Below are 53,499 nucleotides of genomic sequence, written 5' to 3'. Positions count from 1 at the left end.
GGCCCGCCCCCGCCTCGACCGGACCAGCCGCCGGGACGGCGGGGGCCGGCCGCGACGCGATCCCCGGCGCGAGCGCGACGGCCAGCGGGTTCCGGGAACGCTCCGCCCGCGCTACGACCTGAGCCAGGTCGCGCTCAGCCGGGTCGCACGCATCGAGGCGGGGCCGGTCCACGAGGCGCTGCCGCGGGCGGTGCAGGCCCCGGTCCCCAAGGTCGTCGTCCTCGACGCGCCGGCCTTCCTCGTCCTCGTCGTGCCCGACGCGGCGGGCGGCCGCCTCTCGACCCACGACCGTCAGGTCCTCGGGGCCGCCCGCCTGCTCGCCGGCCGCGAGGGCGGCGTGGCGCTCCTGGCGCTCGGCCCCTGCGAGGGCAGCGGCCCGGCCGGTGCCGACCGCCTGGTCCGGCTCGACGACCCGGACGGCCACGATCCCGAGAGCTACGATCCCGCCGGCCGCGCGGCCCGGGTCGCGGCGGCGATCGGGGAGCTCCGGCCCCGTCACGTCCTCTTTCCCGAATCCCCCGACGGCGGCGACCTCGCCCGGCGCGTCGCGGTGCGGCTGCGCCAGCCGCTCTTCTCCGACGTCGAGGCCGTCGCCGCCGCCTCGCTCGCCCGTCCGGCGCGGGGGCGCCGCGTCGAGCAGCGCGCGGCGCCGGGGCTCCTCGCCACGCTGTCGTCCGATGCGGTCGCCGACTATGCCGGACCGCCCCGCGAGGCGCGGGAGATCGCCGGTCCGGCCGAGGCGCCGGTCGGGAAGGACTCTTCGAAGGGCACGGCGATCCTGTCGGCGACGACGATTCCCGCCGATCCCGCCACGGTGCCCCTCGGCCTCGCGAGCTTCGTCACCGCAGCCGGCAGCGGCGTCACCGACCTCGCGACCTTCCGGCAGGTCGTCGCCGCCCTGCACGCGACGCCGGGCGCCAGCCGTGTCCTCTGCGACGCCGGCCTGATGCCCCGGGCGAGCCAGGTCGGCGCCTCGGGCACCGTGCTCGCCGCGACCTGCTACGTTGCACTGGGCATCTCGGGCGCGCCCCAGCATCTGCAGGGCGTGGCGGGCTGCGAGCACGTCGTCGCGGTCAACACCGACCTGCACGCGGCGATGATCGAGCGCGCCGGCCTCGCCATCGTGCAGGACGCGCAGGCCGTCATGCCGGCCCTGCTGCGGCTCCTCGCGCAGGAGGCCGGCCGGCCGGGAGAGGCCCCATGAGGATCGCGGTTCTTCTCTCGGCCGGTCGCCATCCGGTCTCGGGCGCCCCCGTCCTGCCCCGGCTGGAGGCGCAAGCCATCCGCCTCGCCGTCGGGCTCGGCGCGGCGGGCGAGGTCTTTGGCCTCCATGCCGGCCCGGATGCCGCCGCGGTGGCCGACGGGCTGGGCCAGGGGCTGACCCGGATCGAGCACCTGCCCGTTCCCGCCGAGGCCGATCCGGTGCCGGCCCTGGCCGCCCGCCTGGCGGTGCTCCAGCCGGACCTGATCCTCGCCGGGCGGCGCGGGCAGGGCGGGCCCGAGACCGGGCTGATCCCCTACGCCCTCGCCGAGGCCCTCGATCGTCCCCTGATCCCCGATGTCGTCGGCCTCGCCCCCGAGGCGACGGGAGGGTTGAGCCTCGACCAGAGCCTCGGTCGCGGCGCCCGGCGGCGGGTGGTGATCGCCGGTCCGGTCCTGGCGACCGTCCATCCCGACGCGCCGGCCCCCCTCGCCTACGCGTATGGCCGGGCGCGGCGCGGCGCGCTCGAACCCGTCGCGCCCGTCGCGGTCGCGGATCCGGCTCCGATCGATGCCGTCGAGGAGCGGCCCTATCGCCGCCGGCCGAAGCTGGTGAAGGGCGCACCCGCCGGCGGCTCGGCGGCCGAGCGCCTGAAGGCGGCGACCGGGGAGAGCGGTGCGTCGTCCGGCGGGCGCCTGCTCGTCGCGCCCGATCCCGACGAGGCCGCGCGCGAGATCCTGGCCTATCTGCGTCAGGTCGGCGTGCTCGCCGCACCCCGTGCCACCGACGATTCACGATGAGACCGACCATGCCCCTGACCTCGGACGACCTCCTGGCGCGGCTGCGCGAACGCGGCACCCCCTACACCCTCCACGAGCATCCTCCGGTCCTGACCGTCGAGGCGATGATGGCGGCCTGCGGCGACATCGCGGGGGCGCACACCAAGAACCTCTTCCTGCGCGACGGGAAGAAGACCTACTTCCTGGTCACGCTGCGCCACGACGCGCAGGTCGACCTCAAGGGCTTCCGCTCCGTCCTCGGCGCCCGCGGCGGCCTGTCCTTCGCCAGCCCGGACGCCCTGCGCGAGCAGCTCGGCGTCGAGAGCGGCGCCGTTTCGCCGCTGGCCGCCCTCAACGCCGCGCCCGGCGCCGTGAAGGTGTTCATCGAGGACGCGTTGCTCGCCGAGGAGCGGATCAACGTCCACCCGCTTGTGAGCGACCGCACCGTAACACTGACCCCGGCCGACCTGCTGGCCGCCCTGCGGGCCGAGGGTCACGCGCCGGAGCCGTTCGGGCTGCCCGGCGGGACGGGGGACGAGGCGGCGGCCTGACGGCGCGCGACGATTCCGTGTGCGATCCGGCTGGCCGGGTCGCACAGGACACGTGTCGACGGATCCCGGCGGGAGGCCTGTCCGCGCGACGAGCCCGCGGAGTGCCTCACCGCGCCTCCCGCGCCACGAAGAACGGTGTCGGCTCCAGCTCGGCGTCCTCGTGCGCCGTCATGCGGGGGAAATGGTCGTCGGCCTGCGCCACGAAGAGGTCGCGCACCAAGGCCTGGGCGAGGCGCGTCGCCCCGATGCCGAGGCCCGGGATGTCGCCGGCGAGCGCGCCGTGGCTGAGGCTGACGCCCCAGTTGAAGACGTGCAGCAGGCCGAGTTCCGGCAACCGGCCGGGCGCCCGCTCCAGCATCTGCATCCCGTCGCCGAGATAGGGGAAGCGGGCGGCCTCCGGATGCGCCTCCGCCTCGGCGGCCGACACGCGCTCGCCCCAGGTCAGCACCGCGTCCCGGAAGCGGTCGAGCTCCGGGCGCCGCGTCAGGTCGATGTCGAAGCCCACCGCCACCACGGCGGCCTCGACCGGGTAGCGGCCCTTGCGGGTCTCGACCACGAGGCCGTCCGGCGCCTCCTCGATCCCGGTCCAGCCCTCGCCGAACCGGACCGAGAAGTTCGGATGGCGGGTGCAGCGCAGGACCGATTCGTGCGGCGGCGGCGTGCCCTCGCCCATCATGTACCGGGTGAACGCCCAGCGCCGTTCGTCGTCTAGGGCGGCGTAGCCGCGCAGGAAGCCCGGGAAGGCGGCCCATTTCGACTTGTTGACCTGCGGGAAATGCGAGCGGCGCACGAACAGCGTCACCTCGGCGGCCCCGGCTTCCAGCGCCGTCGCGGCATTGTCGATCGCCGAGGCGGAGGCGCCCAGCACCGCGACTCGGCCGCCGCGGAAGCGGGAGAAGTCGATCGGGTCGGAGGAGTGGAAGAGGCGGCCCGCGCCGCCGGTGGCGAAGGGCGGCATCCGCCGGCCGCCGGATCCGTCGCGGCCGCCGGCGAGCACGACCTTGCGGGCATACAGGGTCTCGGGCCCGGCCGGTCCCTCGATCCGCGCCCCGATCAGCCCGTCCGCCGGCCAGAGCTGCAGGAGGCGGGTGTCGTTCTCCACCGGGATGCCGACGGTGTCGCGCACGAACAGGAGGTAGCGCAGCCAGTCGAGGCGCGGGATCTTGTAGAGGGCGGCCCAGCCCTCCTCGCCGGCCTGCGCCTCCCACCAGGCCCGGAAGGTCAGGGAGGGGATGCCGAGATCCGGGCCCGTCAGGTGCTTGGGGGAGCGCAGGGTCTCCATCCGGGCAAAGGTGCCCCACGGCCCCTCCGCGCCCCGGGGCGCCTGGTCGATCACCCGGAGGTTCGACACGCCCTCGCGCAGGAGGGCGAAGGCAGCGGTCTGGCCGCACATCCCGGCGCCCACCACCAGCACGTCGAGGGCGGGGCGCCCGTCCGGGCCGTCCACCGGCAGGGTCCAGCGCGCGGGCGGGTGGTTCAGGCGGGCGAGGTCGCGCCGCACCTCCGCGGCGAGGCGTGTCAATCCCTTCACGGCCGCGCTGTCCTGGTCGATATCCATGCCCGTGCCAATCCTGGAGGTCCCGATGCCCGATCTGTCCTGCTTCTACAGCCTGTCCTCGCCCTGGGCCTATCTCGGCGGGCCGCGGCTCCAGGACATCGTGCGCCGTCACCGCGCCCGGCTGGTGCTCAAGCCCTTCGACTTCCAGGAGGTGGTGCCGAAGACCGGCGGCGTGCCGATCCGGACCCGGCCGCAGCCGCGACGCGATTATCATGCCGTCGAGCTCGCCCGCTGGCGCGACTATCTCGGCCTGCCGTTGAACGTGACGCCCCGGCACTACCCGATGGAGAACCCGGCGCCGAACTGGAACAAGCATGCCGGCTGGACCGTCATCGCCGCGCAGGCCGCCGGCCTCGACGCCTTCCCGCTCTCGCACGCCATCCTGCGGGCGCTCTGGGCCGAGGAGCGCGACATCGCCGATCCGGCGGTGCGCCGGGCCATCGCCGACGAGGCCGGCTACGACGGCGCCGTCCTGGTGGCGGCGGAGGGCGACGAGGCCGTGCAGGCCATCTATCGCCGCAACGGCGAGGAGGCGGAGGCGCTCGGCGTGTTCGGCTCGCCGACCCTCGTGCTCGACGGCGAATTGTTCTGGGGCCAGGACCGGCTCGGCTTCCTCGACCGGGCGCTGGCGCGGCGCGCGGCGGCCATGAGCTAACGGCGCGCATTCCAGGGCCGAGCCGGGCGCATGGCGCCCGGCCCCCATCGTGCGACAAGGGGCGGGGCAACCCTGCACAACAACCCCGGGGCACGAGGAAACATGCACAACAGCGAGGCGATCTGGCGGCACGTCGAGGAGCATGCGGCGGCGTTCGTGGCTCTCTCCGACCGGGTCTGGGCGATGCCGGAGCTCAACTTCCAGGAAGTGCGCTCCGCGGCCGAGCACACCGCGATGCTGCGCGCCCAGGGCTTCCGGGTGACCGAGGGCATCGACGGCATCCCGACCGCCATGATGGGCGAGGCCGGGGAGGGCGGTCCCGTCATCGCGATCCTGGGCGAGTACGACGCCCTGCCGGGCCTGAGCCAGGAGGCGGGAATCGCCGAGCACCGGCCACGGCCCGGGGAGGGCGCCGGCCATGGCTGCGGCCACAACCTGCTCGGCGCCGGGGCGCTGCTGGCCGCCACCGCCGTCAAGGACTGGCTCGCCAGGGAAGGCCTGCCCGGTCGCGTGCGCTATTACGGCTGCCCGGCGGAGGAGGGCGGCGCCGCCAAGACCTTCATGGTGCGCGACGGGGTGTTTTCCGACGTCGACGTGGCGATCACCTGGCATCCGGGCCCGTTCGTGGCGATCTGGGAGCCGGTCTCCCTGGCGATCCAGCTCATCGACTTCGCCTTCGTCGGCAAGGCCTCGCACGCGGCCGCCGCCCCGCATCTCGGACGCTCGGCCCTCGATGCGGTCGAATTGATGAATGTCGGCGTGAACTACCTGCGCGAGCACATGCCGAGCGACGCGCGGGTGCATTATGCCTACCTCGATGCCGGCGGCATCGCCCCCAACGTCGTCCAGGCGAGCGCCACCGTGCGCTATCTCGTGCGCGCCGCCGACCTGCCGAGCCTCCTCGACCTCGCGGCCCGGGTGGAGAAGATCGCGCAGGGCGCCGCCCTGATGACCGAGACCACGGCGACGAGCCGGGTGGTGAGCGCCATGTCGAACCTCCTGGCGAACCCGCCCCTGGAGGAGGCCATGCACGCCAACCTGATGCGCCTCGGGCCGCCGCCTTTCGACGCCGAGGACCGCGCCTTCGCGGACAAGATCCGGGCGACGCTGACCGCCGAGGACATCGTCTCGGCCCATCGCCGCTTCGGCATGCCGGTCACCGATGCGCCGCTCTGCGACGCGATCGTGCCGCTGCGGGCGGTCGGCGAACGGATGATGGGCTCGACCGATGTCGGCGACGTGAGCTGGGCGGTGCCGACCGTGCAGGCGCGGGGCGCGACCTACGCTATCGGCACGCCGGGCCATTCCTGGCAGATGACCGCCCAGGGCATGAACGCGGCGGCGCACAAGGGCATGATCCACGTCGCCAAGGCGATGGCCGGCACGGCGGTGGACGTCCTGCGCGATCCCGACCTGCTCGCCCGCGCCAAGGCCGACCATGCCGAGCGCCTGGCCCGCACGCCCTATCGCTGCCCGCTGCCGGACGGCCTCGCGCCGCCCCTCGACATGGTCGGGTGAGGTCTCGTACGATTTCCGCCTGATCGCTTCGCGATGCGGGAAATCGGCTTCGCCCACGCGTCGCGCGGGCTCGTGATGCCCGATCCGGCGGTGGTCCTCCGGATCGGTTTCAGCCCGGCAGGTCGCGGTGGCGGCGCAGCCACGCCGCCGCGTAGCCGCAGAGCGGCACGATCTGCCGGCCCTCCGCCCGGGCGGTCTCGGCGACCGCCCGCATCAGCCGGTCGGCGGCGCCGGTGCCGCGCAGGACCGGCGGCGCGTACACGTAGGCGATGACGAGGGTGCCCGGCTGGCGGCGATAATCGGCATAGGCGACCGCGCCGTCCACCTCGAGCTCGAACCGGCTCCGCCCCGGATCGTCGCGCATCCCGGTCTCGCGCGTCTCGTTCGCGTGCATCTCGTTCGCGTGCATGGCGTCACCCGGCCTGTCGCGTATCGAGGGGGACGCGGCCGAGGCCGGGCTGGTTCCCGTCAGTCGGCGAGCGCCGCGCGGATCCGCTCCGCGTGGGCGGCGAGCAAGTCCGGATCGGCCATGCCCTCGACGTGGCGGCGCGGCGCGACGCCCTCGTGCCGGGGCAGGACGTGGACGTGGAGGTGGAAGACGGTCTGGCCGGCCGCCGCCTCGTTGTATTGATAGACCGCGACGCCGTCGGCCGCGAACGCCGCCTTGGCGGCCCGGGCCACGCGCTGCACGGCGGCGTAGAGGGCGCCGAGCGTCGCCGGGTCCGCGTCGAGCAGGTTGCGGCTCGCGGTCTTGGGCACCACCAGGGTGTGGCCGTCGGCCTGGGGCATCACGTCCATGAAGGCGACGACGTGCTCGTCCTCGTAGACCTTGTGGCACGGCACCTCGCCGCGCAGGATCTTGCCGAAGATGTTCTGGGGATCGTAGGCGGTCTCGGTCATCTCGAAATCCCGTGTCGCTGCGAGATCCTGGGAGCGCCTGCGGTACAGTGCGTCCCGGGACTGTCCGTACCCCGGCCCCCGCTGTCCCGGCGGGAGCCCGGAATCCGGGCATGCTCCTGCGGCAGGACGGCGGCCCGGCGCAACCGCTCTTTTCCGGCAAGACCTCGGCACAAGACCTGCGAGATACCTGCAGGACGCTACATGAATGACGAGGAGGGACCCGCCGCCGAGGCGAGCGGGTCCCGCACCCCGTCACGCCGCCGAGCGCCGCTCCACCAGCCGGGCGAGGTAGGCCGCGCCGAGCGGGATGATGGCGTCGTCGAAGTCGTAGGCCGCGTTGTGGACGGCGGCCCCGGCCTTGCCGTCGAGCCAGGCATAGGTGCCCGGCACGGCGAGCAGCATGTCGGCGAAGTCCTCGCTGCCCATCTTGGGCTCGGGCGCGGTATCGACCTTGGCCGCGCCGAACAATTCGGTGGCGATCGCGGCGGCGGCCTGCGTCTGGGCCTCGCTGTTGCGCAGGACCGAGAAGATGTTGCGGATGTCGACGACGATCTCGGCCCCGAAGGTCGCGGCGATGCCGGCCGCGATCTCGCGCATGCGCTTGGCCACCAGGGCGCGGATGTCGTCGTCGAAGGTGCGGATCGTGCCGGCGAGGTGGGCCTCCTCCGGAATCACGTTGTAGGCCGCCCCGGCATGGACCTGGGTGATCGACAGCACGGCCGATTGCAGCGGGTCGGCGTTGCGGCTGACGATCGTCTGGAGCGCCTGGACCAGGGCGGCCTGGACCACCACCGGATCGACGCCGCGATGCGGCTGCGCCCCGTGGGCGCCGCGGCCGACGATGCGGATGTCGAAGAAATCGGCCGCCGCCATCGCGGCACCGGTCCGCACCGACAGCTCGCCGAAGCGCCCGCCCGGGTTGTTGTGCAGGCCGTAGACCTCGTCGCAGGGAAAGCGCGAGAACAGCCCGTCGGCCAGCATGGCGCGGGCGCCGCCCAGTCCCTCCTCGGCGGGCTGGAAGATGAACACCGCCGTGCCGTCGAAGTCGCGGGTCTCGGCGAGGTACTTGGCGGCGCCGAGCAGCATCGTGGTATGGCCGTCATGGCCGCAGGCGTGCATCTTGCCGGGCACCGTCGAGCGGTAGGGGAGGTTCGTCGCCTCCTGGATCGGCAGGGCGTCCATGTCGGCGCGCAGCCCGATACGGCGCGGGCTGGTGCCGCGGCCCTTCAGGACGCCGACGACGCCGGTGCGGCCGATCCCGCGATGGACCTCGATCCCCCAGGACGCGAGTTTTTCGGCCACGATGCCGGAGGTGCGCACCTCCTCGAAGCCGAGCTCGGGATGGGCGTGCAGGTCGCGCCGGATGGCCGTGAGGGCGTCGTGGTCGGCGGAGATGCGGTCGATCGGGGACATGCGGCGGAAGGCTCCGGGACGTGACGGCCCGTGTCGCCCGGGCCTGAACGGCGCGCATCCTCCGGTGACCGCAGGCGCGAGTCCAGGGGCGCGGATGCATGGCCGTATCCGGCCGCCCGCGCCCCCGGACGGGCTCAATCGGCGATGGCGCCGTAGACGAGCTGCTTGATCTCGCGCCGGTAATGGGCGCGGCTCGGTCCCGGCGCCTGGGTCATCATCACCACCGCCAGGTCCTCCTTGGGATCGACCCAGAAGAAGGTGCCGGCGTAGCCCGCCCACATGAACTCGCCCTTCGAGCCCGGCACCCCGGCGATGCCGGCCTCCTTGCGCACCATGAAGCCGAGGCCGAACGTGTAGCCGGGCACGCCCATCAGCAGCTCGCCCGGGCTCACCACCGGCTTGATCCGGTCGCCGAGATGATCGGCGGTCATCAGCTCGACGCTGGTGCGGCTGAGCACCCGCGCACCGTCGAGGCTGCCGCCGTCGAGGAGAGCCTGGGCGAAGCGCAGGTAGTCGGCCGCGGTGCCGTAGCCGCCCGCACCACCGGAATCGTTCTTCGGAACGGCGCCGTCGATGAGCCGGTTCGGCGCGCCGGTGGCGGGATCGGTCGGCAGCGCCTGGGCGATCCGCCCGGTCTTGTCGGCCGGCACCGAGAAGCCGGTCTCGCTCATCTTCAGCGGTCGCAGGACCCGCTCCGCCAGGTAGTCGCCGAGGCGCCGGCCGGAGGCCTTCTCGACGACGCGGCCGAGCACGTCGACCGCCAGGCTGTACTGCCAGACCGTGCCGGGCTGGTAGGCGAGGGGGGCGCTCGCGATCCGGCCGGTGAACTCCTCCGGGGTGAGGTCGGTGGTGTTGTAGTCGAAGTCGGGCTTGAACAGGCCGGCCTTGGCGTAGGCCGCCTTCACGGCCGGGTTGGTGGTGATCTCGCCATAGGCGAGGCCGGCGGTGTGGCGCAGGAGATCCTGCACGGTCGGCGCGCGCTCGGCCGGGACGAGGTCGGGCGCGGCCTCGCCCAGCGCGTTGGGGCGGGTGCCGGCGACCTTGAGATCCTTGAACTCGGGCAGGTATTTCGAGACCGGGTCGGTCAGCTGGAGGCGACCCTCCTCCACCAGCGTCATCGCGGCGACCGAGGCGAGCGGCTTCGTCATCGAGTAGATGCGGAAGATCGCGTTCGTCTCCAGCGGCGCCCCGGCGGCCTTGTCGCGGAAGCCGATGCTCTCCGCGTAGGCGAGGCGGCCGCGCCGGGCGATCATCACCACGGCACCGGGCAGGCGGCCGGCGGCCACCTCCTCCTCCATGACCTGTCTGATCCGGCCGAGCCGCTCGGAGGAGAGCCCGACCTCCTCCGGCTTGGCCGGTGCCAGGGCCTCGCCGGTGCGCGGCCGCAAGGCGGTATCCGCCAGGGCCGGGGTGTGCAGGGCAGGGGTTGCCAGCGCCAGCACCAGCCCGAGGCAGCCCGACAGGATCCGGCGGGACGCGCGCCCGCGTCCTCCCACGCTCGTCGACATGACGTTTCGCTCCCGAACCGGAGCCTCTTGCCGGGCTCCGTGCGGGGAGCGTAGCGGCCTGCCGGTCCGGACGCTACGGCGCCGTCAGTCCTCGCCGCGCCGGAACGGCGTCGCCGCGTCGAGTTCCTCGGCGGCCGCCGCGACGTGGCGCGCCTCGCGCCTCAGGTAGTCGGCGATGGCCGCCCGCAGGCCGGAATCGGCGATGTCGTGGGCCGAGTGCGTGATCACCGGCCGGTAGCCGCGGGCGAGCTTGTGCTCGCCCTGCGCCCCTGCCTCGACCCGGGCGAGGCCGTGACGAATCGCGAAGTCGATCGCCTGGTAGTAGCAGACCTCGAAATGCAGGAAGGGATGGTCCTCGATGCAGCCCCAGTTGCGGCCGTAGAGGGCGCGGTCGCCGATCAGGTTGATGGCGCCGGCGACGTATTGCCCCTCGCGCCGGGCCATCACCAGCAGGATCCGTTCCGGCATCCGCTCGCCGATGAGCGAGAAGAAGCGGCGGTTGAGGTAGGGCCGGCCCCATTTGCGCGAACCGGTATCCATGTAGAACCGGTAGAAGGCGTCCCAATGCTCGTCCCGGAGGTCGGCGCCGGTGACCCACTCGATGGTGATGCCGGAGGCGAGCGCGTCGCGCCGCTCGCGCTTGATCGCCTTGCGCTTGCGCGAGGCGAGCGCGCCCAGGAAGTCGTCGAAGGTGGAATAGCCGTCGTTGTCCCAGTGGAACTGCTGGTCGACCCGGCGCAGGAAGCCCAGCGCCCCGGCCCGCTCGGCCTCGGTCTCGGGCAGGAACGTCGCGTGGATCGAGGAGGCCTCGACCTGCCGGCGCAGGGCGCGCAGGCCGGCGACGAGGGCGGCGGTGGCCTCGTCGGCATCCTCGCCCGGAGCGATCAGGAAGCGCGGGCCCGTCACCGGCGTGAACGGCACGCTGACCTGGAGCTTCGGATAGTAGCGGCCGCCGGCCCGCTCGAACGCGTCGGCCCAGCCGTGGTCGAACACGTACTCGCCCTGCGAGTGGGATTTCAGGTAGCAGGGCGCGTAGCCGATCACCCGTCCGTCGCGCTCGGCGGCGACGTGCAGCGGCAGCCAGCCGGTGCGTCCGCCGACGCAGCCGGATTCCTCCAGCGCCGACAGGAAGGCGTGGCTGACGAACGGGTTGTGGCTCTCGCCCGCGCCCGCCATCGACTCTTGTGAGTGCGCACAGCGGTCCCACTCCGCCGCCGCGATCTCGGAGATGCGCTGGACGACGCGGACCTGAAGGGCGCCCGTCGCCGGGGCGTCCCCGCCTTCCGCCGCACCGCATGACTCGCCGGTTGTCTCCATGCCGCCGAAGCTAGGACGGGGCCCGGGGGCCGGCAATGCGGCGCGGCCTCGCAGCGCCGCCGGCCCGACGGTCGGGCCCCGCGGAACCGTTGGCCCGTCCGGCCCATTTGTTTCTGATCATGACCAGAGACGACATCACCACGCGCCCCCTCCCGCCCGCGACGACCGGCACGCCGAGCCTGTCGGAGAAGGAGGCCCTCGCCAAAGCCTGGGACGACCGGATCGTCAAGCTTCTCGACCTCCTGCCGCGGCGGGTGGCGGATGCGATCGCCTGGCTGCGGGCGCCGTCGCGGCGCTGGGTGCGGATCCCGGCGGCCCTGCTGCTGATCCTCGGCGGCTTCCTGGCGATCCTGCCGGTCTTCGGGCTGTGGATGCTGCCGCTCGGCCTCGCGCTCCTGAGCGAGGACATCCCCGGCATGAAGCCGTCCCTCGAGCGCGCGGCGCGCTGGCTGGAGGACAAGTGGAACCGGCTCGCCCGATGGTGGCGCGGCTCCCGCTGAGCCATGCCTTCAACGAAAAAGGCCGCCTCGACCCGGCAGGGGAGGCGGCCTTCTCGTGAAACGTCGCGCTGGCGCGACGGATCTTACTCCGCGGCGGCGGTCTTCTTGGTCTTGCCCTTCTCGGCACCGCGCTCGGCGCGCTCGGCGATACGGGCCGACTTGCCGCGGCGATCGCGCAGGTAGTACAGCTTGGCGCGACGCACCTTGCCGCGACGCACGACCTTGATCGAATCGATGTTCGGCGAGTAGATCGGGAAGACGCGCTCGACGCCCTCGCCGTACGAGATCTTGCGGACGGTGAAGCTCTCGTTGATGCCGCCGCCGGAACGGGCGATCACGACGCCCTCGTAGGCCTGGACGCGGCTGCGCTCGCCTTCCTTCACCTTGACGTTCACGATGACCGTGTCGCCGGGCTCGAAGTCGGGGATCGTCTTGTTGAGCTGAGCGATCTGCTCCTGCTCGAGCTGCTGGATGATGTTCATCGGTCAAACTCCTGCCGTCGCCGCCGCGGCCCCGGGATGGGATCTCGGCGTCAGGATTTCGGCGTCCTGTTGTGAGTTGCCGGCTCCCTTACAGGAACGGTCGCGGCTTGTCGACACGGGGTCCGGAGCCTTTTTCGCGACCGTCCGAGACGCGGCGGGTTCAGGGGGAGGGAACAGAACGGCGCGTTCCCGGTTGTGTCCGCTCGGCGCGGCGCCGGCCCCTCGGCGCCGCCCGTTCCACGGACACCCTCACGGATTCGACGGAGGACCATCCGCATGCTGATGCGTTGGAAGATCGCCGGCCTCGCCGCCCTGGCCTTCGGCGGTCTCGCGGCCGCCCCTGCGAGCGCCGCCCCGGCCGGCCCCGGTCTCTCGGGCCTGCTCGCCCCCGAGGCGCCGGTGACGCAGGTCGCCCAAGGCTGCGGCCCGGGCTTCGCCCGCGGCCCCTGGGGCCGCTGCCGGCCGATGTATGGCCGCCGCTATTTCGGTCCGCCGCGGGCCTATGGCCGCCGCTGTTTCATCCGCCCGACGCCCTACGGGCCGCGCCGGATCTGCCGGTTCTGATCGGCCCCGGTCGCGGGTGACCGGCAACCGGTCCCCAGGGATGGGCGAACGATGAACGGGGCGGGCTTCCCGAGGGGATCCCGCCCTTCTCACGTCCGGACGGGCCGGAACGCCACGAGCGCCATGTCGTCCCGGCGCGGCTCGGACCCGCGATGGGCGGCAAGGTCGCGCTCCAGCGCCGCCACCTGCCCGGCGAGGGGCAGATTCCGGTGCCGCAGCAAGATCTCGGCGACGCCGCGATGGCCGAGGAGCCGGCGCGAGGCGCCGCCCATCTGGTCGCTGACCCCGTCGGTCATCAGGAAGACCGTCTCGGTCCCGTCGAGCGGCAGCACCTTTTCCGCGATCACCTCCTCCCGGCCGGTGAGGCGGTAGCCGAGCCCGTGACGCCGGCCCTTGATCCGGGTAACCGCGTCGCCCGACAGGACCGTGAGCGCGAGGCCGGCCCCCGCAAAATGCAGGGTCCCGGCGCTGCGATCGACGACGCAGACGCCGCAATCGAGCCCGTCGTCGGAGCCGCCCGCCTCGTCCGCGGCCTGCCGCAGCCGTCCGCGCACCGCCTCGTCGAGGGCGCCCAGGATGGCGTCGGGTTCGCGCAGGCCGCGGTCGTGGAGGATCCGGTCGAGGGCGGTCGCCACGATCAGGGTCAGGAAGGCCCCGGGCACGCCGTGGCCGGTGCAATCGGCCACCACCACGATCGTGACACCGTCGATCTCCTCGACCCAGAAATAGTCGCCGCCGACGACGTGGAGCGGCTCCCACAGGACCGCGAGGTCGAGCCCGGAGTGCCGCAGGGCGTCCGGCCCCGGCAGCACCGCCTGCTGGATGCGGCGGGCGTAGCCCAGGCTCTCCATCACCAGGCCGTTGGCCTCGGCGAGCTGCCCGTGGGTGCGCTCCAGCTCGGCGAGCAGATGGCGCGCCTCGTCGCCGCTCTTCAGGCCCTCGACCATCCGGTTGAAGGCGGCGGAGATGTCGGCGATCTCGCGGCTCGGCCGCCGGCTGCCGGCGAGATCCACCACCGCCCAGTCCTTCCGCTCGACCCGGCCCATGGCGGTGAGCAGGCGGTCGAGGGGCGCGAGCACGTGGCGGCGCACCGCGAGGCGCAGGGCGAGGGCGAAGGCGAGGATCAGCACCAGGCTCGCCCCCAGCACCATCACGAACTGCTTCTCGGCATTGGCGCGAAGGCCCTCGGCCGAGAGCACCAGCGTCAGGCTGCCGGCGGGCCGGTCGCCGGCCCCGCCGGCGATTTCCGCCGAGACCTGGACGCGCTCGAAGTTGCGGCCCCGCGGCTCCTCCCCGAGGCGCGCCACGACGCTTCCCGTCCCGTCGCGCAGGACCGCGAAGCGGAAGGTGGGATCGAGGCCGAGGGCCTGGAGCGAAGGGCCGTAGGACGCCGTCCAGTCCGGCCGGGACAGGGCCCGGGCGGTCATGTCGGCCATCATCTGGGCGCGCTCGCCCTCGATCCGGATCTGGTCGCCGTAATTCACCCAGGCGATCGCCACCTGGGTCAGCAGCACCAGGGCGGCGATCACCGGCGACAGGCGCAGGAAGAGGGTGTGGGCGAGGCCGTCGAGGTTGCGGCCCCGGGCCGCGCCGCGCAGGGCCCCCGGGCGCATCGTGTCGGCGCCGCCGTCCCGGGTCGTCGGCACCTCGGTGAGGCCGAGATCGGTCGGCGCGTCGCCCCGGCGCAGGGGGCCGGCGCCGCGCAGGGACCCGCCGCGGCGGGCGCCGCCCGCCTGGTCCAGGATCTCGCCGCTCACGGCGCGGCGGCTGCCGGGGCCAGCTCCACCCGGTTGCGGCCGCCGTGCTTGGCGGCGTAGAGCGCCGCGTCGGCCCGGCGCATCGCCGCCGGCAGCGTCTCGCCCGGCCCGGCGGCGGCGAGCCCGATGCTCACCGTGATGCCGATCGGCCCGCCCTCCGTCGCGACCGGCATGTCGGCCACGGCGGTGCGGATCCGCTCGGCCACCGCCGTCCCGTCCGCCATCGCGGTGCCGACCAGCAGCACCGCGAATTCCTCGCCGCCGAGCCGGCCGATCGTATCGAGGGAGCGCAGGGCCGAGCGGCAGGCGGCCACGAAGGCGATCAGTGCGGCGTCGCCCGCGGCGTGGCCGTGGCTGTCGTTGACGAGCTTGAACCGGTCGATGTCGAGCATCAGGAGGCAGGCCGACTGGTCGGCGCGGCGCGGCCAGTCCCGGGTGCAGACCTCGAGGAAGCGCCGGCGGGCCAGCGCCCCGGTCAGCGGATCGGTATCCGCGAGGCGGCGCAGCTCCGCCTCCAGGCGGGCGCTCGTCTCGATCTCGCCCGAGAGGGCGACGTTGAGGGATTGCAGGTCGCGCTGCTGCTCGGCGAGGCGCCTGTTGGCCTTCTGCAGGTCGGCCTGCATCCGGTCGCTCAGGCGGACCAGGCGGCGCTGCTCGCGGTAGCCCCGGCGGTAGGCCTCCGCCAGCACCTTCACCCCGTCCGCCACCGCGGCGAGCTGGGTCAGCATCACCTCGGTCCGGTCGAGGACGGCCTCCTCGTTGTCGAACAGGCTGAACACGTTGTCGGCGCGCTTGCGCCCGCCCGGTTCGCCGCGCCCGCTCGCCGGCGGGGCGTCATCGCGGTCCGTGGGTGTGTCGCCGTCCGTCATCGCCGCGGGTTCCGGAGCCGCCCGGTTGGTCATGCCGCCGTCTCCTGCACCATCTCGAATCGCGCGTGCGAGAAGTCGGCGGCGAAATCCTCGCCGGCCTCCGCGATGGTGTCGTCGCCCTCGGCGTAGAGCCAGCGGACCGTCACGTCGCGGCCCTCCCCGGCGGCGTCCTCGAGCGGCATGAACAGGTTCATCAAGGCCTTGGCGCTCGACGAGTTGAAGTACGACAGGGCGACGTCGACGGTCAGCGGGCCGTCGCCCTCGTCCAGATGGCCGCGCAGGGCCTGAAGCAGCGGGCCGTAGAAGGCGGCGGCGTCCTCGGGGTAGGATTCGCCGCGCAGGACCAGGCGGCCGGCGGGAAAGTCGAAATCGACCAGCGGCGAGCGGCTGGTGGCGGGGATCTGGATCCGGTCCATCGTCGGGTGCTTCAGATGAAGGCCTTGAGGCAGAAGAAGCTGCGATCGTCGCCGCGGGCCTGGAAATCGTACTCGACCGGGGCGCTCGAGCGCCGGGCGATCTCGATCAGCCCGATGCTGCCGCCGAGGCTGCCCTCGTCGGCGGGCTGGCGCAGCCGCTCGCGGTAGTAGTGCTTCAGCTCCTCGCCCGACAGCCCGACGATATGGTCGAGCCGGGCGCGCAGGGCCGGGACGTGCTCCCCCGGCACCTCGTTGCCGCAGGCGACGAAGAAGCGGCCGTTCTCGACCCCGACCACGATCAGCCCGGCGCTCACCATCCCGCCCTGAGGGGCGCCCGGCGGCACGAGCTTGTCGGCGGAGTAGCGGATCACGTTCTGGGCCTGTTCGACGAAGATCGAGAACACGCGCTTCGACACCGTGGCGTCGGCCGCCCCCTGCTGCATGCGCAGCTTCAGCACCTCGCCGAGCGAGAACAGGACGTTCTCCGACAGGTCGCCGCCGAACGACAGGATGATGCCGTTGCGTCGGGACGCCTCGTGAAAGGCCATGAAGTCTTGAGCAAGCACCGATCTCTCCCGCCCGGGTACCGCCGGCCTAAGCCAATCGCCCGAGCCGATACAGATTCGGCAATAGGCCGGCCGGGCCATAGGCTACGACACCGAAGCTCACCAGAGTGTTACATCGTTCTTCGATCGAAGTCTCTTGTCGCCGTGAGGAAAAATCAGCCTTTCGCGCGCCAAGGTGCGGTTTTTCGTGAGGTTCGTGCTGAAATTGCCCGCGCGGTGCCCAGCTCGTGGGCAGTCCGGGTCTGTCCAGCACCCAGTTGACGCCCGGACGATTCGATCGTGCCCTTGGGATCTTCGGGCGAGTCCCTGTCCAGTTGGTGGTGGCGCGGCGCCGCAGAGGAGCGATTCGGGGTCGTTCGCCCCGGTGCCGCTCCATGCTCCCCTCGCCAGACCGCCCGGCCCGTGTTCCTCGCGCGCATGCGAGGGACGGCTTGCGGCCTGCGCGCCGCACGGGCAGCATCCGGCCGGCAGCGGAGCGGATCCGGGCATGGTCGAGATCAAGCGGCGCCGGTCCTTCGAGGCCGGGCATCGCCTCAAATTCATGGTGCTGGTCGACGAGACGCCGGAATGCGACCGCGCGGTGCATTTCGCGGTGCGCCGGGCCGCCCGGCTCGGGGCCCGGGTGGTGATGCTGGCGGTGGCCGAGCCCCCCGAGACGATGGAATGGCTCGGCGTCGGCGACGCGATGCGGGCCGAGGCCGAGGCCGAGACCCAGGCCCGCTTGGAGGTTCTCGCGGCGGCGGCGCGCCAGGCCGCGGGGGTCGATCCCGAACTGGTCGTGCGCACCGGCGAGCGGGCCGACGCGATCCTGCGCCAGATCGAGGCCGACGAGGACATCGCCTTCCTGGTGCTCGGTGCCGCCGCCGGCAGCGACGGGCCGGGTCCCCTCGTCACCTCGATCGCCGGGCGCAGCGCCGGCAGCTTCCCGGTGCCGGTGGTGATCGTGCCGGGTGCGCTCAGCGAGGCGGAGATCACGGCGCTCGCCGGATGACGCCCCTCCATTGAGCTTTGGCGCGTTCGGGTCCACATCTGCCGGCAGGCGGGGGAGCGCTCGATCGCCCCGCGCCGTTCCCGGCCGGCCTTGAACCGGCGCAGAGAACCTTTCGAGGATCACCGATGTTCATCCAGACCGAAGCGACGCCGAACCCCGCCACCCTGAAGTTCCTCCCCGGCAAGGTCGTCCTGGCCGACGGCACCTTCGAGGCCCGGGACGAGGGGGCCGCCGCGCGCTCGCCGCTCGCCCGCGCGCTGTTCGGCGTCGAGGGCGTCTCCGGCGTCTATCTCGGCCACGACTTCATCTCGGTGACCAAGGCCGAGGGCGAGCCGGGCTGGCCGCAGGTCAAGCCCGCGGTGCTCGGCGCCATCATGGAGCACTTCATGTCCGGGGCCCCGGTCATGGAGGCCGGCCACGCCCCCGAGGAGGCGGCGGAAGAGTTCTACGACGAGGCCGATGCCGACACGGTCGTCACCATCAAGGACCTGCTCGAGACCCGGGTGCGCCCGGCGGTGGCGGGCGATGGCGGCGACATCACCTTCCGGGGCTTTCGCGATGGCGTGGTCTACCTGGAGATGAAGGGCGCCTGCTCGGGCTGCCCGTCCTCCACCGCCACCCTGCGCCAGGGCGTGCAGAACCTCTTCCGCCACTTCCTGCCCGACGTGCGCGAGGTCCAGGCGGTCTCCTGACCGTCCCGGCGACGCTTTCCGCCGCCCGGGCGGTTTCCTCGGGCGCGGCGGATGCTCTAAAGGCTGGATCGGACCGGACCGCCCCGCTCGTCGAGCGGGGCGGTCCTTCTTGTGTTAACCTGTCCGTGCCACGCTGGGACTGAAGCGGTGGGCCGAGAACCGGCCCGGCCGGCGGCATGCAGGCCGCGGCGACGGACCCGCGGGCGCGAACGAGGGCGGAGCCTGAAGAGACGTGCGCATCCTGGCGATCGATACCGCGCTCGAGCGCTGCGCCGCCTGCATCATGGCGGACGACGCTCCCGAGCCCCTGGCCCAGGAGAGCATGGACCTGTCGCGCGGCCACGCCGAGGCGCTGCTGCCCCTCGTCGAGCGGGTGACGGCCCGGGTCGAGGGCGGGTTCGAGAGCCTGGACCGGGTCGCCGTCACGGTCGGCCCGGGCTCCTATACCGGCCTGCGCGTCGGCCTTTCGGCGGCGCGCGCGGTCGGGCTCGCCTGCGGCATCCCGGTCGTCGGCGTCACCACCCTGTCGGCCCTGCTGGCGCCGCTGCTCGCGGCCGACGAGGATTACCTCGGCCGGGGCTACCTGCTCGCCGCGGCGGTCGATGCGCGCCACGGCCACGTCTATTTCCAGGCGCTGAGCCAGGATGGCGGCATCGCGGTGCCACCGAGCCTGCTGCCCCTGCCCGAGGCCCTTCGCCTTCTCGGCCCGGGTCCCGCGGCCCTCGCCGGCTCCGCCGGCCCGGCGCTGGCGGCGGCGGCCGCCGCCCAGGGCCTGCGTGCCGTCGTGCCCGAGGGCCATACCGCCCCGCAGATCGCCTGGGTGGCGTCGCTGGGCCTCGTCGCCGATCCCGCCCACGCCCTCGCCCGGCCCCTCTACCTGCGGGGGCCGGACGCCCAGCCGCAGGACCACATGCGGCTTCCCCGCCGCTGACGGAGTTCCCCCCGATGAAGTGGATGCCGTTCCGCTCCCCCCCGACCGCCCATGTCGCGCCCCTGACTTCGGCCGACCGGGCCGGGGAGCTGGCGGCGCTCCACGCCACCGCCTTCGCGCGGCCCTGGGAGGCGGACGAGTTCGAGCGCATGCTGTGCGAGCGCGGCCACGTCGCTCACGCGCTGATGCTCGGCACGGTGATCGGCGGCTTCGTGCTCTCGCGCCAGGTCCTCGACGAGGCCGAGATCCTGACCGTCGTCCTCGGCCCGGCCTCCCGCGGTGCGGGCCTCAGCCGCCAGCTCCTGCGCGCCCACCTCGTCGCCCTGGAGGATCTGGGCGTGCGCCGGGTCCACCTGGAGGTCGACGACGGCAACGTCCCGGCGCTCGCCCTCTACCGCCGCCTCGGCTTCGCCGAGACCGGCCGCCGGGCGAGCTACTATGCCCGGCCCGACGGCGGGCGCGCCAACGCGATCATGATGCAGGCGGCGTTGGGATAGGGGCGGCGGGAAAGGCAGGGCTGTTCGGGGGAACCTTTTAAGATCAAGCGCGGGATCCCCTCTCCCGTGTGGGAGAGGGGTAGGGGCGATCGAAGATCGCGCGAGGGTGACACGCTTCCGTATAAAGCTGTGACTGTCCCGCTACCGTCACCACGCTCAGCGTTTCACACTGAACCGTGTCACCCTCACGCGCGATCTTTGATCGCCCGGCCCTCTCCCACACGGGAGAGGGGGGAACCGCGCTCTATTCTTGATCCGAAGTTTCTCCGGACCGCCTTGGGCGACGAGACGCCTCGGGCGGTGGACGCCCCCGGCCGGACTTGGTATGCGGCAGACGACGCACGGGCCGAACCGCGCGGCGCCCGAAAAAACCTCCCCGAGCCGAGCCCCGCGCCGCCCGAACCATGACGTACCTCGTCGCCGGCCTGCGGCTCCTCGCCTACGCCCTCGTCTTCGCGCTCCTCGCCGGGCCGCACTGGCTGGCGCTCAAGTTCGGCCGCGGCGCCCATGCGGGCCGGGCGCCCGTCTGGTTGCACCGGGCCTTCCTGCATCTGTTTCAGGTGCGGCTGACCGTGACCGGCACGCCGCCGGCGCCGGGCGAGGCGGCGCTCGTCATCGCCAACCACATCTCCTGGCTCGACATCCCGGTGCTGGGAGCGGTGCGGCCACTCTCCTTCGTGGCGAAATCCGAGATCGCCGGCTGGCCGGTGATCGGCACGCTCGCGCGCCTCCAGCGCACCGTGTTCATCGACCGGGCCCGCAAGCTCCACACCGCGGTAGTCAACACCGAGATGAGCCGGCGCCTGCGCGCGGGCGACCTGATCGTGCTCTTTGCCGAAGGCACCACCGGCGACGGCACCCGGCTCCTGCCGTTCCGCACCTCGCTCGTCGGCGCGGCGCGGGCGGCGATCACCGAGGGCGGGCTCGACCGGGTGCGGCTCCAGCCGCTCTGCATCGCCTATACGCGCCGCCACGGCCTGCCGCTGACCCGGGCCGAGCGGCCGGACATCGCCTGGTACGGCGACATGGAGCTCGGTCCCAGCGTCAAGCTGTTCTTCGAGCGCGGGCCGATCGACGTCCGGGTGACCTGGGGCGAGCCGGTGGCCTTCGCGGCCGGGACCGACCGCAAGGCGGCGACGGCGCTCGCCGAGGCCTCGGTGCGCCGCGCCCTCCAGGAGGCGGTGACCGGCCGCCCGCCGGTGCCGACGCCAGAACCTGCATCTGGCGAGTCTGCATCTGGCGGGTCTGCACCCGGGACGCCGCGCGCCGATGCCCCGGCCGCTGCGGCCGCCCCGCCTATTCTCATTCCGGCCGCGACGGCTTAAATGACGGGGACCAGCCCGAGCCGGGCTGCCGTCGCGTCCGATCATCCCCCCATTCATTTCCTGGCAGGGCCGGTTCGTTGAAGAAAGCGTTCGTCAAATCCTACGGCTGCCAGATGAACGTCTACGACGCCTCGCGGATGGTCGACCTGCTCGGCCGCGAGGGCTTCGTCGAGACCGGCGCCGTCGAGGAGGCCGACGTCGTCGTCCTCAATACCTGCCACATCCGCGAGAAGGCGGCGGAGAAGGTCTATTCCGAGCTCGGCCGCCTGCGGGTGCTGAAGGGCGAGCGGGCGGAGGCCGGCCAGGACACCACGGTGGTGGTGGCGGGCTGCGTCGCGCAGGCCGAGGGTCGCGAGATCCTGAACCGCGCGCCGGGCGTCGACGTGGTGGTGGGCCCCCAGAGCTATCACCGCCTGCCGCAGCTGCTCGCCGCCTCCAGGCAAGGCCGCGTCGTCGACACCGAATTCCCGGTCGAGGACAAGTTCGACCACCTGCCGGCGCGGCGCACCCCGGGCGTCTCGGCCTTCCTCACGGTGCAGGAGGGCTGCGACAAGTTCTGCGCCTTCTGCGTCGTGCCCTATACCCGCGGGGCCGAGGTCTCGCGCGCGGTCGAAAAAATCGTGGCGGAGGCCGAGCGGCTGGCCGCTTCGGGCGCCCGCGAGCTGACGCTGATCGGCCAGAACGTCAACGCCTTCCACGGGCCCGGACCCGACGGGCGCGACTGGACCCTCGGGGAACTGCTCCACCGCGTCGCCGCGATCCCCGGTATCCTGCGGCTGCGCTACACCACCAGCCATCCGCGCGACATGGACGAGGCGCTGATCGCGGCCCATCGCGACCTGCCGGCCGTGATGCCCTACCTGCACCTGCCGGTGCAGTCGGGCTCCGACCGGATCCTCGCGGCGATGAACCGCAAGCACGACGCCGACACCTATCGCCGGCTGATCGACCGGGTGCGGGCGGCCCGGCCCGACATCGCGCTCTCCTCCGACTTCATCGTCGGCTTCCCCGGAGAGACGGATGCCGATCATGCCGAGACGATGCGGCTCATCGCCGATATCGGCTTCGCCAGCGCCTTCTCGTTCAAGTACAGCCCGCGCCCCGGCACGCCGGCGGCGGAGAGCGACGACGCGGTGCCGGAGGCGGTGAAGAGCGAGCGGCTGGCCGAGCTGCAGGCCCTGCTGGAACGCCAGCGCCAGGACTTCAACCACGCGACCGTGGGCAAGATCGTGCCGGTGCTGCTCGAGAAACCCGGTCGGCATCCGGGCCAGGTCGCCGGCAAGTCGCCCTATCTCCAGGCGGTGCAGATCGAGGGCGACGTGGCGGCGATCGGCACGGAAATTCCGGTGCGAATCACCCGGGCCGGCTCGAACAGCCTGTTCGGCGAGGCGTTGACCGCGACCCCGGCCGGAACGGCCAATGCGGCCGCGACGACGGCCGCCGCGTGAGGAACGACAGGATGGCGATGGGAGAGGGCGGGCGCGGTCCGAGAGGGCGTGAGCCCGCGCGCGAGCGCGAGATTCCCCCGCGGGCGGTGGCAGGCCTGAGCGAGGCGGCGGAGATCGCCCTCACCTTCGACGACAACCGCCTGGCGAGCCTGGTCTTCGGCCAGTACGACCAGAACGTCGCCCATCTGGAGCGGCGCCTCGGCGTGGTGGCCACCGCGCTCGGCAACCACGTCGTGGTCAAAGGCCCGCCGGACTCGACCGAGCGGGCGCGCCGGGTGCTCGAACTGCTCTATGCCCGCGTCCGCGACGGCGGCGGGGTGCCGCTGACGCTGGGCGACGTCGACGGGGTGATCCAGGAATCCTCGCTCCAGGGCAACCTCTTCTCGCCCGCCGAGGCGCCGGCCAACGGCGAGCGCCCGTCCTTCGACCAGATCGCCACGCGGCGACGGGGCGGCGTGCGGGCCCGCAACGCGGCGCAGGACGCCTACATCAAGGCGCTGCGCGCCCACGAGCTGGTCTTCGCGGAAGGGCCTGCCGGCACCGGCAAGACCTGGCTCGCCGTCGGCTACGCCGTCTCGCTGCTGGAGCAGGGCCATGCCGAGCGGCTGATCCTGTCGCGCCCCGCGGTCGAGGCCGGCGAGCGGCTGGGCTTCCTGCCCGGCGACATGCGCGAGAAGGTCGATCCGTATCTCCGCCCGATCTACGACGCGCTCTACGACTTCATGGAGGCGCGCCACGTCGATCGCGGCCTCCAGACCGGCATGATCGAGATCGCGCCGCTCGCCTTCATGCGCGGGCGCACGCTCACCAACGCGGTGGTGCTCCTCGACGAGGCGCAGAACACCACCTCGATGCAGATGAAGATGTTCCTGACCCGGCTCGGCGAGAATTCCCGGATGATCGTCACCGGCGATCCGAGCCAGATCGACCTGCCGCCGGGCCAGAAATCTGGCCTCGTCGAGGCGGTGCGGATTCTCGACGGCGTCGAGGGCGTCGGCCGCGTCACCTTCCGCGACGTCGACGTGGTGCGCCACGACCTCGTGCGCCGGATCGTCACGGCCTACGAGGCCGATGCCCGGGAGAATCCGGAGGCGCCGCAGCGCCCGCTGCCCTCGCGGCGGGGGCCGCTGCCGTGAGCGCGCGAGCCGAGCAGGACATGCAGGAGAACGACAACGAGATCGACGTCTCGGTCGAGGACGAGCGCTGGGAGGGCGTCGCACCCGACCTCGAGGCCTTTATCGCCCGCGCCGTCGAGGCGGCGCTCGCCGTCGTGCCGCCCGGTGGGCCGATCGAGATCAGCGTCGTCCTGACCGACGACCCCGCGGTGCAGGAGCTGAACCGTGCCTGGCGGGGCAAGGACAAGCCGACCAACGTGCTGTCCTTCCCCAACGAGCAGCCCCATGGCGGCGGACCTCGCCTCCTCGGCGACGTGGTTCTTGCGTATGACACAATGCTGCGCGAGAGTGGGGAGCAGTCCAAGCCCCTCGGCCACCACCTCGCCCATCTCGTGGTTCATGGCACGCTGCATCTCCTCGGTCACGACCACGAGCTCGGCGATGCCGAGGCCGACGCCATGGAGGCGTTGGAGGTCGAGGCCCTGCGGCGCCTCGGCGTGCCGGACCCGTACGGCGATGCGGCCGAGTGAGCCGCCGCTCCCATCCCAGACGCGAGAGACATGAGCAACGATCGAAGTCGCAGCGCCGTCGCGACCGCGCAGGCGATTCCGGAGGACGACAGTCCGGGACGCGAACCCTGGTATGACCGCCTCCTCAGCATCTTCCACCTGAAGACGCGCGACGCCCAGCGCGACGGCCTCTCGGACGCCCTCGCCGAGATGCAGAACGGCGACCACGCCGTCTCCCCGGTCGAGCAGGCGATGCTCAAGAACGTGCTGAGCCTCCACCGGGTACGGGTCGACGACGTGATGATCCCCCGGTCCGAGGTGGTGGCGGTCTCGATCGACACGGCGCTCGGCGCCCTGCTCAAGGTCTTCCGCTCCGCCGGCCATTCCCGCCTGCCGGTCTACGGCGAGAGCCTGGACGACCCCCGCGGCATGGTCCACATCCGCGACTTCGTCGACTACATGGCGAGCCGGGCCGAAGCCGAGGGCGACCGCCTGCCCGACCTCGCCGGAGTCGATCTCGCGGCGACGCTGGCCACCACCCGCATCCTGCGCCCGGTGCTGTTCGTGCCGCCCTCCATGCCGGCGATCGATCTGCTCGCCCGGATGCAGGCGAGCCGCACCCACATGGCGCTGGTCATCGACGAGTATGGCGGCACCGACGGCCTGATCTCGATCGAGGACCTGATCGAGGTCGTGGTCGGCGACATCGAGGACGAGCACGACGTGGCCGAGGGCCACCGGGTGCTCAAGGTCGACGGCGAGAGCGAGATCTTCGTCGCCGATGCCCGCGCCAGCCTCGACGACGTCGCCGAGGCGACCGGATTCGACCTCGTGGCGGCGGTGGGCGAGGCGGCCGAGGAGGTCGACACCCTCGGCGGCCTGATCGTCACCATCGCGGGCCGTGTCCCGGCACGGGGCGAGGTCATCGCCGTGCCGGGCGACTTCGAGGTCGAGGTGCTGGACGCCGACCCGCGGCGGATCAAGCGCCTGCGCATGCATCGCGGCCTCGCCCGGATCGAGGGGCCGGAGACGCCGCTCGCCCTCCCGCCGCCCGGCGCCGAGGCCGGCATCCGGACGGATTCCGCCGCCTGATTGTTTTCCGCGGCGCCCGTGCGGCGCCGCGCGCGCCCCCGCGAGCCCGCCGATGCAGCACACCGACACCCACGGGACGGCCCGCGCCGTCCCGGCGACGCCCCTCGGCCTCACGGCCCTGGCCCACCGTGTAGCCCTGACCTCCGGCTGGGTGCGGCTCGGCCTCGCCTGGCTCGCCGGGGTGAGCGGCGCCCTGGCGATGCCGCCCTTCGGGTTCCTGCCCGCGCTCTGCCTCGCGCTCGTTCCGGCGGTCTGGCTCCTCGACGGGGCCGCCACCGCGTCCTCGCGCCTCGGCCGGCGGGCCGGTACCGCGCTCTCCGCCGGTCTGATCGGCTGGGCCTGGGGCTTCGGCTACCTCACCGCCGGGCTGTGGTGGCTCGGCGCCGCCTTCCTGGTCGAGGCCGATCAGTTCGCCTACCTGATGCCGCTGGGCGTGCTCGGCCTGCCGGCGGCGCTCGGGCTGTTCTACGGCGCGGGCTTCGCCGTGGCGCGCCTCCTGTGGTCGCCGGGGCCGGGCCGCATCGCCGCCCTGGCCTTCGGGGTGAGCGGCGCCGAGTGGCTGCGCGGGCACCTGTTCACCGGGTTTCCCTGGAACACCCTCGGCATGGCGCTCGGCCAGAACCTCTGGCTGATGCAGGCCGCCTCGGTCGTCGGCCTCTACGGGCTCACCGTGCTGGCGGTGCTGGCCTGCGCGGCGCCGGCCACCCTGGCCGATGCGGCCGGGCCGGCCCGGCGGTTCGGGCCGCCCGCGGCCGCGCTCTTGATGCTCGCCGGCCTCGCCGTCGGCGGGGCGCTGCGGCTGCCCGCCGGTCCGATGCCGGAGGTGCCCGGCGTGCGCCTGCGCCTCGTCCAGGCCGCCATCCCGCAGGATGCCCGCTTCAACCCGCGCAACCGCGAGGGCATCCTCGAGCGCTATCTGGGCTTGAGCGACAGCGCCACCGCGCCGGACAGCCAGGGCCTGCGCGACGTCACCCACCTGATCTGGCCCGAATCCTCGTTCCCGTTCCTGATCCAGCGCGATCCCCAGGCCCTGCGCCGGATCGGCGGCGCGCTGCCGCCCGGCACGCTGCTCGTCACCGGCGCCGCGCGGGCCGACGAGCCGCTGCCCGGCGAGCGGCTGCGCTTCTACAACTCCATCCTGATGATCGGGCAGGACGGGATCGTCGGCGGGCGCTACGACAAGCTCCACCTCGTGCCCTTCGGCGAGTACCTGCCGGATCCGATCGACGGCCTCCTGCGGGCACTCGGCCTGAAACAGTTCGTCGCCGTGCCGGGCGGGTTCACGCCGGGCGAGGCGCGGGAGCGCATCCCCCTCGCCGTGCCGGGCCTGCCGCCCGTGGCGCCCTCGATCTGCTACGAGGCGATCTTCCCCGGGGCCGTCGCCTCGCACCGCGAGCGTCCGGGACTGCTCCTCAACGTCACCAACGACGGCTGGTTCGGCGACACGCCGGGGCCGCGCCAGCACTTCGCCCAGGCGCGGCTGCGGGCGGTCGAGGAAGGTATTCCTCTGGTGCGCGCGGCGAACACCGGTGTCAGCGCCGTGGTGGACCCGTATGGCCGGGTGACCGGCATGTTGACCGTCGGGGCGGAAGGGGTGCTCGACCGGCATCTCCCCAGGAACCTTAGGGAAAGTCCGCCATACGTACGTTTCGGTGATGTTCTTTTCGGCTGCATGCTTCTAGGGTGCCTGTCGTTGGCCGTTGCGGCGCGGTACCGCCGCGGGCGCGCGCAGCCCCGCGGAGCGTCAATGTGAAGAAGGCACCGGATCCGGTCGATCGTCATGTCGGGCATCGCGTGCGTGTCCGGCGTCTCCTCATCGGCGTGAGCCAGGAACGGCTCGGCGACGCCCTGGGCGTGACGTTCCAGCAGATCCAGAAATACGAGAAGGGCGCCAACCGGATCAGCGCCAGCCGGCTGCGCCAGATCTCCGAGATGCTGGGCGTGCCGGTGAGCTTCTTCTACGAGGGTGCACCGCGCCAGGACGGCGCCCGCGGCGACGAGACGGGCGCCGAGCCCACCGGCGACGCCCTCGCCCAGGACGTGCTCTGGACCAGCCAGGACCTGCAATTGGTGCGCGCCTTCCAGCGCATCGGCGACAACCAGGTCCGTCGCCGCATCATCAGCCTCGTCGAGGCGATCGGCACCGGTGGAGCGAGCCCCGACGACGCGCCGTGATCGTCATGGCGGGTCGTCATGGCGGGTCGTCACGGCCGGTCGGCATGGCCGATCGGCGTCGCGACGGCCGGTGATCCGGTCTCCCGACGCGGGAAGAGCGACCGGATCGCGGACGACCCGCCCGGAGACGCGGCCCGTCAGCGCCCCCCGCGCCCACCCTCCGCGCCGAGGCTCCAGCGCTCCCGCAGGTTTTCGGCCACGAAGCTCAGGATCGTCGCGGAGGTCCGCACCAGTCGGCTCATGGTCAGGATGCCGTGGGTCTGGTCGGAGAGATGCAGGGCGGTGACCGGCACCCCCTCGCGCTCCAGCCGGTGCGCGTAGGCGCGGGCTTCCTCGCAGAGCGGGTCGTGGCCGCAGGTCAGCACCAGGGCCGGGGCCGTGCCGGCAAGGCTCGCCGCGCGAGCGGGCGAGGCGCGCCAGTCGGTCCGGTCGCGGGCCTGCGGCACGTAGTGATCGACGAAGTAGCGCATCGTCGACGCCGTGAGGGGCTGGCCCGCGACGATGCGCTCGTAGCCCTCGCTGGTCTGCGTGAGATCGACGGCGGGGTAGAGCAGAACCTGCAGGGCGGTCTGCGGCAGGGTGCCGTCGCGGCCCATCAGGGCCAGTACCGCCGCGAGGTTGCCCCCCGCGCTGTCGCCGCCGACCGCGAGCCGGGTCTCGTCGACGCCCAGCCCCTCCGCCCGCTCGGCCACGAAGGCGAGCGCCGCGGCCGCATCCTCCACGGCCGCCGGGAAGGGATGCTCGGGGGCGAGCCGGTAATCGACGGAGATCACGCAGGCCCGGGTCAGGTTGGCGAGCCGCCGGCAGACCCAGTCGTGCGAGTCGATGTTGCCGAGCACCCAGCCGCCGCCATGCAGGTAGAGGAGGCAGGGGAGCCGGTCCTCCGGCGCCGTGCCCTCGCCGCGGTAGAGCCGCAGCGGTACCGGCCCGGCCGGGGAGGGGGCGGCGAGGTCGCGGATCTGCGCCACCTCGTCCGGCGGCGGCTGCAGGGCCCGGCGTCCGGCGAGGTAGCTGCGCCGCGCCGCCTCGGGCGGCAGCGACGCGAGGGGTTGCGCGTCGGCGGCGCGCAGCATCGCCAGCAGGGCCTGGACGTCGGGATGGAGGGCGGGCATGGGCGGCTCGAACGGGGACCGGGGGGCGCAGACCATTAGCAGACCTCCGCCCGGAGGGATTCTCAGACCTTTGACCTCACGCCTCCGCGGTCGGCCAGGCGAAGAAGCCGCGGCCTTCCGATTCGAGGTGGCGGTTCAGCACCATGCGGTGGACCTCGTCGGCGCCGTCGACCAGCCGCGCCTGGCGGGCGTAGCGGTAGATCCATTCCAGCACCGTGTCCTTCGAGTAGCCGCGGGCGCCGTTGATCTGGATGCCGATATCCGCCGCCCGGTGCAGGGTGTTGGCGACGTGGACCTTGGCCATCGACACCTCTTTCCGGGCGAAGCGCCCCTGGTCGAGCTCCCAGGCGGCGCGCATCACCAGGAGGCGGCCGATCTCGATGTCCATGGCCAGCCCGCCGAGCATCAGCTGCACGCTCTCGCGCTCGGCGAGCCGCACGCCGAAGCCCTCGCGGGTGGCCGCATACTCCTGCGCGATCTCGACGCAGCGGCCGGCGAGGCCGAGCCAGCGCATGCAATGGGTGAGCCGGGCAGGGCCCAACCGCACCTGCGTCACCTTCAGGCCCTTGCCCTCGCCGCCGAGCACGTCCTCGGGCTTGATGGTGAGCCCGTCGAAGGCGAGCTCGCAATGGCCGCCATGCTCCTCCGGCCCCATGATCGGAATGCGGCGGACGATCTCCCAGCCCGGCTGGTCGCGGTGGAACAGGAAGGCGGTGAGCCCGTAGCGCGGATCGTCCGAGGTGCGGGCGATCAGGATGAAGTGGGCCGCGTCCTCGGCGCCGGTGATGTACCACTTGCGGCCCGAGATCCGCCACGAGCCGTCCGGCTGGCGCTCGGCGCGGGTGCGGATCATCGACGGGTCGGAGCCGCCGCCGGGATGCGGCTCGGTCATCGCGAAGGCCGAGCGCACGGCGCCCGAGACGATCGGCTCCAGCCAGCGCGCCTTCTGCTCGGGCGTGCCGAGGGCCTCCAGCACCATCATGTTGCCGTCGTCGGGGGCGGCGGAATTGAACACGACCGGCCCGAAGATCGAGCGGTTCATCTCGGTGTAGCAGGCCGCCATCCCGACCTTGCCGAGCCCCTGTCCGCCGGTCTCGGGCTTGAGCTGGAGGCACCACAGGCCGGCGGCCTTGGCCTTGGCGCGTAAACGCGCCAGGGCTTCAGGGCCGATATTCTCGTGCTCGTCCCAGGTGCCGCGGTCGGCCTCGACGGGCAGGATCTCGCTCTCGACGAAGGCCGCGATGCGGGCGCGGTACTCCTCGATGCGGGGGGAGAGCGTGAAGTCCATCGGCGAATCCTCCGGCGTGGAACTATATTTCCATACGCTTGCGCCGTCCGGAGGCCCGTGGTCAAGCGCGACCGTGCGGAGGCACCTCGCATTCGGTACCGCTCCGACCCAATCCGAGGGATGGACGCGGCCGCGACAGCCTCCCGCCGCTTGCGCCGGTCGCTGTGCCGATCACGCCGGAGCGAGGCAAATCTTCTTATAGTTGAACCGGTCGGGAGGACGGTTAGTAACGGTTTGGAGTGTCCGGATGCCGCGCGCGGCCGATTCCAATCACAAATATCATAGGGGCGGGTAGTATATAATGATTTACCCTGCGTTAATCTGCGTCATATATACTTCGTAAATTATCGACTATTTCCGCCTTCTGGATCTTCCACGATGTCTTCGATTCGCGCGCGCCTCCTGGCCGCACTGGCAGCGTTGTTCGCCTCCATCGTGACGATCGCCGGGATCGGCTGGTACGCGTCGAGCCTCGCCAATCGCGACATGAACGGCATGTACCGGGATCGCGTCGTGCCCTTGCGCGATCTCAAGATCATCGCCGACTTGTATGCGGTCAACATCGTCGACACGGCGCACAAGGTGCGCAACGGCAACATCTCCTGGCCGGCCGGGACCGCCTCGGTGCGGGAAGCGCAGACGCGCATCGCCGAGACCTGGCAGGCCTACATGCTCACCACCATGGACGAGGCCGAGCGACGCCTCGCCGGCGCGGCCCGGCTCAGCATGGAGGCGGCCAACGGCAGCGTGTCCGATCTCCAGGCGATCCTGCGCGCGAACGACCAGGCGGCACTCGATGCCTTCGTCCGGACCCGCCTGTACCAGGCGATCGACCCGGTCAGCGAGCAGGTCGCGAAGCTCGTCGATCTCCAGATCGCCGAGGCGGGCGAGCTCTACGACGGCTTCGCCGCGGCGTACCGGCTGAACCAGACGATCGGCACCGGCATCGTTCTCGGCGGGCTGGCGGCGGCGATCTTCGCCCTCGCGACGACCTTGCGCGGCGTGCTGGCGCCACTCGCCGCGATCACGTCGGCGATGCGGCACCTGGCCGCCGGCGACGCGGCCCGCCCGGTTCCCGGTCTCGGCCGGAAGGACGAGGTGGGCTCGATGGCGGCGTCGGTCCAGGTCTTCAAGGACAACCTGATCCGCTCCCGGCAGATCGAGGAGGAGAGCGCCCTTGCCCGTGCCTCGGCCGAGGAGCAGCGCCGGGCGACGATGCGGGAGATGGCCGGGCGTTTCGAGGAGGCGGTCGGCGGCGTCGTCGACCGGGTGTCATCCTCCGCCGCCCAGTTGCAGGCGACCGCCCAGGCCATGGCGGCGGCGGCGGCACAGACCTCCGGACGCTCCACCACGGCGGCTGCCGCCGCCGCGCAGGCCTCCGACAATGTCGGCACCGTGTCGGTCGCCGCCGAGGAACTCGGGGCCTCGATCCAGGAGATCGGCCGCCAGGTCCACAACGCGGCGGGCCTGGCGCAGGGGGCGGTGCGCGAGGCCGACCAGACGAGCCGCCTCGTCGAGGCCCTGGGTACGACCTCGGTGCGGATCGGCGACATGGTCGGGCTGATCTCCTCGATCGCCAGCCAGACCAACCTGCTCGCCCTCAACGCCACCATCGAGGCGGCGCGGGCCGGCGAGGCCGGCCGCGGCTTCGCCGTGGTGGCGGCCGAGGTGAAGGAGCTCGCGACCCAGACCGCGCGGGCGGCGCAGGAAATCGTCGGCCAGATCGGCGAGATCCGGGGTGTGACCGCCCAGGCGGCAAGTGCCATCGGTACGATCGGGGACCGTATCCGGGAGGTCGATGCCGGCGCCACCGCCATCGCCGCCGCGGTCGAGGAACAGAGCGCGGCGACCCAGGAGATCGTCCGCAACGTGGTCGAGGCCTCGGCCGGTGCCGGGGTGGTCACCAGCAACATCGTGGAGCTGGCCCACGCCTCGGAGGAGAGCGGCGCCGCCGCCGCCCAGCTCCTCGCCTCCGCCTCCGATCTGTCGCGCCAGTCGAGCCAGCTCTCGGCGGAGGTCGGCCGCTTCCTCGCCACCGTCCGGGCGGCCTGACGGCCCCCCGGATCCCGCCGTCACTGACCCGCCATCACTTGCCTGCCGCCCCCACTGCCTGCCGCCCCTTGCCTGCCGTCACTTGCCCTTGGGCGGCCCGGTCGGGACCAGGAGGGCGATGCGGTAGGTGCCGTCTTCCCGGCCGATCAGGAACACGCTGGTGGGCGGCGCGTCGCCCTCCACCGGCGGCTCGTCGAACACCACCCGCAGTCGCTCCGTCACCGGCATGTTGGCCTTGAGGGTGCCGCGCGAGGTCGCTTCCGCCAGGCCGTCCTGCGGCATGGGCTCCAGGGAGGCCGCCTTGATCGGCCGGCCGAAGCCGGAGCGGATCTGGTAGAGCGTCAGCCGCTTGCGATGCGCCCGGGTGCCGGTCCAGTTCACCAGCCGCTCGAAGGCGGAGGCGTCGTGGTCGGTCATGGCCTTCGTCACGTAGGCGACGAGGGCGTCGGCTTGCGCGGGGAGGGGGCTCGCGGCCCCCTGCTTCGCGGCGCTCTCCTGGGCCGGCGCGGGGCCCTGTGCCCGCGCCGCTCCGGTCAGGCTCGCCGCCGCGAGGGCGGCGAACCCGAGGGCCGAAAGGCGGCGCCTCATCGGGCCGCCGCCTCCTCGCCCATCACCCGGAAGACCCAGATCACCCCACCCTGCGGCAGCACGCTGACCCGGCGCTCCTCGGGGATGAGGGCGTTGATGCCGGTCAGCATGCGCTCGGCATCGACGCCCCAGCCGGCCTGGACCGCAACGTACTGGATCCCGTCGACCATGTAGCTCGACGGAACGCCGGTGACGCCGGAATTGAGCCGCGTCTCCCACAGCACCTTGCCGGTGCTGCCGTCGAGCGCGCGGAACTTGCGGTCGCTGGTGCCGCCGGCGAAGATCAGCCCGCTGCCGGTGGTGAGCAGCGGCCCCCAATTGGCCGAATCCTGGAAGTCGTGCTGCCAGGCCTTCTTGCCGGTCTTGGGATCCCAGGCCTGGATCGCCCCGATGGCGAAGGGCTTCGACTTGTCGACCCCGTCGCGCAGGCGCAGCGAGTTGAGCACCTCGTCGATCGGGATGCCGATATAGAGTTCGCCGGGCTTGCGCGTCCCGGCCTGGGCGCCGGCCAGTTCCGAGCACAGGTTGTCGTTGGACGGAATGTAGAACAGCCCGGTCTTCGGGTTGTAGGCCTCCGGCGGCCAGTCCTTGCCGCCCCACAGGCCGGGGCAGAAGGCGGCGCGCCGGTTGATGCCCGGGATCTTGGACTGGTCGTAGGTCGGCCGGCCGGTCTTCGGGTCGAGGGACGAGAAGACGTTCTGGTACACGAACGGCTTAGCCTCGACGAAGCTCAACGGCCCGTCCTTGCTGCGCTCCAGCGTCCAGAGATAGCCGTTGCGGCCGGCATGGATCGCGGCCGGGATTGTTTTGCCGTCGCGCTCGATGTCGATCAGCACCGGCGCCGAGACCTCGTCCCAGTCCCAGGCGTCGTTCCAGTGATACTGGTGGTGGCCCTTGATCTTGCCGCTGTCGAGGTCGAGCGCCACGACCGACGAGGTGTAGAGGTTGTCGCCCGGCCGCGCATCCGGGGTCCAGGGACCGCCATTGCCGGTGCCGAAATAGGCGAGGTTGGCCGCCGGATCGTAGCTGCCCTGGATCCAGACCGAGCCGCCGCCGGTCTTCCAGGAATCGCCCTTCCAGGTATCGGCCGCCGGGTCGCCGGGGCCGGCCACCGTGTAGGTCTTCCAGGCCTCGTTGCCGGTCTCGGCGTCGAGCGCCGTGATGAAGCCGCGCACGCCGTACTCGCCGCCGGAGACGCCGACCACGACCTTGCCCTTCGCCACCAGGGGCGAGAGCGTCATGTAGTAGCCGTCCTGCCAGGGGGCGACGCATTTCTCCCACTTCACCTTGCCGGTGGTGGCGCCGAGCGCGACCACGCAGGCATCCGTGGTGGTCATGTAGACGCTGTCGCCGTAGAGGCCGACGCCGCGATTGGTCGGGTGCAGCTGCGACAGTTCCGGCGGCAGCTCCTTCTGGTAGCGCCACAGGATCTCGCCGGTGCGGGCGTTGATCGCCATCACCTGGGCCTGCGGGGTGGTGACGAACATCACCCCGTTATTGACGATCGGCGGGGCCTGATGGCCCTCGCTCACGCCGGTCGACAGGCTCCAGGCGGGGACGAGCTTGGTGACGTTCTTGGCGGTGATCTGGTCGAGGGGGGAATAGCCCCAGCTCTGGTAGTTGCCCCGGTATTGCAGCCAGTTCTCCGGCTCCGGATTGGCGAGACGCTGGTCGGTGACCGGCTTGTAATCGACCTTGTCGGCCGGACCGGCCTTGGCCGGCGCACCGGCGAACGCGAGGGCCACCGCACAGGGCGCGACCGCGGTGAGCCAGTGCCTGGCCCGAACGAGACGTGACATGCTGCTCTCCTCAAGGCGGGGGCTCGGCGTGGCGGCCGGCCCGGCGTTTCCTCGATCCCGATCGTCTTGTCCGGACCCGCGTCGTTGCTGCGCGGGCCTCGATCTCTCGCGCGCCAGGATCGGCAGCCCATCGGCGCTGCGGTCCCTTTGCTTCGGCGAACAGCGCGGCAGCGCTGCCGTTCCGGTCGCGAGGCGGCGCGGGTGCCGCCTCGCTCCCGCTCAGGCGGGGCCCGGCCCGGGCTTTCCGACGAAGCTCCCGGCCACCATCAGCGTCCCGCCCTCGCCCTTGGCGAGCGGCAGCACCGGCAGGCGCTTGCGTGCCGGCCCCTTGGCGACGCGCCCGCCCTCGGCGGGCAGGAACTCGGAATGGTGGCAAAAGCAGCTCAGGCGCTTCGTCTCGTGGCTCCAGCCCGAGACGGTGCAGCCCTGATGGGTGCAGATGGCCGAGAGTGCGACGACGCCCTCGACCGCGTGGGCGCGCTGGTCCTCGGCGACCTGATCGGGGGCGACCCGCACCAGGATGATCTTGGCGAAGCGCGAGCCTTCGCGCCGGACCCCCTGCGGATCGACCGCCACCGCCTCGACGAGGTCGCCGCCGACCGGCAGGCCGTCGAGAGTGATCGGCTCGCCCGCCTTCGCGCCGTCGCCGAGCACCAGGCGGTCACCCTTCTGCGGCAGCAACTCCTCCGGCCCCGCGAAGGCGGCGCCCCCCGCCGCGCAGCAGGCAGCGGCGCCCAACACGACGCTGCGCCGGTCGAGACCGACCGCGCGCTGTCCCTCACGAGCCATCTTTCCTCCCGATGGGCTTTCTTATGTTCTTATGATTTTCACTATGAGTAGCCGAGACGGTGCGGGCGTCAACCCGCTTTGTGCCCTTGCTGCGGTGTTTCGACGTCGGTTGGGCCCGGCTCTACTTGGTGCGCCGCAAGGACGACTTGTGCACTGCAATCGCGCGTCAGCGCGAGAGGGCAGCCCGGAGTGTCGCGGCGAGCGCGTCCGGCTCGATCCCGTTCGGCAGCCGCGCCAGCAGCTCGCCCGCCGGGTCGACGAGAAACAGGTCGCCCGGGTGATCGACGACCCCGTCGTGGCGCCGGATCGGCGCCGCGACCGCCGCCGCGAGGGCGTCGATCACCGCGACCGGGCCGGTCACCGCGACGATCGCCGGGTGGAACGTGTCGAGGTAGCGGGCGAGCACCGCGGGTCCGTCGCGCTCCGGGTCGGCCGCGACCAGGACCGGTACAAGCCGGGCCAGCAGGGCGGGGGGAAGCTCGTCGAGGGCCTGCGTCACGGTCATCAGCGCGGTCGGGCACAGGTCCGGGCAGCGCGTATAGCCGAAATAGACCAGCCGCAGGCGCCCGGCGAACCGGGCCTCGTCCAGGACGGCGCCGGTCTGGTCGACGAGGCCGCGCCCGGCCGGCCAGGCCAGGGCGCCCGCGGCGGGGCGCGCGGCCGGCGCGCCGTGGGCACCGCCCGACAGGAGGAGGGTGAGCGCCAGCGCCCGGCCCACCTGCCGCAACCCTGCCGAGACGGAAAACATGGCTTCGACCTCGCGCCGCGAGCGCGACTTAAGCGTATCCGGCGGCCGGCGCCAACGATCAGCGGACGATCTCGCGAGGTTATTCCCACACCTCGCAGGGTCGTGATGGCGCGATGCGCCGTACAGGACGGCGTGCGATCCTTCGCCGTTCGAGTCAGGACTTCCTTAACCGCTCCAGGCCGCCGGGCCGCGGTCCGGCGGATTCGCGTTACGGTGGCAGCCCGCCGTTAAGGGTGTCGGGCCTCAAGTGGCCGCCGGCGTGTTGCTCGGCAACGAGGCGAGGCCATGGGAATTCTCAAGCAGCTCATCACCGCGTCCGGGCCGGTCCTGGCCTATCTCGGCGCCATGCCGCTCGCGCGCATGATTCCGTTCCGGTCGCGCTCCGTTCCGCCGCTCCTCGATGGGCCCGTGCAGCGCACGGTCGATTTCCCGGCCGTGCAACCCCCGGCCGAGCCCTATTCGTGGCCGCGCTCGCACATCCTGTCGGGCAATCCGGTCCAGACCGCGACCTACATCTACACCAGCCCCGACGGCCTGTTCGCCGCCGGCATCTGGACCTGCGAGGTCGGCACGTTCCGAATCGATTTCGGCCGGGCCGAGTTCATCCAGATCCTGGAGGGCGTGGTGGTCGTCACCGACGCCGAGGGCACCGCCCGGACCTACCGGGCCGGCGACGCCTTCGTGACGCCCAAGGGTTTTTCGGGGACCTGGGAGGTGATCGCGCCGATCAAGAAGCACTTCACCTGGTACGGCTCGGGGGAGTGAGCGGATCGCGCCGTCCGTCTTCCTTTGGCAGGCCATTCGCCTTGCCAACGCGCAGGGTCATTCCGGGGCCGCGCAGCGGAGCCCGTAATGACGTAGCGGCTGACAGGAACGTCGCATCGATCTGCTTGCAGGAAGGCTCTTACAAATCGAAGTTCGTCGGCAGCATCACCACGTCGCGGATCGTCATGCCGCGCGGGCGCGTCAGCATGAACATCACCACGTTCGCCACCTCCTCGGGCTCGAGCAGGCTGCCGGAGGCGCGGGCCTCCGCCAGCTTCTCGGGCGGCCAGTCGGCGAGGAGCGCGGTGACCACCGGGCCGGGCGAGATCGCGCCGACGCGGATGCCGTGCTTGAACACCTGCCGCCGGGTCGTCTGGACGAAGCAGTTGATCGCCCATTTCGACGAAGCGTAGACCGGCTCCCACGGCGTCGGGTAGTGGGCGGCGAGCGAGCTCGTCACGATGATGTCGCCAGAGCCGCGGGCGATCATGTGCGGCAGCACGTCGTGGACGTTCTTCATCACGACGTTGACGTTGAGATTCAGCATCCGGTCGATCGCCGCCGACTCGTTGTCGACGAGGTCGCCGCCGACGTACGTGCCTGCATTGGCATGCAGGATGTCGAGCTGGCCGGCGGCGTCCAGGATCCGTGGTAGCAGCCCGGCGCAGGCGGCGGGATCGAGGAGGTCGAGGGGAAGCTGGATCGCCGCCTCGCCGTGCCGGGCGCACAGCGATGTCAGGGCCGCCTCGTCCCGGTCGACCAGCACCACGCGGGCGCCTGCCGCGAGCATCGCCTCGGCGCTGGCGAGCCCGATCCCAGAGGCCGCGCCGGTGACCGCCGCGACCTTGCCGTCCAGTTCGCCTGCCACGGTCTTCCCCTTTGCTCCGGCTACCGCAGGGCCAGCGTGGGGACGGCCGGCTCGCCGTCGCGCGGCAGGCTGGACTGCCACACGGTGCCGCTGCTGCCCTTCTGGTACCCGTCGTCGTAGAGCTTGCGCATATAGGCGGTGTCGAAGCCCTGCGAGGCCGGGACCTCGGGGATGCGCCGGTCGATATAGGTCACGTTGAAGCCCATGCCGTTGCGGCGGGCGAAGGCCTGGGTGCTGGCCAGCGTCGCCCGGGCGCGGGAGCGGCCGACCGTCGAGAGCGAGCGGACGGCGATCGGCAGGGTACCGTTCTGCACCACGTCGAAGCTCGGCTCGATGCGGCCGTTGATGACGACGTAGATGTTGGGCTTGCCGTGGCTCGCGGCGATGCGCCCGTCCTGGGTCAGGAAGGCCTCGGGCAGGGTGAAGACCGGCGTCACCACCGAGCCGTCGACATGCATCTCCTGGAAGGCGTGGTTACCGGCCTGGGCGTCGATCAGCATCGGCGGGAAGACCGCCGGCACGCTGGCGGACGCCGTCAGCACGTCGCGGAAGAGGTCGACGGCATTGGGCTGGCCGCTCGCCGCGATGGCGCCCATGTCCCAGATCACGGCGCGCTGCGAATCGAGGTTGGTGGTGACGACGAGGAGGCGCCGGCCCTTGCGGTGCTCCTCGGCCACCGCCGCCAGCAGGTCGGGCGTGACGTAGCGCCCGACGAGGTCGCGCAGGCGCGCATCGCCGAACAGGCCGTCGCCGGTCAGCACGTTGAGGGGGTTGGGCGAGCGCACCAGGGTCGCGGCCTCGCCGCTGGTGTAGATCTGGCGCAGGTAGCCGTCATAGGCCGGCCCCAGGAACGCGAAGGGGGCGATCAGCGCGCCGGTCGATACGCCCGACACCATCGTGAAGGTCGGCCGCTTGCCGGTCTCGCTCCAGCCGTTGAGCACGCCGGCGCCGTAGGCCCCGTCGCCGCCGCCGCCAGAGAGGGCGAGGTAGCTGAACGGCTCGCGCGAGGCCTTCACCCGGTCGGCCACCGCCGCGAAGCTGCGGGCCGAGCCGTCGGCCCAGAAGCGGATGTCGGCCTGTTGGCCCGGCACGGTGGCGGTTGCGGCTTCCGCCGCGGTGTAGGGCGTGCGCGGCAGCGACGCGCAGGCGGCCGCCTGCGCCCCGATCAGGGCCACCGCCAGGCCGCGCATCCAGGTCGATCGACGAGACACGATCATCACACCACGAGTTTCACCCAGCCGCCTCACCGGGAGTATCCGACGAACGCGACGAAACGGCAACGCTTATGGCAAAGCTTGAGAGGCGGAACGGTTCCGCCCGAGCCTCACTCCGCCGCCTTGGGGCCGGCGCGGCGCCCGAAATCCGGCTCGGCGGTCTCCTGGCCCATGGCGACGATGCCGCGGCGGATCGCCCGGGTGCGGGTGAAGAGCGCGTGCAGCGCCTCGCCGTCGTCCCAGCGGATCGCGCGGGCGAGCGCCGACAGGTCCTCGTTGAAGCGGCCCAGCATCTCCAGCACCGCCTCCTTGTTGGTGAGGAAGATGTCGCGCCACATCGTCGGGTCGGAGGCGGCGATGCGGGTGAAGTCGCGAAAGCCGCCGGCCGAGAACTTGATCACCTCGGACTGGGTCACGGTCTCAAGGTCGGCGGCGGTGCCGACGATGTTGTAGGCGATGAGGTGCGGGACATGGCTGGTGATCGCGAGCACCAGATCGTGATGCGCCGGACTCATCGTCTCGACCACCGAACCCAGGCCCTCCCAGAACGCGCGCACCCGCGCCACCGCCGCGGGGTCGGTGCCCTCCGGCGGGGTGAGGATGCACCAGCGGCCGTGAAACAGGCTGGCAAAGCCCGCATCCGGCCCCGAATGCTCGGTGCCGGCGACCGGGTGGGCGGGCACGAAGCTCACGCCGTCCGGCAGGTGGGGGGTGGCGGAGGCCACCACCGCGGCCTTGACCGAGCCGACGTCGGACAGGATCGCCCCGGGGGCGAGCGCCCCGGCGATCTCGGCCGCCACCGCCCCGATGGCGCCGACCGGCACGCACAGGATCACGAGGTCGGCCCCCGCGACCCCGGCGGCGAGGTCGGTCGTCGCCGTATCGGCGAGGCCGAGCGCCCGCACGCGCTCGATCACCCCTTCGTCGCGGTCGATCGCGACGATCTCGCGCGCGAGGCCACCCGCCCGGGCGCCCCGGGCGAGGGAGGAGCCGATCAGCCCGAGGCCGACGAGCGCCAGGCGCCGGAACGGCTCAGCCACGCGGCTCGCCCTTCACGAAGGCGGTGAGCGCCGCGACCACGGCCTCGTTGGCCTCGGCGGTGCCGATGGTCATGCGCAGCGCGTTCGGCAGGCCGTAGGCCGCGACCCGGCGCAGGATCATCCCGCGGGCGGTGAGGTAGGCGTCGGCGTCGGCCGCGCTGCGCCCGGCGGTCTCCGGGAAGTGGATCAGCACGAAGTTGCCGACGCTCGGCGTCACGGTCAGGCCGAGGCCTTCCAGCGCCCGCGTCACCTTCGGCAGCCAGGCGTCGTTATGCGCCACCGCGGCGGCGATGTGGGCGTCGTCGGCCACCGCGGCGGCGCCGGCGGCGATCGACGCCGCGCCCAGGTTGAACGGACCGCGGATGCGGTTGACCGCGTCGGCGATGGCGGCGGGCGCCACCATCCAGCCGATGCGGAGCGCGGCGAGCCCGTACACCTTCGAGAAGGTGCGGGTCATCACCACGTTCTCGGACTCGGCCACCAGTTCGAGGCCGGCCGCGTAGTCGTTGCGCCGGACGTACTCGGCATAGGCCGCGTCGAGCACCAGTAGGACGGTCTTGGGCAGGCCGGCGTGCAGCCGGCGCACCTCGTCGAAGGGCAGGTAGGTGCCGGTCGGGTTGTTGGGATTGGCGAGGTAGACGATGCGGGTCTTGTCCGTCACCGCCGCCAGGATCGCGTCGACATCGGCCGTGTGGTCGCGCTCGGGCACCACCACCGGCGTGCCCCCCGCCGCCAGGATGGCGATGCGGTACACGAGGAAGCCGTACTGCGAATAGACGCCCTCGTCGCCCGGGCCCATATAGGCGTAGGTGAGGAGCGACAGCAGCTCGTCCGAGCCGGCACCGCAGACGATGCGCTCCGGGTCGAGGCCGTACTTCTGCGCGATCGCCTGACGCAGCTTGGCCGCCGAGCCGTCGGGATAGAGCTCCAGATGCCCCGCCGTCTCCTGCATCGCCGCGATCGCCGCCGGGCTCGGGCCCATCGGGGTCTCGTTCGAAGACAGCTTGTGGAGCTTCACGCCGGCCGGCGCCGCGCTCTTGCCCGGAACGTAGGCCTCGATCTCGAGGACACCGGGGCGCGGGACGGGGCGGAGGGCGGCGGACATGGGCGGACCTGGGCTCGGGGAACGAAGAGAACCTGATGCCGTCTAGAACAAGTCGGCGGTTTGGGAAACGGCGCCGGAGCAGGGCTGTGCGCCGGGCCGCGCAGGGCAGGGGGCGTCCTGGATTCCGCCCGCCCCCGATTCGCCGGTGCGCCGCAGGCGCGGCCGGTAGCGTCCGCCGCCGCGGGGCGATACACCCGGGGGGCGATGCCGCCCATCCCGGCGCGGCCGGACCCCGCCGGATCATGCGCCGCCCCTCTCGATTCTCCGCCTCATGCGTCGCCTGATCCTCGAGGAGCCCGTCACCCGGGCGGCGCCCTGGTCCTTGCGCCTCGCCTGGTTCTCCCTCGCGGTGGTCGCCATCGCCCTCGTCCTGGTGCGCGACCCGCGGGCGGAGACCGACGCGGCGCTGGCGGTGCTGGGCTCCGGGGTCGGGCTCGCGGCTCTGGCGGTGCTGCTCGCGCTCGCGGCCTTCGTGCGGATCTGGCGCGAGGGCGCGCGGGGGCTGGGCATCGCGGTCGGGGGGCTTCTGCTCGCCGCCCTGGTCCTGGCCTATCCGGCCTACATGACCGTGCGCGGAGCGATGCTGCCGCCGCTCACCGACGTCTCGACCGACATCGAGAACCCGCCGGCCTTTTCGCGATCCCGCGCCGCCTGGGTGGCGCGGGGCTGGCGCCTGCCGCGGGATTCGAGCCCGGCGGCCCGGGCGCTCCAGCGCGAGGCCTACCCGCAGATCGCCCCGCTGACCCTCGATCTCGGGCCCGACGAAGCCTTCGCGCTCGCCCTGAAGGCGGCGCAGAACCGCAAGTGGCAGGTGGTCGAATCCTACAAGCCCGGCGGACGGGTGGGTAACGGCCGTATCGAGGCGGTGGTGCGCTCGCGCCTGCTCGGCCTGCCCTACGACGTCACGGTGCGGCTGCACCCGCGGGCCGACGGCACCCGCATCGACGTGCGCTCCTCGACCCGCTTCGGCGACCGCGACTACGGCCAGAACGCCGATCACATCCGCGCCTATCTCGACGAGATCGGCAACCTCGCCCTCGCGATGAAGTGAGGCGCCGGGCCGCTCCCGCTGAAGCAGACTTGCGTTGGCAGGCCAACGCTTCGCCCGCTTAGGTTCTCGTTTCGTCGCAGATTTTTGCCGCCGAACCGATGTCCGCTTCGGCGGAATCTGCTTAGAGCATTTTCCGACGAAGTGGATGCCGGTTCTTCGAAGAAAATGGGGCAAAACAAAGACTTAGAGAGCTTCGCGATTGCAACGCGATCGTGAAGCGCTCTAGCCGGCCGCGCTCTCGATGCCCGCCATCCCGCCCTCGGGGTAGCGGGCGCCCGCCGCCGCGCCGGGAGCGAAGAGATCGTCGAGTGCCGCGATGTCGGCCGGGGTCAGCATCACGTCGGCCGCGGCGGCGTTCTCGGCCAGGCGCTCGGGCCGGCGCGTGCCGGGGATCGGGACGACGTGCGGGGTCCGGGTCATCAGCCACGCGAGCGCGACCTGGCCGGCCGTGGCGCCGCGCGCACGGGCGAAGGCGCACAGTGCCTCGGCGAGGCGGCGGTTGCGGTCGAGCGCCGCGCCCTGGAAGCGTGGGTTGCTGCGGCGGAAATCGTCCGGTGCGAGCGTCGCGACGTCGACTTGGCCCGTCAGGAATCCGCGGCCGAGCGGCGAATAGGCGACGAGCGCGACCCCGAGCTTCCGGCAGGTCTCGATCAGGCCGGATTCCGGTTCCCGGCTCCACAGCGAATACTCCGTCTGCACCGCGGCGATCGGATGGACCGCGTGGGCGGCCCGCAGGGTCTCGGGCGAAACCTCCGACAGGCCGAGCGCCCGCACCTTGCCGGCCTCGACGAGGCGGGCCATGGCACCGACCATCTCGGTCACCGGCACCGCCGGGTCGCGGCGGTGGCAGTAGTAGAGGTCGATGGTCTCGACGCCGAGGCGGCGCAGGGATCCCTCGCAGGCCGCCGTGAGATAGGTGGGGCTGTTGTCGATCCGCCGTGCGCCCGAGCCCGGCTCGCGCACGATGCCGAACTTCGTCGCGACGACCACCCGGTCGCGGCGGCCCTGCAGCACGCCGCCGATCAGGGTCTCGTTGCGGCCGTGGCCGTACATGTCCGCGGTGTCGAGGAAATCGTAGCCGAGGTCGAGGGCGGCCGCGAGGGCGGCCGGTGCCGCCGCCTCGTCGGTCGGACCGTAGAATTCCGAAAAGCCCATGCAGCCGAGGCCGGGGGCGGAGACGGTGAGGCCGGAGCGGCCGAGGGAGCGTCGTCGCATGGATGGATCCTCCTGGCGGACCGCCCCGATCTGGCGTTCCGGCGTCCGCCGGATAAGCTGCGCCGTCCCGCATGAACCGATGAGCGGTGTTCACCAATGGTCCGCGCCGACCTCTCCGATCTCGCGGCCTTCGCGGCGGTGGCCCATCACCGCAGCTTCCGGCGTGCGGCGGCCGCGCTCGGCCTATCGCCCTCGGCCCTGAGCCACGCCCTGCGGGGCCTGGAGGAGCGAATGGGCGTGCGTCTCCTCAACCGCACCACCCGCAGCGTCGCCCCGACCGAGGCCGGCGCCGCCCTGCTCGAGCGGCTCGGTCCCGCTCTCGACGAGATCGCGCAGGCGGTGACCGAGGCCTCCGCGTCGGCCGGGCGGCCCACCGGGACCCTGCGGCTCAACGCGCCGCACAGCGCCTGCCGTCTGGTGCTGCGGCCGCTCGTCGCCCGGTTCCTCTCGGCGCATCCCGGGATCCGGGTCGAGGTCGCGAACGACGACGCGCTCAGCGACATCGTCGGGGAGGGCTTCGATGCCGGGGTGCGGTTCGGCGAGCGCGTCGCTCTCGACATGGTGGCGGTGCCGCTCGGCGGGCCGCAGCGCTTCGCCGTCGTCGCGGCGCCCGCCTACCTGGCGGCGCACGGGATGCCGCGGGGGCCGGGGGACCTCGCCGGCCATGCCTGCCTGCGCCAGCGCTTTCCCGGCGGCGGCCTGTTCGCGTGGGAGCTGGAGCGCGACGGCGTCGTAGCGGCCCTCGATCTCGACGGGCCGCTGATCCTCGGGGACCAGGATCTCATCCGCCTCGCCGCCCTCGACGGGATCGGTCTCGGCCTCGTCTTCGAAGCCGAGGTCGCCGCCGATCTCGCGTCCGGCCGCCTGGTGCGGCTCCTGGAGGCGTGGTGTCCGCCCTTTCCGGGCTTCCACCTCTACTATCCGGGGCGCCGGCAGGTGCCGGCGCCGCTCAGGGCCTTCCTCGACCTGGTGCGGCGGGCGGAGCCGTGACGGACGCGCCCGCGCGCAGGATCTAGTCGGCGTCCTTCTCGGCATTCTCCGCGCCCTCGCCCTCGCCCTCGGCGGAGGCCTCCGGGGTATCGTCCGTCTCGGTCGGCTCTCGTGCTTCGGCCGAGTCCTGCGGGAACGACTTGCCGAAGCCGGGCTTGGAGGGCCGGTTCTTGCGGGCATTCGCCGAGGATGCGGTGTGGACCGGCATCGCCGAGAGCCGCGCGATGCGCGCCTTGAACTCCTCGGTCGAGGGGCTCTGGGCGGAGCCGGTGATGAACATCTTGGCCACGGCTGGTCCTCCGGTGGCGGAAATGCGGACCCGCCCGGGGGCACTCTGCCCGCGATCGGTGCCGCTGGACAGATTTCGCGATCACGCCGGGAGGATGTTTCGACGCCGTCGCCTTGTCTTCCAGGCAACGAAAATCAAGAAAATCCAGCCGCGCATCGACGGTTTGATCATGAACGATGTCATGATCATTGACAAGGCGAAACTCTTTGTCTCGCGAGCAGCGCCCATCCATGGAGCGTCCGGCCGGGCCGGGCCGCTCCCCATCGCGCAGCGGGGCCTGCGGCCTCAGCGGCGGCGCGGATCGGCGGGGCGGAAGGCGCGCTCCACGGCGGCGGTGGCGCTGGCATAGGCCCGCTCCTCGCTGTCATGCGGACGGTCTGACCGCTCGAGCAGCTTGCCGTGTTTGCGGATCGCCCAGCCGAACTTTCCTTTCGGGCTGGTCAGGGGGGCCACCTCGATGGTGAAGGGATAGAATTCGTTCTCGCTCATCTCGGGGTTTATGGCACGGAACCGCGGCCGAGGACACACCTTCGCGCGCCCGAAAGGCGGAGAGAATGCGGGAGGGACCGCCGCTCGACGGGGCGGGGCGCGCCGTGCGATAGCCGGCCCCAATCCCGGCGCTCCGCCCGCACCGCGTTCGCGGCCGTCCGCCGACGATCCGGCACGCCTGCCCCCGCGTTCCCCCGCGTTTCCCGATGCCCGATCGCGACCCGGCGCCGCCCGGCGCGGTCCCGATGGAGTCCGATCCTTGATCCCCTGGGTTCACCTCGACACCAGCCCGATCCCCGGCGAGACCTCGTCGCTCCGCCTGATGCAGCGCGGCGACGAGTTCGCGATCGTGGTCGATTCGATCGAGCTGATGAACAGCCGCCGCAGCGGCTCGGAGCGGGCGCTCGCCACCCTGACCTGCGGCCGCCTGCGCGAGTGGCGGCGTCCCCGGGTGCTGATCGGCGGGCTCGGCATGGGCTTCACTCTGCGGGCGGCGTTGAGCGAACTCGCTCCGGATGCGGAGGTCGTCGTCGCCGAGCTGGTGCCCGCCGTCGCCGCCTGGGCGCGGGGTCCGCTCGCCCATCTCTTCGCCGGCAGCCTCGACGATCCCCGCGTCACCCTGCGCGAGACCGATGTCCACCACGTGATCCAGGACGGGCCTGGCGCCTACGACGCCATCCTGCTCGATGTCGACAACGGCCCGGAGGGGCTGGTCCAGCAGACCAACGACCGGCTCTACGACGTGGCCGGCCTCGGCCGGGCGCATCGGGCCCTCAGTCCGGGCGGCCTGCTCGGGGTCTGGTCGGAGCGCCCCGACCGCAAGTTCAAGGCCCGGTTCCAGCGCGGCGGCTTCATGGTCGAGGAGCACAAGGTGCGCTCGGCCGGCAGTGGCGGCCGGCACGTGGTCTGGATCGGCGAGAAGCTGGGCGCGGCGCGATGACGGCCCGGCCCGCGGCGGATCCGCGGGCCGGCGCGCCATCCCGGATCGTTCCTACCGCGCCCCACCGACCTCCAGCGTGCCGAAGGCGGTGCGGCCGTAGCGCTCGGGCCGGTACATGTCCTCGATCGTCGCCGCCGGGTGGACGTAGCGGCCCGGCGTCACCGCCCGCACCGTGTAGGCGACGCTGAAGAAGGCGGACTGGCTCGGGTCGCGGTCGTAGGCCGCGACGAAGCGGTCGTCGCGGAACTCGGTATGGGTGGGCTTCACGTCGGACTTCGCCCAGGCGAGACCGGCGGTGGCGTCGGCGTCGAGGAGCTTCGGGTTGTCGATCTCGAGGCCCGCCGGCAGGCGGTCGACGAGGAGGAGGCGCCCGGCGCTGGCCTTGGCCTCGGTCACCTTCAGGACCACCACCAGCCGGTCGTTCTGGCGCAGCTGGGCGAGGTCGGCCGGGCTGCCGTCGAGGCGGTGGTAGCTGCGCTCGATCGTGTAGCCCTTGGCGGCGGCGGGCTCGGGCAGAGCCGGGTTGCCGGAGATGCCGAGGGTGATCGGCACCGGGGTGCTGCCGCGGTTCGTCACCGTCACGGGCTTGGCGTCCAGCGCCGCCCCCGGGAAGGTACGATAGAGCGCGCCCGCCACCGGCGCGCCGTCGAGGGCGAGGGCGGGCGCCTCCTTCGCCGTGTCCTTTGCGGTGTCCTTGGCGAGCTCGGCGGCCGCCAGCACCATCCAGGCCTGTTCCTGGGTGCTGGTCGCCCGGCCGGAGGTCCGCTCCTCGCCGACGACGGTGCCGAGCGGCCCGATCGCGTCGCGGGCGATGCCGGTCTCGGCGGCGAGCGCGATCAGCCCGGCGCCGTCGCGCAGGCGCGAGCCGTAATCGGCCCGGTAGGTGCCGGCGTCGCGCTCCGCCTTGAGCGCCGCCACCGCCGCCTCGAAGGCGGTGCGGGCCCGGGTCCGGTCGCCGAGGAGCGCCAGCGCCGCGGCGATCTGGCCGCGGGCGAGGGGCGTCGCGAAGGCCGCGAGCTTGGTGTCGGCGAGGTAGCGCAGGTCCCCCATCACCGGCCGGCCGTTGCGGGCGAGCACGTAGGCCGCGTAGGCGAGGTCGAGGCCGCCCTCGGTCACGTCGTTGGCGTTCGCCACCGTATTGCGCAGCCGGTCGAGGGCGAGGGTCAGCGCCGTCGGCGGGACCGCAAACCCCTTCTCCTTCGCCCGGGTGAGGAAGTCGGTGGCGTAGGCGGTGAGCCAGAGATCCTCGGCATTCCCGGCCGACCATAGCCCGAAGGCGCCGCTCGCATCCTGGCGGGTCAGCACCCGGTCGATCGCATTCCGCACCCGCTCGTCGGCGGTGCCGTCGAGGCCGAGCTGGGAGAGCGCCGCCAGGCGGTTGACCGAGAGGAGCGGCAGGGCCCGGCTCACCACCTGCTCGGTGCAGCCGTAGGGATAGCGGTCGAGGGCCTGGAGCAGGGCCGGCACGTCGATGCCCGACAGGGGCGAGGCCGCGAGCGTCACCGCGCCGGTGCCGGGGATCACCTCGGCGAGGAGATCGCCCGAGAGGGTCAGGCTGGCACCGGGCTCCAGGGTGCGGACCTCCCGGCGCAGGAGCGTGCCGGTCCCGGGCTGGATCGCCAGCGCGAAGCTCTGGCCGGCGGGTTCGGTCAGCCCCGGGCCGGTCAGCCGCAGATCGACCCGGGCGAGGCCCGGCCCGGCGGCGGTGAGGGGAATCTCGACGCTGGCGCGCCCGCCCGCCGCGAGGGGCAGGGAGCGGGTCAGCGCGCCGGCCGGCGCGATGGCCGGGCCGGCGAGGTCGACGTCGACCGCGTACTCGCCCGCCGGCCCCTCGACATTGTCGAGGGCGACGTGGAGGCGCGAGCGGTCGCCGACGGCGAGGAAGCGCGGCAGGGTGCCGCTCGCCACCACCGGATCGCGGATCACCACGTCGGCGGAGGCCGCGCCGACGCGCGCGGCGCTCCAGGCCGTCACCATCACCCGGGCGGTGCCGTTGAAGGCCGGCAGGGGGAAGCTCACCTCGGCCCGCCCGTCCGGCCCCACCGTGACGACACCCGAATAGCGGGCAAGCGGCGCCTGGGCGGGCGGTGCCCCGTCGAGCTCGGCGCCGCCGGCATCGCCCCCGGAGCGGATGGCGCCGAGCGTGCCCTGCATCCCGTCGATCAGGTAGCCGTAGAGGTCGCGGATCTCGGCCGAGAGCGCCTTCTGGCCGAAGAAGAACCCGAACGGGTCGGGGGCGGCGTAGCGGGTCAGGTTGAGGATGCCGACATCGACCGCCGCCACGGCCACCCGGGCCTCCTCGCCGGGTTTGAGCCCGGTGAGGCGGATCGGCAGGCGCAGCTCGCCCCGGGGCCGCACCTTTTCGGGCGCCTCGAGCGCCACCCCGAGGGTGCGGGCGTCCCGGTCGATCCCGAACCAGGCCAGCCCCATCGCCCGGCCGGGCAGGCGCTTGGCCGCCTGGTCGAGGGGCCGGTAGGCGGTGGCGACGAGGTAGGCCCCCGCGCCCCATTCCGGCTTCACCGGGATCTCGACGGTGGCCCCCGAGGCCGGCAGGTCGAGGGTGCGGATTTCCTGCACCTTGTCGCTCACCACCGCGACGGTGGCGGTGCCGGCAAAGCGCGGCCGCAGCTGCGCCTTCAGGGTGGCGCCGGAGGCGTAGGACTCGCGGTCGAGGGTGAGATCGAGGAGATCGGGCGCATCGGCGCTCTCGCCCCCGTTCCAGCCGACGCCGAACGACAGGCTCGCGGCCTCGAATCCGGGCGCCCGCACCTCCAGCCGGTAGGTGCCGAGATCGACCGGCATCGCGAGCTTTGCCGGTACACCGCTTTCCAGGGCCGCGCGACCGTTGGCGACCTTGGTGGTGGTCTTCACCGGCTCGTAGGCCCAGCGCCCGTCGGCCCGGTACCATTGGTAGCGCCGCTCGACCCGCAGCAGCGTCCAGGTCGCTTCGCCGGCGAGCCGCGTGCCGTCGGGCCGTGCGGCGGCGACCTCGAAGGTCGCGCTCGCCCCCTCCCGCAGGGTCCCGAAGGTCTTCCTGATCCCCAGCACCGGGCCCGCCGGCAGGATCGGCAGCGTCACGCTGCGCTGCACCGCCCGGCCGCCGGGCTCGCCGACCTGGAGCGACACCTTGGCCTCGAACGGCCGCGGCCCGCCGATTCCCGGCACCGGCGCCCGCACGCTGGCGCGTCCCTGCGGGTCGGTGGTGACCGGAGCGTCGAGTTCCGCCGTCACCGGCTCGATGCGTTCGTCGTCGAGGCCGGTGGAAAAGTCCTCGAAGCCCTTGATGCCGGTGCGGGCGGCCGGCTGCACCGCGACCGCGACCGCGCCGGTGACGGAGAGGCCGGCCCCGGGGGCGCCGTAGAGGTAGCGCGCGCTCACCGCGACCGTCGCGGGCTCGCCCGGTTGGAGGGCCGCTTCGGCCGGCGTCAGGGTCACGTCGAGGCGCTCGGGGACGTAATCCTCGACCAGGAAACTCGCCTCGCCGACTGGCGCCGCCTTCGGGTCGGTGTAGGCCGCGACCCGCCAGGTGCCGGCCTGCGCCCCGGGGAGCAGCGGCAGCGAGACCGCGCGGCCCCCCAGGCCGCCGTCCGGCGCCTGGACCCGGCGGTATTCGACCCCGTCCGGCCGCCTGGCCACCAGGGTGAGGGGCAGGTTCGGGATCGCCGCGCCCTTGGCGTCGCGCAGGAGCGCGGTGAGCTGCACCGTCTCGCCGGAGCGGTAGACCCCGCGCTCGGGGTAGAGGTAGGCCTCGGCCGCGCCCGGCGCCGGCCGGCCCTTCACGCCGCGATCGGCGAGGTCGAAGGCGCCGAGCGAGAGGTCGAGGAAGCCGTAATCCTCGCCGAGCCGCGCCACGACGAGGCTCGGCGCCGCCCCGCCCTCGCCGCGGGCGAGCCCCGGATCGAAGGCGGCGTGGCCTTGGGCGTCGGTGGCGCGGGTCGCCAGCACCTCGTTGTTGCGGGCGACGAGGCGGATCTCCGCCCCCTTCAGCACCCCGGCCGAGGCGAGGGAGCGGGCGAGCACATGGATTCCGTCCGGGCCCTTGAAGGCGGTGAGCCCGAGATCCGAGACCACGAACCACTGCGTCGCTTCCGTCTCGTAGCCGCCCTCCTCGTCGGCGAGCGCCGCGGTGCCGCTCGGGCGCGCCGTCATCACGTAGAGGCCGGGCTCGATCCTGCCGACCGCCTGGAGCACCGGGAAGGCCGTCACCGCCTCGCGGTTCACCTCCGCGGGCGCGGTGTCGAGCGTGCCCTTCCAGACCGGCACGCCGCGCTCGCGGGCGATGGTGCGCAGGCCCGAGCCGGAGAGCTGCGACAGGAACTCGTCGGAGCGGAGCGCCGGCAGGAGGCCGCGGTCGCCGATCCGCACCACCTCGACGTCGAGCTTCGGGGCGTTGACCGAGACGAGCGGCACCCCGGCCTGGCCGGTGCGGGGCAGCACGTAGTTGCGCCCGGTGAAGCGGGCCTGCGGGCTGCGGTCGCGGACGTAGAGGTCGTAATCGGCGGCTTTGCGCAGGCTCTCGCCGACGCTCGACGGCAGGCCCTGGCGCAGCACCACCCCGTAGCGCTCGCCGTGGCGCAGGCCGTCGACGCAGACCTGCTGCCCCTGCGCCGTCACGGCGGCGTCCCCGGTGCCCGACACGGCGACGAAGGGCGCGATCTCGGTCTTCGGGTCGAGGGCCTCCGAGAAGGTGAAGCAGGCCCGCGGTGCGGCGGCGTCGGAATCGACCTTGTAGTCGAGCACCCGGAAGCCGTGGGCGTCGCGCAAGGCTTCGTAGGTCTTGGCGGTCTCCGCGTCGCGGGCGAGCGCCAGGCTCGCCGCGTAGGCCTCGAGCGCCGGGCGCCAGCTCTCCTGCTTGGCCTGGGCGGCGCCGAGCAGCGCCAGGGCCTTGGCCTCGTCGGCGGGCGAGGCGGCGCGCTGGTAGGCCAGGTAGGCGCCGGCCCGGGCCTCCGCCTTCAACTTCTGGTTGGTATCGTCATCATCGTTCTCGGCGCCGTTGGCGGCCTCGGCGAGGGCGTACCAGGTGCGCCAATCGGCCGGCTCGGCCACGGCGGCGCGGCGGAAGGCGGCGAGGGCCCCGTCGAGGTCGTCCTTCGCCCGCAAGCCCTCCGCCTCGCGGCGCCACTGCGCGGCGGACTTCGCTCCCGCCCCGGTCTCGCCCTGCAGCCGGGCTTCGAGGCGCACCGCCTCGCTGGCGAGGGCCGGGCGGACGTAACTCTTGGGGGCTTGGCTCTTGGGGACCTGGCTCTTGGGTGCCGGCTGGACCAGGGCGGTGCCGCGGGGGGCCGGGCTCGCCGCTTGCTGGGCCGCGGCCGGACCGAACGCCAGGACCGTGGCCGAGAGACCCGCCAGGAAGCCGGCGACGTGTCCGACACGGGTGATGATCGCCATGACCGGCCTGTCCCCATTTCCTCGCCCGGCCGGAGCCTAGTGCAGCGTGCGGCCGCGGTGCAATCCGACCTCGCGCCGGTTCGGATGGAATTCGCGGGCTTTCGCGGTGGCGCGAGATCTTGCGCCGACCACGCTTTGCTTCGCTCCAGCCTGCCGGCCCGTTTGCGACGCCGGCGGGACCCTGGAAGTCCGGCGCCGCCTCTGCCAAGGTCGGGCAACGATCTTCCGGAGAGCCCGATGCCGCGCCCCGCCCGCCTGCTCGCCGCCGGTCTGCTGCCCCTCCTCGCCTGCGGCGTCTCCATCGCCCGCGCGCAGGCGCCGCTTTCCCACGGCTCGCCCCAGGCCGGCACGGCGGCGAAGGCCCCGGCGCCCCGCCCGGCCGGGCCGACCGCGCCCGACCCGGCCTTCGAGGCGGCCCGCGCCGCCTTCGAGGCGCGGCCCGAGGCCGAGCGGCGGGCGGTGCAGGACGCGCTGGTCTGGGCCGGAAACTACAACAGCGTCGTCACCGGCACCTTCGGCCGGCGCACCTACGAGGCGATCGGGGCCTGGCAGTCCCGGGGCGGCGCTGCGGCCGGAGCCGCCACCGGCATCCTGGACGATCCCGCTCGCGCGGCTCTGCTGGCGGCCGGGGAGGCCGCCCGGAAGGCCGCGCGCTTCACCGTCGCGGCCGATCCCGCGACCGGCCTCGTCCTGGGGGTGCCGGAGCGGCTGCTGTCGAAGCGCAGCCGCATCGCCGGCGGCACCCGCTGGCAGAGCCCGGACGGACGCGTCACCCTCGATACCCGCGCCTACGCCCCCGGCGAGGCCGACCTCGACACCCTCCACGCGCAGGCCGCCGCGGCGACGCCCGAGCGCAAGGTGACCTACAGCCTCAAGCGCCCGGACTTCACGGTGGTCACCGGCGAGACGCCGACGGGGAAGTTCTACATCCGCACCGCCGCCGGGACCGCCGGCCTGCGCGGCTTCACCCTGTCCTACGACAAGGGCTCGGCCCGGGAGATGGACCGGCTGGTGATCGCCATCGCCAACAGCTTCGTGCCCTTCCCGGGCGAGACCGCGCCGCCGCCGCCGCGCCCGGTGGCCGCCACGGTGCCGGACCCCGCCGCCAAGGCACCGACACCCTCGGCCGCCCCTTCCGCCGGGCCTGTCGCCGCCACCGGGATCGTCCTCGGTCCCCGCCGGGTCGTCGCGGTGCTGCCGGCCTCCTGCCCAGCGCCGCGGATCGCCGGCGAACCCGCCCGGATCCTACGGCGCGACGAGGCCGCGGGTCTCGCGCTCCTCGAGGGGCATGCCTCCTTCGGTGCGGTCCTCGCCCTCGCGGCCGCGCCGCCGAAGCCCGGGGAGAGCGTGGTCGTGATCGCCGCCGGGGCGGAGGGACCGACCGTGACGACCGGCGAGATCGCGGCCGGCGGCGTGCTCGCCCCGCTCCAGCCGGGGGCTGCCGGCGCGCCCGTCCTCGACCGGGCGGGGCGCCTCCTCGGCCTCGTCGCCCGCCTGCCGGCCCAGCCCCGCCTCGTCGCCGGGATCGTGCCGCCGCTCACCCATCCGCTCGTCGGGGCGGCGGCACTGAAGGCGCTGCTCGGGGCGGAGGCGCCGGTCTCACCCGCGGGAGAGGGCCCGCCGCTCACCGCCGGGGCGATCGCGGGCCGCGTCGCCGGGGCGGTGGTGGCCCTGCGCTGCGGGCCGTGAGCCCGGCAGGGCTCAGCCGGGGCGCCTGTCCCGCGCGCGGGCGACGATCCGGCGCTCGTAGTGCTTGGCGACCCGCAGGTGGCGCGAGATCGCGTAGTTCATCGCCAGCAGGAAGCCGTAGGCGCCGCGCAGGCAGTGGCGCCGGCCGACATACGCCTTGAGGAAGTTGCCCGGCAGTTCGACGAAGAGCCGCCAGGTCGGCAGGCGTACGCCCCGCGCTTCCAGGTCGTCGGCCTGCTGGTCGGAATAGCGGTTGAGCTTGGCGAGCTGGTCGCCGAGCGAGCGGACCGAGAAGTGGTGGATCACGCCGCGCAGCCGTCCGATCGTGGCGCCCGCGTCGAGATCGACCCGGTCGTGGACCGGCGAGGGCGAGTAGCGGCCGCGGTCGCGGCGGTAGAGCCGCACCGGCCACAGGGTGTAGGCGAAGCGGTGCGGCCTGACCTCGCCGGGAAACACCTCGGCGATGCCGATTGCGTAGGCCGGGTGCGGCGGCTCGCCCGCGGCGAAGAGCCGGCGGATCTCGGCGTTCAGCTCCGGCGGCACCACCTCGTCGGCGTCGAGGTTCAGCATCCAGACGTGGCGGCACTGCTCCTCGGCGAAGCGCTTCTGCGGCCCGTAGCCGGGCCAGTCGCGGGCGATCACCCGGGCGCCGTAGGAGGCGGCGAGCGCCTGCGTCCCGTCGGTCGAACCCGAATCGACCACGATCAGGTCGTCGGTCAGGTCGCGCACCGCCGCCAGGGTGGCGCCGAGG

Annotated in this window: 50 protein-coding genes; 24 read left to right on the top strand and 26 right to left on the bottom strand. The window is 72.8% G+C overall.

Translation table 11 applies throughout. The features are described 5' to 3' along the window. The 3 genes from QR78_RS04270 to QR78_RS04260 all read left to right on the top strand — a co-directional run. Nucleotides 1-1,204, top strand: a 1,204-nt coding sequence (locus tag QR78_RS04270) for an electron transfer flavoprotein subunit alpha/FixB family protein (RefSeq protein ID WP_048426253.1), incomplete at its 5' end; no start/stop codon positions are given. Then, nucleotides 1,201-2,001: an adenine nucleotide alpha hydrolase family protein gene (locus QR78_RS04265; RefSeq protein WP_048426252.1), complete on the top strand. Its 801-nt coding sequence runs from the start codon at nt 1,201-1,203 to the stop codon at nt 1,999-2,001. The genes QR78_RS04270 and QR78_RS04265, both read left to right, overlap by 4 nt. An 8-nt stretch (nt 2,002-2,009) precedes the next feature. Further along, on the top strand, nt 2,010-2,531 hold the full coding sequence (locus tag QR78_RS04260; protein ID WP_048426251.1) for a prolyl-tRNA synthetase associated domain-containing protein: 522 nt from the start codon (nt 2,010-2,012) through the stop codon (nt 2,529-2,531). Between the two features lie 106 nt (nt 2,532-2,637). Here the strand turns inward: QR78_RS04260 and QR78_RS04255 are convergent, their stop codons facing one another. Beyond that, the gene (locus tag QR78_RS04255; RefSeq protein WP_048426250.1) at nt 2,638-4,089 is read right to left on the bottom strand and encodes an NAD(P)-binding domain-containing protein; all 1,452 of its coding nucleotides are present in this window, start codon (nt 4,087-4,089) and stop codon (nt 2,638-2,640) included. Nucleotides 4,090-4,114: 25 nt separating this feature from the next. Here QR78_RS04255 and QR78_RS04250 point away from each other — a divergent pair, with 25 nt between their 5' ends. Next, nucleotides 4,115-4,744, top strand: a complete 630-nt coding sequence (locus QR78_RS04250) for a 2-hydroxychromene-2-carboxylate isomerase (RefSeq protein ID WP_048426264.1) — start codon at nt 4,115-4,117, stop codon at nt 4,742-4,744. Nucleotides 4,745-4,846: 102 nt separating this feature from the next. Continuing rightward, a complete protein-coding gene (locus QR78_RS04245) occupies nt 4,847-6,262 on the top strand; it encodes a M20 family metallopeptidase (protein ID WP_048426249.1) in 1,416 nt (471 codons plus the stop codon). A gap of 109 nt (nt 6,263-6,371) precedes the next feature. Here QR78_RS04245 and QR78_RS04240 read toward each other — a convergent pair whose 3' ends face one another. From QR78_RS04240 to QR78_RS04220, 5 genes are all read right to left on the bottom strand, one after another. Then, on the bottom strand, nt 6,372-6,671 hold the full coding sequence (locus QR78_RS04240; protein WP_244276382.1) for a GNAT family N-acetyltransferase: 300 nt from the start codon (nt 6,669-6,671) through the stop codon (nt 6,372-6,374). A gap of 59 nt (nt 6,672-6,730) precedes the next feature. Next, on the bottom strand, nt 6,731-7,162 hold the full coding sequence (locus QR78_RS04235) for an HIT family protein (protein ID WP_048426248.1): 432 nt from the start codon (nt 7,160-7,162) through the stop codon (nt 6,731-6,733). A 252-nt stretch (nt 7,163-7,414) separates the two neighbouring features. Beyond that, nucleotides 7,415-8,575 carry a M20 aminoacylase family protein gene (locus tag QR78_RS04230; RefSeq protein ID WP_048426247.1) on the bottom strand — a complete coding sequence of 387 codons (1,161 nt, stop codon included), beginning with the start codon at nt 8,573-8,575 and terminating at the stop codon, nt 7,415-7,417. 134 nt (nt 8,576-8,709) lie between these two features. Continuing rightward, nucleotides 8,710-10,083, bottom strand: a complete 1,374-nt coding sequence (locus QR78_RS04225; RefSeq protein ID WP_048426246.1) for a serine hydrolase domain-containing protein — start codon at nt 10,081-10,083, stop codon at nt 8,710-8,712. Between the two features lie 84 nt (nt 10,084-10,167). Further along, nucleotides 10,168-11,400 carry a GNAT family N-acetyltransferase gene (locus QR78_RS04220; protein ID WP_048426245.1) on the bottom strand — a complete coding sequence of 411 codons (1,233 nt, stop codon included), beginning with the start codon at nt 11,398-11,400 and terminating at the stop codon, nt 10,168-10,170. Nucleotides 11,401-11,519: 119 nt separating this feature from the next. On the opposite strand from QR78_RS04220, the gene QR78_RS04215 reads away from it, so the two are divergent. Beyond that, nucleotides 11,520-11,900: a hypothetical protein gene (locus QR78_RS04215; RefSeq protein WP_048426262.1), complete on the top strand. Its 381-nt coding sequence runs from the start codon at nt 11,520-11,522 to the stop codon at nt 11,898-11,900. Between the two features lie 83 nt (nt 11,901-11,983). On the opposite strand, the gene rplS is transcribed toward QR78_RS04215, so the two are convergent. Beyond that, complete coding sequence (rplS, locus tag QR78_RS04210) at nt 11,984-12,382, bottom strand: 50S ribosomal protein L19 (RefSeq protein WP_048426244.1); 399 nt, start codon at nt 12,380-12,382, stop codon at nt 11,984-11,986. A gap of 276 nt (nt 12,383-12,658) precedes the next feature. Between rplS and QR78_RS04205 the strand changes: the two genes are divergently transcribed. Next, nucleotides 12,659-12,946, top strand: coding sequence for a GCG_CRPN prefix-to-repeats domain-containing protein (locus QR78_RS04205; RefSeq protein ID WP_048426243.1), 288 nt, complete (start codon nt 12,659-12,661; stop codon nt 12,944-12,946). Between the two features lie 89 nt (nt 12,947-13,035). Here the strand turns inward: QR78_RS04205 and QR78_RS04200 are convergent, their stop codons facing one another. From QR78_RS04200 to QR78_RS04185, 4 genes are read right to left on the bottom strand one after another with little or no spacing between them, the layout of a single operon-like run. Continuing rightward, the gene (locus QR78_RS04200) at nt 13,036-14,703 is read right to left on the bottom strand and encodes a SpoIIE family protein phosphatase (RefSeq protein ID WP_244276381.1); all 1,668 of its coding nucleotides are present in this window, start codon (nt 14,701-14,703) and stop codon (nt 13,036-13,038) included. Continuing rightward, nucleotides 14,700-15,605 carry a GGDEF domain-containing protein gene (locus QR78_RS04195; protein ID WP_244276380.1) on the bottom strand — a complete coding sequence of 302 codons (906 nt, stop codon included), beginning with the start codon at nt 15,603-15,605 and terminating at the stop codon, nt 14,700-14,702. Before QR78_RS04195 ends, QR78_RS04200 begins: the two co-directional genes overlap by 4 nt. Continuing rightward, complete coding sequence (locus QR78_RS04190; RefSeq protein WP_048426242.1) at nt 15,602-15,988, bottom strand: DUF1987 domain-containing protein; 387 nt, start codon at nt 15,986-15,988, stop codon at nt 15,602-15,604. Before QR78_RS04190 ends, QR78_RS04195 begins: the two co-directional genes overlap by 4 nt. An 11-nt stretch (nt 15,989-15,999) precedes the next feature. Beyond that, on the bottom strand, nt 16,000-16,554 hold the full coding sequence (locus QR78_RS04185) for a SiaB family protein kinase (protein ID WP_053220788.1): 555 nt from the start codon (nt 16,552-16,554) through the stop codon (nt 16,000-16,002). A 487-nt stretch (nt 16,555-17,041) separates the two neighbouring features. Between QR78_RS04185 and QR78_RS04180 the strand changes: the two genes are divergently transcribed. The 11 genes from QR78_RS04180 (at nt 17,042) to QR78_RS04130 (ending at nt 27,329) form a co-directional block, all read left to right on the top strand. Continuing rightward, on the top strand, nt 17,042-17,545 hold the full coding sequence (locus tag QR78_RS04180) for a universal stress protein (RefSeq protein WP_048426240.1): 504 nt from the start codon (nt 17,042-17,044) through the stop codon (nt 17,543-17,545). Between the two features lie 125 nt (nt 17,546-17,670). Continuing rightward, a complete protein-coding gene (locus QR78_RS04175; protein WP_048426239.1) occupies nt 17,671-18,237 on the top strand; it encodes a NifU family protein in 567 nt (188 codons plus the stop codon). Nucleotides 18,238-18,469: 232 nt separating this feature from the next. Further along, nucleotides 18,470-19,168 carry a tRNA (adenosine(37)-N6)-threonylcarbamoyltransferase complex dimerization subunit type 1 TsaB gene (gene tsaB / locus QR78_RS04170; protein WP_048426238.1) on the top strand — a complete coding sequence of 233 codons (699 nt, stop codon included), beginning with the start codon at nt 18,470-18,472 and terminating at the stop codon, nt 19,166-19,168. 14 nt (nt 19,169-19,182) lie between these two features. After that, nucleotides 19,183-19,665, top strand: coding sequence for a GNAT family N-acetyltransferase (locus QR78_RS04165; protein ID WP_048426237.1), 483 nt, complete (start codon nt 19,183-19,185; stop codon nt 19,663-19,665). A gap of 404 nt (nt 19,666-20,069) precedes the next feature. Continuing rightward, on the top strand, nt 20,070-20,990 hold the full coding sequence (locus tag QR78_RS04160; RefSeq protein ID WP_082171701.1) for a lysophospholipid acyltransferase family protein: 921 nt from the start codon (nt 20,070-20,072) through the stop codon (nt 20,988-20,990). A gap of 77 nt (nt 20,991-21,067) precedes the next feature. Further along, nucleotides 21,068-22,438 (top strand): tRNA (N6-isopentenyl adenosine(37)-C2)-methylthiotransferase MiaB, encoded by a 1,371-nt coding sequence (miaB, locus tag QR78_RS04155; protein ID WP_048426236.1) that lies wholly within the window; start codon nt 21,068-21,070, stop codon nt 22,436-22,438. A gap of 11 nt (nt 22,439-22,449) precedes the next feature. After that, nucleotides 22,450-23,574: a PhoH family protein gene (locus QR78_RS04150; RefSeq protein ID WP_048426235.1), complete on the top strand. Its 1,125-nt coding sequence runs from the start codon at nt 22,450-22,452 to the stop codon at nt 23,572-23,574. A gap of 20 nt (nt 23,575-23,594) precedes the next feature. Beyond that, the gene (ybeY, locus tag QR78_RS04145; RefSeq protein WP_048426234.1) at nt 23,595-24,083 is read left to right on the top strand and encodes an rRNA maturation RNase YbeY; all 489 of its coding nucleotides are present in this window, start codon (nt 23,595-23,597) and stop codon (nt 24,081-24,083) included. 30 nt (nt 24,084-24,113) lie between these two features. Then, nucleotides 24,114-25,154, top strand: coding sequence for a hemolysin family protein (locus QR78_RS04140; protein WP_048426233.1), 1,041 nt, complete (start codon nt 24,114-24,116; stop codon nt 25,152-25,154). 52 nt (nt 25,155-25,206) lie between these two features. After that, on the top strand, nt 25,207-26,907 hold the full coding sequence (lnt, locus tag QR78_RS04135) for an apolipoprotein N-acyltransferase (RefSeq protein WP_048426232.1): 1,701 nt from the start codon (nt 25,207-25,209) through the stop codon (nt 26,905-26,907). Continuing rightward, the gene (locus QR78_RS04130; RefSeq protein ID WP_048426231.1) at nt 26,904-27,329 is read left to right on the top strand and encodes a helix-turn-helix domain-containing protein; all 426 of its coding nucleotides are present in this window, start codon (nt 26,904-26,906) and stop codon (nt 27,327-27,329) included. Before lnt ends, QR78_RS04130 begins: the two co-directional genes overlap by 4 nt. A gap of 137 nt (nt 27,330-27,466) precedes the next feature. On the opposite strand, the gene QR78_RS04125 is transcribed toward QR78_RS04130, so the two are convergent. Both QR78_RS04125 and QR78_RS04120 read right to left on the bottom strand, forming a co-directional pair. Next, entirely contained in the window at nt 27,467-28,441 is a 975-nt protein-coding gene (locus QR78_RS04125; protein ID WP_048426258.1) for an alpha/beta hydrolase, read from the bottom strand. Nucleotides 28,442-28,517: 76 nt separating this feature from the next. Further along, complete coding sequence (locus QR78_RS04120) at nt 28,518-29,729, bottom strand: acyl-CoA dehydrogenase family protein (RefSeq protein ID WP_048426230.1); 1,212 nt, start codon at nt 29,727-29,729, stop codon at nt 28,518-28,520. Between the two features lie 378 nt (nt 29,730-30,107). Here QR78_RS04120 and QR78_RS04115 point away from each other — a divergent pair, with 378 nt between their 5' ends. Beyond that, a complete protein-coding gene (locus QR78_RS04115) occupies nt 30,108-31,781 on the top strand; it encodes a methyl-accepting chemotaxis protein (protein WP_082171700.1) in 1,674 nt (557 codons plus the stop codon). A gap of 78 nt (nt 31,782-31,859) precedes the next feature. On the opposite strand, the gene QR78_RS04110 is transcribed toward QR78_RS04115, so the two are convergent. From QR78_RS04110 to QR78_RS04095, 4 genes are all read right to left on the bottom strand, one after another. Next, nucleotides 31,860-32,369, bottom strand: coding sequence for a hypothetical protein (locus tag QR78_RS04110; RefSeq protein ID WP_048426229.1), 510 nt, complete (start codon nt 32,367-32,369; stop codon nt 31,860-31,862). After that, the gene (locus QR78_RS04105; protein WP_053220787.1) at nt 32,366-34,168 is read right to left on the bottom strand and encodes a PQQ-dependent dehydrogenase, methanol/ethanol family; all 1,803 of its coding nucleotides are present in this window, start codon (nt 34,166-34,168) and stop codon (nt 32,366-32,368) included. Before QR78_RS04105 ends, QR78_RS04110 begins: the two co-directional genes overlap by 4 nt. Nucleotides 34,169-34,387: 219 nt before the next feature. Next, the gene (locus QR78_RS04100) at nt 34,388-34,957 is read right to left on the bottom strand and encodes a QcrA and Rieske domain-containing protein (protein ID WP_048426228.1); all 570 of its coding nucleotides are present in this window, start codon (nt 34,955-34,957) and stop codon (nt 34,388-34,390) included. Between the two features lie 166 nt (nt 34,958-35,123). Further along, nucleotides 35,124-35,705, bottom strand: coding sequence for an SCO family protein (locus QR78_RS04095; RefSeq protein WP_053220786.1), 582 nt, complete (start codon nt 35,703-35,705; stop codon nt 35,124-35,126). 285 nt (nt 35,706-35,990) lie between these two features. Between QR78_RS04095 and QR78_RS04090 the strand changes: the two genes are divergently transcribed. Beyond that, nucleotides 35,991-36,470 (top strand): cupin domain-containing protein, encoded by a 480-nt coding sequence (locus QR78_RS04090; RefSeq protein WP_082171699.1) that lies wholly within the window; start codon nt 35,991-35,993, stop codon nt 36,468-36,470. Nucleotides 36,471-36,609: 139 nt separating this feature from the next. Here QR78_RS04090 and QR78_RS04085 read toward each other — a convergent pair whose 3' ends face one another. The 4 genes from QR78_RS04085 to hisC form a co-directional block, all read right to left on the bottom strand. Next, a complete protein-coding gene (locus QR78_RS04085; RefSeq protein WP_048426227.1) occupies nt 36,610-37,338 on the bottom strand; it encodes an SDR family oxidoreductase in 729 nt (242 codons plus the stop codon). Nucleotides 37,339-37,358: 20 nt separating this feature from the next. Continuing rightward, nucleotides 37,359-38,528, bottom strand: coding sequence for a patatin-like phospholipase family protein (locus QR78_RS04080; RefSeq protein WP_342029885.1), 1,170 nt, complete (start codon nt 38,526-38,528; stop codon nt 37,359-37,361). A 134-nt stretch (nt 38,529-38,662) separates the two neighbouring features. Further along, nucleotides 38,663-39,592: a prephenate/arogenate dehydrogenase family protein gene (locus tag QR78_RS04075; protein WP_048426225.1), complete on the bottom strand. Its 930-nt coding sequence runs from the start codon at nt 39,590-39,592 to the stop codon at nt 38,663-38,665. Then, entirely contained in the window at nt 39,585-40,697 is a 1,113-nt protein-coding gene (gene hisC, locus QR78_RS04070; protein ID WP_048426224.1) for a histidinol-phosphate transaminase, read from the bottom strand. Before hisC ends, QR78_RS04075 begins: the two co-directional genes overlap by 8 nt. Before the next feature lie 271 nt (nt 40,698-40,968). Between hisC and QR78_RS04065 the strand changes: the two genes are divergently transcribed. Further along, nucleotides 40,969-41,748 carry a DUF1499 domain-containing protein gene (locus tag QR78_RS04065; protein ID WP_048426223.1) on the top strand — a complete coding sequence of 260 codons (780 nt, stop codon included), beginning with the start codon at nt 40,969-40,971 and terminating at the stop codon, nt 41,746-41,748. 222 nt (nt 41,749-41,970) lie between these two features. Here QR78_RS04065 and QR78_RS04060 read toward each other — a convergent pair whose 3' ends face one another. Then, nucleotides 41,971-42,963: an aldo/keto reductase gene (locus QR78_RS04060; RefSeq protein WP_048426222.1), complete on the bottom strand. Its 993-nt coding sequence runs from the start codon at nt 42,961-42,963 to the stop codon at nt 41,971-41,973. Between the two features lie 96 nt (nt 42,964-43,059). On the opposite strand from QR78_RS04060, the gene QR78_RS04055 reads away from it, so the two are divergent. Next, a complete protein-coding gene (locus QR78_RS04055) occupies nt 43,060-43,953 on the top strand; it encodes a LysR family transcriptional regulator (RefSeq protein ID WP_048426221.1) in 894 nt (297 codons plus the stop codon). Nucleotides 43,954-43,975: 22 nt separating this feature from the next. Here the strand turns inward: QR78_RS04055 and QR78_RS04050 are convergent, their stop codons facing one another. Continuing rightward, entirely contained in the window at nt 43,976-44,242 is a 267-nt protein-coding gene (locus QR78_RS04050) for a hypothetical protein (protein ID WP_048426220.1), read from the bottom strand. Nucleotides 44,243-44,527: 285 nt separating this feature from the next. Next, nucleotides 44,528-44,731, bottom strand: coding sequence for a hypothetical protein (locus QR78_RS04045; RefSeq protein ID WP_048426219.1), 204 nt, complete (start codon nt 44,729-44,731; stop codon nt 44,528-44,530). Between the two features lie 259 nt (nt 44,732-44,990). Between QR78_RS04045 and QR78_RS04040 the strand changes: the two genes are divergently transcribed. After that, nucleotides 44,991-45,671 (top strand): spermidine synthase, encoded by a 681-nt coding sequence (locus tag QR78_RS04040; protein WP_048426218.1) that lies wholly within the window; start codon nt 44,991-44,993, stop codon nt 45,669-45,671. 51 nt (nt 45,672-45,722) lie between these two features. Here the strand turns inward: QR78_RS04040 and QR78_RS04035 are convergent, their stop codons facing one another. Beyond that, nucleotides 45,723-51,059 carry an alpha-2-macroglobulin family protein gene (locus QR78_RS04035; RefSeq protein ID WP_048426217.1) on the bottom strand — a complete coding sequence of 1,779 codons (5,337 nt, stop codon included), beginning with the start codon at nt 51,057-51,059 and terminating at the stop codon, nt 45,723-45,725. Nucleotides 51,060-51,296: 237 nt separating this feature from the next. Between QR78_RS04035 and QR78_RS04030 the strand changes: the two genes are divergently transcribed. Further along, nucleotides 51,297-52,748 carry a serine protease gene (locus tag QR78_RS04030; RefSeq protein ID WP_048426216.1) on the top strand — a complete coding sequence of 484 codons (1,452 nt, stop codon included), beginning with the start codon at nt 51,297-51,299 and terminating at the stop codon, nt 52,746-52,748. 12 nt (nt 52,749-52,760) lie between these two features. Here the strand turns inward: QR78_RS04030 and QR78_RS04025 are convergent. Next, nucleotides 52,761-53,499 (bottom strand): glycosyltransferase family 2 protein (locus QR78_RS04025; RefSeq protein WP_048426215.1); only part of this gene is annotated, 739 nt, incomplete at its 5' end.

Origin of the sequence: Methylobacterium indicum, from assembly GCF_001043895.1 — a bacterium.
Taxonomy (GTDB): domain Bacteria; phylum Pseudomonadota; class Alphaproteobacteria; order Rhizobiales; family Beijerinckiaceae; genus Methylobacterium; species Methylobacterium indicum.
Note: the sequence above shows the minus strand (reverse complement) of the source record. Positions and strands in the feature narration are given on the sequence as shown.

Coding starts and splice junctions, on each gene's coding strand:
- QR78_RS04065 (WP_048426223.1), top strand. CDS start 40,969: ATGCGTCGCCTGATCCTCGAGGAGCCCGTCACCCGGGCGGCGCCCTGG.
- QR78_RS04095 (WP_053220786.1), bottom strand. CDS start 35,705: ATGTTTTCCGTCTCGGCAGGGTTGCGGCAGGTGGGCCGGGCGCTGGCG.
- QR78_RS04150 (WP_048426235.1), top strand. CDS start 22,450: ATGGCGATGGGAGAGGGCGGGCGCGGTCCGAGAGGGCGTGAGCCCGCG.
- QR78_RS04090 (WP_082171699.1), top strand. CDS start 35,991: ATGGGAATTCTCAAGCAGCTCATCACCGCGTCCGGGCCGGTCCTGGCC.
- QR78_RS04035 (WP_048426217.1), bottom strand. CDS start 51,059: ATGGCGATCATCACCCGTGTCGGACACGTCGCCGGCTTCCTGGCGGGT.
- QR78_RS04245 (WP_048426249.1), top strand. CDS start 4,847: ATGCACAACAGCGAGGCGATCTGGCGGCACGTCGAGGAGCATGCGGCG.
- QR78_RS04100 (WP_048426228.1), bottom strand. CDS start 34,957: ATGGCTCGTGAGGGACAGCGCGCGGTCGGTCTCGACCGGCGCAGCGTC.
- QR78_RS04055 (WP_048426221.1), top strand. CDS start 43,060: ATGGTCCGCGCCGACCTCTCCGATCTCGCGGCCTTCGCGGCGGTGGCC.
- QR78_RS04225 (WP_048426246.1), bottom strand. CDS start 10,083: ATGTCGACGAGCGTGGGAGGACGCGGGCGCGCGTCCCGCCGGATCCTG.
- QR78_RS04030 (WP_048426216.1), top strand. CDS start 51,297: ATGCCGCGCCCCGCCCGCCTGCTCGCCGCCGGTCTGCTGCCCCTCCTC.
- QR78_RS04215 (WP_048426262.1), top strand. CDS start 11,520: ATGACCAGAGACGACATCACCACGCGCCCCCTCCCGCCCGCGACGACC.
- QR78_RS04250 (WP_048426264.1), top strand. CDS start 4,115: ATGCCCGATCTGTCCTGCTTCTACAGCCTGTCCTCGCCCTGGGCCTAT.
- QR78_RS04260 (WP_048426251.1), top strand. CDS start 2,010: ATGCCCCTGACCTCGGACGACCTCCTGGCGCGGCTGCGCGAACGCGGC.
- hisC (WP_048426224.1), bottom strand. CDS start 40,697: ATGTCCGCCGCCCTCCGCCCCGTCCCGCGCCCCGGTGTCCTCGAGATC.
- QR78_RS04205 (WP_048426243.1), top strand. CDS start 12,659: ATGCTGATGCGTTGGAAGATCGCCGGCCTCGCCGCCCTGGCCTTCGGC.
- QR78_RS04105 (WP_053220787.1), bottom strand. CDS start 34,168: ATGTCACGTCTCGTTCGGGCCAGGCACTGGCTCACCGCGGTCGCGCCC.
- lnt (WP_048426232.1), top strand. CDS start 25,207: ATGCAGCACACCGACACCCACGGGACGGCCCGCGCCGTCCCGGCGACG.
- QR78_RS04255 (WP_048426250.1), bottom strand. CDS start 4,089: ATGGATATCGACCAGGACAGCGCGGCCGTGAAGGGATTGACACGCCTC.
- QR78_RS04220 (WP_048426245.1), bottom strand. CDS start 11,400: ATGGAGACAACCGGCGAGTCATGCGGTGCGGCGGAAGGCGGGGACGCC.
- QR78_RS04235 (WP_048426248.1), bottom strand. CDS start 7,162: ATGACCGAGACCGCCTACGATCCCCAGAACATCTTCGGCAAGATCCTG.
- QR78_RS04265 (WP_048426252.1), top strand. CDS start 1,201: ATGAGGATCGCGGTTCTTCTCTCGGCCGGTCGCCATCCGGTCTCGGGC.
- QR78_RS04120 (WP_048426230.1), bottom strand. CDS start 29,729: ATGGACTTCACGCTCTCCCCCCGCATCGAGGAGTACCGCGCCCGCATC.
- QR78_RS04140 (WP_048426233.1), top strand. CDS start 24,114: ATGAGCAACGATCGAAGTCGCAGCGCCGTCGCGACCGCGCAGGCGATT.
- QR78_RS04115 (WP_082171700.1), top strand. CDS start 30,108: ATGTCTTCGATTCGCGCGCGCCTCCTGGCCGCACTGGCAGCGTTGTTC.
- QR78_RS04125 (WP_048426258.1), bottom strand. CDS start 28,441: ATGCCCGCCCTCCATCCCGACGTCCAGGCCCTGCTGGCGATGCTGCGC.
- QR78_RS04180 (WP_048426240.1), top strand. CDS start 17,042: ATGGTCGAGATCAAGCGGCGCCGGTCCTTCGAGGCCGGGCATCGCCTC.
- QR78_RS04230 (WP_048426247.1), bottom strand. CDS start 8,575: ATGTCCCCGATCGACCGCATCTCCGCCGACCACGACGCCCTCACGGCC.
- QR78_RS04110 (WP_048426229.1), bottom strand. CDS start 32,369: ATGAGGCGCCGCCTTTCGGCCCTCGGGTTCGCCGCCCTCGCGGCGGCG.
- QR78_RS04190 (WP_048426242.1), bottom strand. CDS start 15,988: ATGGACCGGATCCAGATCCCCGCCACCAGCCGCTCGCCGCTGGTCGAT.
- QR78_RS04175 (WP_048426239.1), top strand. CDS start 17,671: ATGTTCATCCAGACCGAAGCGACGCCGAACCCCGCCACCCTGAAGTTC.
- QR78_RS04195 (WP_244276380.1), bottom strand. CDS start 15,605: ATGACCAACCGGGCGGCTCCGGAACCCGCGGCGATGACGGACGGCGAC.
- QR78_RS04160 (WP_082171701.1), top strand. CDS start 20,070: ATGACGTACCTCGTCGCCGGCCTGCGGCTCCTCGCCTACGCCCTCGTC.
- rplS (WP_048426244.1), bottom strand. CDS start 12,382: ATGAACATCATCCAGCAGCTCGAGCAGGAGCAGATCGCTCAGCTCAAC.
- ybeY (WP_048426234.1), top strand. CDS start 23,595: ATGCAGGAGAACGACAACGAGATCGACGTCTCGGTCGAGGACGAGCGC.
- QR78_RS04165 (WP_048426237.1), top strand. CDS start 19,183: ATGAAGTGGATGCCGTTCCGCTCCCCCCCGACCGCCCATGTCGCGCCC.
- QR78_RS04240 (WP_244276382.1), bottom strand. CDS start 6,671: ATGCACGCGAACGAGATGCACGCGAACGAGACGCGCGAGACCGGGATG.
- QR78_RS04080 (WP_342029885.1), bottom strand. CDS start 38,528: ATGCGCGGCCTGGCGGTGGCCCTGATCGGGGCGCAGGCGGCCGCCTGC.
- QR78_RS04045 (WP_048426219.1), bottom strand. CDS start 44,731: ATGAGCGAGAACGAATTCTATCCCTTCACCATCGAGGTGGCCCCCCTG.
- QR78_RS04060 (WP_048426222.1), bottom strand. CDS start 42,963: ATGCGACGACGCTCCCTCGGCCGCTCCGGCCTCACCGTCTCCGCCCCC.